This window comes from Streptomyces sp. NPDC037290 (assembly GCF_055603245.1).
The window spans coordinates 59862-117340 of record NZ_JBVJVZ010000014.1 but is presented as its reverse complement, the minus strand read 5'-3'; the positions used below and the strand labels follow the sequence as shown (position 1 = coordinate 117340).

Genomic DNA, 57479 nt, shown 5'->3' with positions numbered 1-57479 from the left:
GCGGCGGGCGGACACGGTGATCGCCCTGTGCGGTGCCCTCGCCGGGGAAGTGCGTGCCGGACGGCAGCCGGGCGAGGCGCTGCTGCGGGCCGCACGGGACACCGACGGGCTCGGTGAGGCGCAGGCGGCCGTGGTCGCGGCGGCGCGGTTCGGCGGGGACGTGCCGGGCACGCTCGCCGCGGCGGCCCGGCAACCCGGCGGCGAGGGGCTGCTCGGGCTGGCCGCGTGCTGGCGGGTGGCCGTGGACCAGGGCGCCGGACTCGCGGCAGGCCTCGACCGGCTGGACGCGGCCCTGCGCGCGGAACGGGACCAACGTGCCGACCTGCGAGCGCAGTTGGCGGGCGCCCGGGCGACCACTGTGCTGCTCGCCGTACTGCCCGCTCTCGGCCTGCTCCTCGGCACGGCCATGGGCGCGGACCCGCTCCACGTACTTCTCCACACCGGCGCCGGCCTCGGCTGCCTGGCGATCGGATCCGCCTTCGAGGCGGCCGGGATGTGGTGGGCCGTGCGGATCGTACGGGGAGCGGGGGCGGTGTGAGCGGGGCGGTCGATGTTCGGCGGCGGGGCGCGCGAGGGACGCGCCGACCGGGGCATCCGGGGCGCGGATCACCAGACGGTGCGCGGGCCGGGACGTTCGGGAACTGGTGGCGGGCCGGGATGCGCGGGGCGGCGGTGGGGAGTCGGCGTGTGCTCGATGCGCGCCGGCTGGGACGGGTGAGAAGAGGCGGGCGGTATGAGCGGGGAAGTTGTCCACAGGTTGGGGACGGCCGGGGGCGTTGCGCTGGTCCTCGACTGGGCAGTTCGGCGGTTGGAGCTGGCCCGGAGGCGGCGTCGGGCACGGCGGCGGGTGGCCGAGCTGCTCGGTGCGGAAGTGCCGTTGCCCAGGCGGCGGTTCGCGTCGGCGGCCCTGGTGCGGCGTTGGCTGCCGTTGGCCGGTGCGGTGTGCGGCACCTGGATTCTGGTGGGTGGTGTGACCGGGCTCGTGCTGGGTCTGGGGGCCGGCGCCGGGCTGTGGCGATGGCGTGGGCGTCAGCTGGCAGCCGGCCGGACGGAGCCGGTCGACACCGCCGCGGCCGTACGCCAACTTCCGCTTGCAGCCGACCTGTTGGCTGCCTGCATCGCGGCAGGCGCCGGTCCGGTGCCGGCTGCCCAGGCGGTGGGGGAAGCGCTCGGGGGACCTGTCGGCGAGGCGTTGGCGCGGGGCGCGGCGGAGGTGCGGCTCGGCGGTGAACCGGCGGACGCCTGGCGGAGGTTGGCCGAGCTGCCCGGTGCCGGACCCTTGGCGCGGTTGCTGCAGCGGGCCGACGAGTCCGGGCTCCCGGCGGCCGCTCCGGCCGCCCGCCTCGCCTCCGACGCCCGCGCGCAGTGGGCCCGCACCGCGACGGGCCGGGCCCGGCGCGCGGCCGTACTGATCTCGGCGCCGGTGGGTCTGTGCTTCCTGCCCGCCTTCATCGCGGTCGGCGTGCTGCCCGTCGTGATCGGACTGGCGGGAGGAGTGATGGGAGGCAGGTGAGGCGTACGCGGACCAACGGGCCCGAGGGGGCGCGAAGACCTGAACGAGACGACCGGCACACGAAAGACAGGCAAAAGACATGTGCCTCATGGGGGTTGAAATGAACAGGAAGATCAAGGAATCGGCGGTACGGCTGTGGGGGAGGTGCCGCGCGGACGCCGGAATGGTGACGTCCGAGTATGCGATGGGGATCATCGCGGCCGTCGGGTTCGCGTTGTTGCTCTACGAGGTCGTCACCAGCGGCCAGGTCCGGGCGGAGCTGCAGGGCATCGTGAAGAAGGCCCTCAGTGCGCGGATGTGAGCGAGGGGCGGCGGACCGGGGGTTCGTGACCGCGGAGGCGGCCGTGGTGCTCTGCGTACTGGTGGCGTTCACCATGGCGCTGGTCTGGGGGCTGCTCCTGGTGGCCGCGCAGATCCAGTGCGTGGACGCGGCCCGCGTGGGCGCCCGGGCCGCCGCCCGCCAGGATCCGGCGGACGCCGTGGTGACGGTGACCCGGGAGGCGGCGCCGCGCGGAGCGCGGGTGACGGTCGGGCGCCAGGGCGACCAGGTCCGGGTGACGGTGGTGGCCAGGCCACCGGTGGTGAGCGGGCTTCCGTTCGAGCTGCGGGAGGAGGCCGTCGCGATGGCCGAGGACACGGCGCCGGCCGGGGCCACGGCGCCGGGCGAGGAGGTGGAGCCGTGAGGTGGGGTGGCATGAGGGACCGGTGGCCTTCCCATCCGGCGTTTGCCACCGCGCGGCGACGGCTGCAGTCCGACCGGGGGTCCGCCACCGTGTGGAGCCTGGGGGCGATGGCCGTGCTGTGTGCCGTGTTCGGCGCCGTGCTCGCACTGGGGCAGGCCGTTGTGGTCCGGCACCGGGCGGCCGGTGGCGCTGATCTGGCGGCGCTCGCCGCGGCGGCCCACTGGGAGGAGGGCGGCGCGGCGGCCTGCGCGCGGGCCGAGCGGGTGGCGTCGGCCCAGGGCGTACGGCTGGTGCGGTGCGCGATCGTCGGCGAGACCTCGGACGTGACAGCGGCCTCGGGAAGAGGGCCGTTCGCGGCGGAGGTCAGGGCCAGAGCGGGGCCGGCGGGAGCGGTGCCGGGAGCACCGGCGCGGGAAGCCGGTGTGCAAGCAAGACCGGAAGCGGCCCTCGTGCTGGCAAGACCGGTGCCGGAAGCCCCCGCGCCGGGCAGTACCGGCGTCGGCAGCCGCCGCCGCGTCCGAAGCTCTCTTGCCCGAGGCTCTCGTGCCCGAAGCTCTCGCGTGCGAAGCCCTCTTGCCCGAAGCCCTCGTGCCCGAAGCCCTCGTGCCCGAGGCTCCGTGCCCAGAGCCCCTGCCCGACATCCCCGCGCGGTGAACCCCTGGCCACGCCCGCTCAAGCCCGCGGTGCCGTCCCTGGAGCCGTCCCGCTCAGGCTTTCCAGGCTCGCTGCCCCCTCCGGGCCCTCCTTCTCCTCCGGGGCCCCTCGCAACAGCACCGTGAGGAGCCGTACCGCCCCCCTCTTGTGCAGCGGGTCGTTGCCGTTGCCGCACTTGGGGGACTGGATGCAGGACGGGCAGCCGGCCTCGCACTCGCAGGAGGCGATGGCCTCCCGGGTGGCGGTGAGCCACGCGCGGGCGGTGTGGAAGGCGCGCTCGGCGAAGCCCGCGCCGCCCGGATGGCCGTCGTAGACGAAGACCGTGGGGAGGAGGGTGTCGGGGTGCAGGGGCACGGACACGCCGCCGATGTCCCAGCGGTCGCAGGTCGCGAAGAGCGGCAGCATGCCGATGGAGGCGTGTTCGGCGGCGTGCAGGGAGCCGCCGAGGATCTCCGGGTTGATCCGGGCCTCGTCCAGCTGGTCCTCGGTGACCGTCCACCACACCGCGCGGGTGCGCAGCGTACGAGGAGGGAGGTCGAGTTTGGTCTCGCCCAGCACTTCGCCGGTGATGAGGCGTCTGCGCAGGTAGGAGACGACCTGGTTGGTGACCTCGACCGAGCCGTAACAGAGGCGGCCGGCGCCCCACGGGATCTCGGTGTCCGTCTCCAGGATGGAGATCGCGGTGGTGTCGCGGGCGACCGTGGAGTACGGCGGGTCGGCCTGCTCGACCAGGGCCACCGAGTCCTCGAGGTCCAGCTGGCGCACCAGGTAGGTGCGGCCCTGGTGCAGGTGGACCGCGCCCTCGTGGACCGTGGAGTGCGCGGCGCCCGCGTCGACCGTGCCGAGCAGGCGGCCCGTGCCGGACTCGACGACCTGCACCGGGCGCCCGCCCGCGCCGCGGATGTCGGTCAGATCGGCGGCCCGCTCCCGGCGCGTCCAGTGCCAGGCCTTCGTCCTGCGGCGGAGCAGCTTCGCGGCCTCCAGCTGCGGCAGCACATCCGCGCAGGTGGGGCCGAAGAGGTCCAGGTCCTCCTCGGTCAGCGGGAGTTCCGCGGCGGCTGCGCACAGGTGCGGGGCGAGGACGTAGGGGTTGTCGGGGTCGAGGACGGTCGATTCCACCGGCTGGTCGAACAGGGCCTCGGGGTGGTGGACCAGGAAGGTGTCCAGCGGGTCGTCGCGGGCCACCAGCACCGCCAGCGCGCCCTGGCCGGAGCGGCCGGCGCGGCCCGCCTGCTGCCACAGGGACGCGCGCGTGCCCGGATAGCCGGCGATCACCACCGCGTCCAGGCCGGAGACGTCCACGCCGAGCTCGAGGGCGGTCGTGGCGGCCAGTCCGAGGAGTTCGCCGGAGTGCAGGGCGCGTTCCAGGGCGCGGCGCTCTTCGGGGAGGTAGCCGCCGCGGTAGGCCGCGACACGCCGGACCAGGGAGCGGTCGACCTCGGCGAGTTTCTCCTGGGCGATCACCGAGATCAGTTCGGCGCCGCGCCGGGACCGTACGAAGGCGACCGAGCGCACGCCCTGCATGGTCAGGTCGGTCAGCAGGTCGGCGGTCTCGGCGGTGGCGGTACGCCGTACGGGTGCACCTCTCTCGCCGTGCAGCTCGGTGAGCGGGGGCTCCCACAGGGCGAAGACCAGCTCTCCGCGCGGGGAGGCGTCGTCGGCGACCTCGAGCACCGGCAGGCCGGTCAGCCGGCGGGCGGCTACGGCGGGCTCGGCGGCGGTGGCGGAGGCCAGCAGGAAGACGGGTGAGGCGCCGTAGCGGGCGCAGAGGCGGCGCAGGCGGCGCAGCACCTGGGCGACGTGCGAGCCGAAGACACCCCGGTAGGTGTGGCACTCGTCGATGACGACGTACTTGAGCGACTTCAGGAAGGAGGACCAGCGCGGGTGGGAGGGAAGTATCCCGCGGTGCAGCATGTCCGGGTTGGTGAGCACGTAGTTGGCGTACTGGCGGATCCACTCGCGTTCCTCGTACGGGGTGTCGCCGTCGTACACGGCCGGGCGCACCGAGGTGCCCAGCGGCTGTGAAAGTTCCTTCACCGACCGGCACTGGTCCGCCGCAAGTGCCTTGGTGGGGGCCAGGTACAGGGCGGTGGCCCCTCGGCCGTTCGGGGCCTCGGAGCCGTCCAGAAGGGTGGACAGGACGGGCACGAGGTACGCCAGGGACTTGCCCGAGGCGGTGCCGGTGGCGACGACCACCGAGTCGCCGTCCAGGGCGTGCTCGGCGGCCAGCGCCTGGTGGGCCCAGGGATGTTCGATACCGCACGCCTGTACGGCCGCGATCACCTCGGAGCGAATCCGGTCAGGCCAGACGGCATGGCGGCCTGCCCGCGGGGGCAAGTGCTCCGTATGAGTGATGCGCGCAGCCCGGCTCGGCCCGGAGGCGAGCCGGTCCAGGACCGCGCCCGGAGACGGGCGCAATGCCGGGTCCGCCGGGGATCGATCGGATCGGTGATTCTTGGCCATCGGCACCGAGTGTGTCACTGGAGTGACGGACAATGGAGCCAAGGCGTCGTGCACGCCTGCCGGTAAGTGATTGAATGCCATCGCGGCTGGCGATGCGTCCCGGGGGCCGCAAGCCGAGGTGCCCGAGGGGCGACCGCTCGATAGCAAGGTGCTGGAGGATCCGTGGACCTGTCCCTGTCGACCCGTACCGTCGGCGATCGTACGGTCGTCGAGGTCGGTGGCGAAATCGATGTATACACCGCGCCCAAGCTGCGCGAGCAGCTGGTCGAGCTGGTGAACGACGGCAATTTCCATCTTGTCGTCGACATGGAGGGCGTGGACTTCCTCGACTCCACCGGGCTCGGCGTGCTGGTCGGCGGCCTGAAGCGAGTGCGTGCCCACGAGGGCTCGCTGCGCCTGGTCTGCAACCAGGAGCGCATTCTCAAGATCTTCCGCATCACCGGCCTCACCAAGGTGTTCCCGATCCACACCTCGGTCGAGGAAGCGGTGGCGGCCACCGACTGACCCTGGACCCGTCACCGGCGCCGGGCTCCCCCTCGGAGCCCGGACGTCGGCCGGTTCCGTCCGGCCCGCTGCGTTGGCGGGCGGTGCGGCGACCGGTTCAGCCCCACTCCCGGATGCGGGCCGGGGCACAGCTGCACATCAGGGGGCGGGCGCTCGACGGCCCCGCCCCGACCGCACGCCCGTAGTCGCGAGGGGGATGCATGGCCACCGTCGAACTCCGCTTCAGCGCGCTGCCCGAGCACGTCAGGACCGCCCGGCTGGTGGCGGCCGCGGTGGCACGCAGGGCCGGAGTGGACGAGGCCGTCCTCGACGAGGTCCGGCTCGCCGTCGGCGAGGCCTGCTCCCGTGCCGTGGGGCTCCACCAGAGCAGCGGCATCAGCGCGCCCGTGAAGGTGGCGCTGATCGAGGAGGAGAAACAGTTCTCCATCGAGGTCGGTGACGAGGCGCCGCACGCCACCCACGGCGACACGCCCGGCGCCGCCCAGGACGGCGATGCGGAGATCGAGGAGGACGAGATGGGCCTCGCGGTCATCAGCGGCCTCGTCGACGACGTCGAGGTGACCACCGGCCAGGACGGCGGTCTGATCCGGATGACCTGGCCGACCACACCGCCGGCCGCGGCGCTGCTCTGAGCGTCGGCGCACCACTTCACGAGGGCCCTGCTGAGCAGGGCCCTCGGTGTTTTTCCGGCATGACGATGCGCCCTCCCGAATTCGTGAAGGAATTCACGATCATTCGCGATCTTGCCTGAATGCCTTGAGGGCATTACTCCATTCGGGTGGTGTGGCGGGATCGCGATCATTGCTGATGAGCCGGTTAGGCTAATTCCGCTTACCGCGCTCTGTTTAGATCACTCCGGGGTACCTAGAATCCGTCCACATCTTGAGCTCAGCCCAAGCGTCAAGGAGGACGAATGGCGGGGCTTTCCATCCCTCAGTCGGATCACCCCACATCCCTCGCAGCAGCGGTTCTGACCGACGACAACCGGATCATCGTGGCCGTCATCGCGGCGGTCGCCCTGGCCGCGCTGGTGGTCGCCGGGATCCTGGTGCGCCAGGTGCTGGCCGCGGGCGAGGGTACCGACAGCATGAAGCGGATCGCCGAGGCGGTCCAGGAAGGTGCGAAGGCGTATCTCGCCCGGCAGTTGCGCACGCTTGGCGCATTCGCCGTCGTCGTCTTCTTCCTGCTCCTGTTGCTGCCCGCGGACGACTGGAAACAGCGTGCTGGACGATCGGTGTTCTTCCTGATCGGTGCGGCGTTCTCGGCGGCCACCGGCTATATCGGCATGTGGCTGGCCGTGCGCACCAATGTGCGGGTCGCCGCGGCGGCCCGGGAGGCCACACCGGCACCAGGAGAACCGGAAAAGGATCTCACTACTGTCTCGCACACCGCGATGAAGATCGCATTTCGCACGGGCGGCGTCGTCGGCATGTTCACGGTGGGGCTCGGCCTGCTGGGCGCCTCCTGCGTGGTGCTGGTGTACGCGGCCAACGCGCCGAAGGTGCTGGAGGGCTTCGGCCTCGGTGCCGCCCTGATCGCCATGTTCATGCGTGTGGGCGGCGGCATCTTCACCAAGGCCGCCGACGTCGGCGCCGACCTGGTCGGCAAGGTCGAACAGGGCATTCCGGAGGACGACCCGCGCAATGCCGCGACCATCGCCGACAATGTGGGCGACAACGTCGGCGACTGTGCGGGCATGGCCGCCGACCTCTTCGAGTCGTACGCCGTGACCCTGGTGGCCGCGCTGATCCTCGGCAAGGCCGCCTTCGGCGACTCCGGGCTGGCGTTCCCGCTGCTCGTGCCCGCCATCGGCGTCCTTACGGCGATGATCGGCATCTTCGCGGTCGCGCCCCGCCGGGCCGACCGCAGCGGCATGACCGCGATCAACCGCGGCTTCTTCATCTCCGCGGTGATCTCCCTCGCACTGGTGGCGATCGCGGTCTTCGTCTACCTGCCGTCGAAGTACTCCGCCCTCGACGGGGTCACGGACGCGGCGATCAGGGGCAAGGACGGCGACCCGCGGCTGCTCGCCCTGGTCGCGGTGGCGATCGGCATCCTGCTCGCCGCCGTCATCCAGCAACTGACCGGCTACTTCACCGAGACCAACCGCCGCCCCGTGCGGGACATCGGCAAGACCTCCCTGACGGGTCCGGCCACGGTCGTCCTGTCCGGCATCTCGGTCGGCCTGGAGTCCGCCGTCTACACCGCGCTGCTCATCGGGCTCGGTGTGTACGGCGCGTTCCTGCTCGGCGGTACGTCGATCATGCTCGCGCTGTTCGCGGTGGCGCTGGCCGGCACCGGCCTGCTCACCACGGTCGGCGTGATCGTCGCCATGGACACTTTCGGGCCGGTCTCCGACAACGCGCAGGGCATCGCCGAGATGTCCGGCGACGTCGAGGGCGCGGGCGCCCAGGTGCTCACCAACCTGGACGCGGTCGGCAACACCACCAAGGCCATCACCAAGGGCATCGCCATCGCCACCGCCGTCCTCGCCGCGTCGGCGCTGTTCGGGTCGTACCGCGACGCGATCACCACCAACGTGCAGGACGTCGGCGCGAAACTCACCGGGCCCGGCGCGCCGCTGAGCCTGTCCCTGGACATCTCGCAGCCCAACAACCTCGTCGGTCTCGTCGCGGGCGCCGCGGTCGTCTTCCTCTTCTCCGGACTGGCCATCAACGCCGTGTCCCGCTCGGCGGGTTCGGTGGTGTACGAGGTGCGGCGGCAGTTCCGTGAGAAGCCCGGGATCATGGACTTCACCGAGAAGCCCGAGTACGGCAAGGTCGTCGACATCTGCACCAAGGACGCCCTGCGGGAGCTGGCCACACCCGGTCTGCTCGCGGTCATGGCACCGATCTTCATCGGGTTCACGCTCGGCGTCGGCTCACTGGGTTCCTACCTCGCCGGCGCGATCGGCTCGGGCACGCTGATGGCGGTGTTCCTCGCCAACTCCGGCGGCGCGTGGGACAACGCCAAGAAGCTGGTGGAGGACGGGCACCACGGCGGCAAGGGCAGCGAGGCCCACGCCGCCACGGTGATCGGTGACACGGTCGGCGACCCCTTCAAGGACACCGCCGGACCGGCCATCAACCCGCTGCTGAAGGTCATGAACCTGGTCTCGCTGCTCATCGCGCCCGCGGTGATCAAGTTCTCCTACGGCAACGACAAGAACCTGGGCGTACGGATCGCGATCGCGGTCCTCGCGCTCCTGGTGATCGTCGTCGCCGTGTACATCTCCAAGCGGCGCGGAATCGCCGTCGGCGACGAGGAGAGCACCGAGCGGGTCGCCAACTCACCCAACACGGCGGTTGTTTCGTAGCCGTATTCCTGGTCCTGTTCGACAGGCCCTGCTCAACGGACGGGCGGGCGGCGCGTGCTGACGTGCCGCCCGCCCGTCCGCGTGCGCCGGCGCGTCCGGCAGCGGGACCGCGGGCGGCGTGGGCGGAGCTGTGGGCGGCTGTGCATTCGCCCCGTGGTGAGCCTTCTCTCGCATGGTGCAAAGAGTCACAAAGGGTGCCTCGGCGGGCGTTCGGGATGCGGAGGGCGTGCGTCCGCCGTGTAGGGTCCGTGGGCCGAGAGCCATGGAAGGGACCAATCCGGTGAACAAGAAGCTCGCGGCCGCACTGTCCGGCGGTGCGGTACTGGTAGTGGCGCTGTCGGGATGCAGCAGCAGCGGCGGCGGTGACAAGGCGCCCGACCCCAAGCTCGTGGCCTGGGCCAAGACGGTGTGCGACCCGCTGCCGGCACAGCAGGCGAAGATCTCGCAGGCCTTCGACGCGCTCGCCAAGGTCGCCAAGGACGGCCCGCCCAAGGAAGTCCAGAAGACCGACTCCCAGGCCTTCCAGGACCTGGCCGACGGCTTCAAGGCGCGCGCGACCACCCTGGACAACGCCGGGACGCCTCCGGGCGTCGAGGGCGGTGCGCGCAAGCAGCAGGACGCCGTCAAGAAGCTCACGGCCCTGTCCTCGGCGTATGCCGATCTGAAGAAGCGGGTGGACGGGCTCGACACCAAGGACCAGACCAAGTTCGCGTCCGGGCTGGGTGACCTCTCGGAGCGCATGAAGGTCGCGGTGGCGCAGTACGACGGTGTGATCACCGCGTTGAAGAACCTGGAAAACGGTGACGTCAACCAGGCGGTGACCAAGCAGTCCGGCTGCACGAAGGCCTCCGGGTCGCCGTCGCCCGCCAGCAGCTGAGCGGCCCGTCTCGGGCCACAATGGGGTGCGTGACCAACGCCACCTCCTCTGCCCTGCCCTCCACCGGCCGGCTCGATGTCGCCGCGCGCCTGCGGGACGCGCTGCTGGCCGCCTCCTTCACCGCCGACGGGCTGCTCGACCTGCTCGGCGCCCCCGCGTACGCGGCGCTGGCCCGCAGCGAGACCGTGCCCGCCCTGAGGGCGACCCGCGGCGACACGCCGCTGGAGACGCTCGTGCGGCTGTTCCTGCTGCAGCAGCCGGTGCTCCACGCGCGCGTGGCGGCCGTTCTGCCGGTAGAGGAGGCGCTGGAGGCCGGGTGGCTCACGCGCGTGGGCGGCGACGAGGTGGCCGCCACCGTGGACGTACGGCCCTACGGCGGCCCCGGCGGCGAGGACTGGTTCATCGTCTCCGACCTGGGCTGCGCCGTCGGCGGGGCCGGCGGCATCGGGCAGCGCGACGAGGGCGTGGTCCTGGGCGTCGGCGGCGCCTCCACGACCCTCGCCGGCATCACCGTCCGCAGGCCGGTCGCCTCCGCCCTGGACCTCGGCACCGGCTCCGGCATCCAGGCGCTGCACGCCGCCCAGCACGCCACGCGCGTGACGGCGACCGACCTGAACCCGCGCGCGCTGCACATCACCGCGCTCACGCTCGCGCTCTCCGGCGCGCCCGCCGCCGACCTGCGCGAGGGCTCGCTCTTCGACCCGGTCCGGGACGACGAGACGTTCGACCTGATCGTCTCCAACCCGCCCTTCGTCATCTCGCCCGGTGCTCGCCTCACCTACCGGGACGGCGGCATGGGCGGGGACGATCTGTGCCGCTCACTCGTTCAGCAGGCGGGGGAACGGCTGAACGAGGGCGGATTCGCGCAGTTCCTCGCCAACTGGCAGCACGTCGCAGGGGAGGACTGGCAGGACAGACTCAGGTCATGGGTGCCGCGCGGCTGCGATGCCTGGATCGTGCAGCGCGAGGTGCAGGACGTCACACAGTACGCCGAGCTGTGGCTGAGGGACGCCGGTGACCACCGCGGGGACCCGGCGGAGTACCAGGCGCGTTACGACGCCTGGCTCGACGAGTTCGAGGCGCGCAAGGTCAAGGCGGTCGGCTTCGGCTGGATCACCCTGCGCAGGACGGGGGCGGCGGAGCCCTCGATCACCGTGGAGGAGTGGCCGCACCCGGTCGAGCAGCCCCTTGGCGACGCGATCCGAGCGCACTTCGAGCGGCTCGACTACCTCCGCCGGCATGACGACGCGGCGCTGCTCGACAGCCACTTCAAGCTCGCCGCCGAGGTGGTCCAGGAGCAGGTCGGACTGCCCGGCGCCGAGGACCCGGAGCACGTGGTGCTGCGCCAGCACCGCGGTATGCGCCGGGCCACGAAGGTGGACACCGTCGGCGCCGGGTTCGCGGGCGTGTGCGACGGCACGCTGAGCGCGGGCCGCATTCTGGACGCCATCGCCCAGCTCATGGACGAGGATCCGGTGGTGCTCCGCGACCGGACGCCCGCGCAGATCCGGCTCCTGGTGGAGCAGGGCTTCCTCGAGCCGGCGCACTGAGCGAGCCGGACCGGACGACTCCGGCGCGCCGCGACGCCCGGCCCGGTTCCGCGAGCCCCGGCGCCTGGCCGGTTCCGCGGGCCGCGGCAACTGGTCCGGGTTCGCGAGCCACGGCACCTGGTCCGGTTTCGCGAGTCACGGCCACTGGGCCGGAGTGTGTCGGGCGACGGCGCCTCGGTCGGAGTGGGCCGGCATGCCGGAGCGCACCCACCGGTCGATGCCGACGAGGCGCGGCGCCTTGGCCGGTGGGCAGGCCGGAGCGCGGCGGGAGGACGGAGTACACCGGCAGACCGGAGCTTCCCCACCCGGAGGGGCGCCCGGCGCCGCCGTCGGCTCGGTGTGCGGCGGGCCGCGGCGGCTGGTGCGCCTGCGGCACGCCGGGTGCCCGAGCCGTCGTAGCCGTCTTGGGGCACCTCTGCGGCCGCGTCCGGATCACCGTCGTATGCCGGCGGCACGGGCCGGAGCGGACCGGTGCGGGGTGCCGGGACGCGCCGGTGCCGGGAAAAAGGCCGGAAAAATACGGAGGGCGTGCCTGCCGACGGCGGACGATCACGTGTTCGGCATCACGTTGGCCCTCCGTTCACCCCGGCGTAGTCCGTCCTTCTCCCGCACGTGCCAGTCTCCCGGCGCTGGGCAGAGCCGGGCGGTACGGAAGAGGTGTTGCGGGGGATGGAGAACGGTCCGGCGATCTTCACGGGCATGGTGTTCGCCCTGTTCGGAGGCGCTCTGCTGGCCTGGACCGGCACCCGCCTCAGGCGCCGCGAGCCGGTGGCGCACGGTGTGAACCAGGTCGCATCGGCCGCCCTTGCGAGCGTGGCCGGGACGGTCGCGCTGGCCCTCGGTGTGTACTGCCTGACCCGCCTCTGACGTCGGCGGGCGTACGGCGGCGCGGACCCGCGAGAGTAAGGGGAGCAGCACGCTCCGGACATGCCTGACCTGGGTACCCGGGACTCCGGGCGGCAGGAATGGCGGTAGTCGGGTTACCGTTCGAGTGGCCGTTGTGGGCTTTTCCCGTTTGACACGGGGGCGGGATGTACCGTCACACTCCGCAGCATCACACGTGCCAGAAGCACGCCGCGACCCCGGGACCAAGGCCTGGGGAGGCCACAGCGTCGACCGGAGAGAAGAGCGAAGTTGTCCCCGACCAGCGAGACCGCACAGGGCGGCCGCCGACTCGTCATCGTCGAGTCGCCTGCCAAGGCGAAGACGATCAAGGGCTACCTCGGCCCCGGCTACGTCGTCGAAGCGAGCGTCGGGCACATCCGCGACCTCCCCAACGGCGCCGCGGAGGTGCCCGAGAAGTACACCGGCGAGGTACGCCGCCTCGGTGTGGACGTCGACCATGACTTCCAGCCGATCTATGTGATCAACGCCGACAAGAAGGCGCAGGTCAAGAAGCTCAAGGATCTACTGAAGGACTCCGACGAGCTGTTCCTCGCCACCGATGAGGACCGGGAGGGCGAGGCGATCGCCTGGCACCTCCAGGAGGTCCTCAAGCCGAAGATCCCCGTCAAGCGGATGGTCTTCCACGAGATCACCAAGGACGCGATCCGCGAGGCCGTCGCCAACCCGCGCCAGCTCAACCAGAAGCTGGTCGACGCCCAGGAGACCCGCCGCATCCTCGACCGCCTCTACGGCTACGAGGTCTCGCCGGTCCTGTGGAAGAAGGTCATGCCGCGCCTGTCGGCCGGCCGTGTCCAGTCCGTCGCGACCCGTCTCGTCGTCGAGCGGGAACGCGAGCGCATCGCTTTTCGTTCTGCCGAGTACTGGGACCTGACGGGCACCTTCGCGAGCGGCCGCGCCGGGGATCCGTCGGACCCGTCGTCGCTGGTCGCCCGCCTGCAGACCGTCGACGGCAGGCGGGTCGCGCAGGGACGCGACTTCGACTCCGTGGGACAGCTCAAGAGCGCGAACACCCTCCACCTCGACGAGGCGACGGCCCGCGCCCTCGCCGCCGCCCTGGAGAACACCCGCTTCTCCGTGCGCTCCGTCGAGTCCAAGCCGTACCGCCGCTCGCCGTACGCCCCGTTCCGTACGACGACGCTGCAGCAGGAGGCCAGCCGCAAGCTCGGCTTCGGCGCGAAGGCGACGATGCAGATCGCCCAGAAGCTGTACGAGAACGGCTACATCACGTACATGCGTACGGACTCCACGACGCTGAGCGACACGGCGATCGCGGCGGCCCGCGCGCAGGTCACGCAGCTCTACGGCGCCGACTACCTCCCGCCGCAGCCGCGCACGTACGCCGCGAAGGTCAAGAACGCGCAGGAGGCCCACGAGGCGATCCGCCCCTCGGGTGATCGTTTCCGCACTCCCGCCGAGACCGGCCTGACCGGTGACCAGTTCAAGCTCTACGAGCTGATCTGGAAGCGGACCGTCGCCTCCCAGATGAAGGACGCGACGGGCAACAGCGTGACCGTCAAGATCGCTGGCACCGCCGCCGACGGCCGGGACGTCGAGTTCAGCGCCTCCGGCAAGACGATCACCTTCCACGGCTTCCTGAAGGCCTACGTCGAGGGTGCCGACGACCCGAACGCCGAGCTGGACGACCGCGAGCGTCGGCTGCCGCAGGTCGCCGAGGGTGACGCGCTGTCCGCCGAGGAGATCACGGTCGACGGCCACGCCACCAAGCCCCCGGCCCGTTACACCGAGGCCTCCCTGGTCAAGGAACTGGAAGAGCGCGAGATCGGCCGCCCCTCGACGTACGCGTCGATCATCGGCACGATCCTCGACCGCGGCTACGTCTTCAAGAAGGGCACGGCCCTGGTGCCGTCCTTCCTGTCCTTCGCCGTGGTCAACCTCCTGGAGAAGCACTTCGGGCGGCTCGTCGACTACGACTTCACCGCCAAGATGGAGGACGACCTCGACCGCATCGCGGCCGGTGAGGCGAAGGCCGTGCCGTGGCTGAAGCGCTTCTACTTCGGCGAGGGGCACAACGGCGTCGGCAGCGCGGCCGAGGCCGGCAACGGCGACGGGGACCACCTCGGTGGCCTCAAGGAGCTGGTGACGGACCTGGGCGCGATCGATGCGCGCGAGGTGTCGTCGTTCCCGGTGGGCAACGGCATCGTGCTCCGCGTCGGGCGCTACGGCCCGTACATCGAGCGCGGCGAGAAGGACACCGAGCAGCACCAGCGCGCCGACATCCCGGACGACCTGGCGCCGGACGAGCTGTCCGTCGAGCTGGCCGAGGAGCTGCTGGCCAAGCCCAGCGGCGACTTCGAGCTGGGCACGGACCCCGCCACCGGCCACACGATCGTCGCCAAGGACGGCCGTTACGGGCCGTACGTCACGGAGGTCCTCCCCGAGGGCACCCCGAAGACCGGCAAGAACGCGGTCAAGCCGCGCACGGCCTCGCTCTTCAAGTCGATGGCGCTCGACACGGTGACGCTCGACGACGCGCTCAAGCTGATGTCGCTGCCGCGCGTCGTCGGCACCGACGCCGAAGGCCAGGAGATCACCGCGCAGAACGGCCGGTACGGCCCGTATCTGAAGAAGGGCACGGACTCGCGCTCGCTGCAGTCCGAGGACCAGCTCTTCACGATCACGCTGGAGGAGGCGCTGGCGATCTACGCCCAGCCCAAGCAGCGTGGCCGGGCCGCCGCCAAGCCCCCGCTGAAGGAGCTGGGCGAGGACCCGGTCTCCGCCAAGCCGGTCGTGGTCAAGGACGGCCGCTTCGGTCCGTACGTCACCGACGGCGAGACCAACGCGACCCTCCGCTCGGGCGACAGCGTCGAGACGATCACCCCGGAGCGCGGCTTCGAACTGCTCGCCGAGAAGCGTGCGAAGGGCCCCGCCAAGAAGACCGCCGCCAAGAAGGCCACCGCCAAGAAGACGGCCCCGGCCAAGAAGACCGCCGCCAAGAAGACGGCGGCGAAGAAGACGACCGCGGCCGCGAAGAAGACCACGGCGAAGAAGACGACCGCCAAGAAGGCGGCTGCTTCCAAGGCGACGGCTTCGGAGGACTGACGGCCCCGGCAGGGAGACCGCGGCTTCTGCCGCCGGAGCGGCGACGTCCCGGCAGCGGGCCCCAGGGCTTCACGACCCGCGGTTTCCGATTGCAGGGAGCGGTGGCTTCCCGCACGGGGGCGGACGGCCTCCGGCGCGCAGGGCCGACCGCCGTAGGCGGCCTTCGGCTTCGCTCAGCGAACGCCCCGGCATCACTTTGGTGTCGGGGCGTGCCCATGCCAGGGAGGCGAGGTGTGGTGTCGGTGGCTGCGGATAGGCTGAACGCATGACGCGAGCCGAGCAGCCAACGGCCCCCACCACAGCCCCGGACGACGACCTGGTCGCGGACTCCCGCGAGCGCGCCGTCCGTTCCCTGCTGCGCCGACCGCAGCTGCGGCGCCTGTGGAGCGCGCAGCTGGTGAGCGGTGTCGGCGACACCCTTGCACTTCTCGTCCTGGTCGTCCTCGCCCTCCAGGCGGCGATCACGCAGGGCGCCTTCGGCGGTGGATACCGGGGTGTGGCGTTCGCAGTGGCGACGGTGTTCGCGGCACGCGTCCTCGCCGCGCTGCTGTTCGGCGCGGTCCTCCTCGGTCCGCTGACCACGCTCACCGCCCAGGAGGGCCCGCTCGACCGCCGCTGGACCATGGTCGGCGCCGACGGCGTGCGCGCCGCGCTGCTGATCGTCGCGCCCCTGTGGATCGACTGGACCCCGGACAAGGCACTGGCCGTCGTGCTGGTCACCGCCTTCGTCACCGGCGTCGCCGAGCGCCTGTGGACGGTGTGCCGGGAGAGCGCGGCCCCTGCTCTGCTGCCCGGCCCGCCCCCGGAGGGCGCCACCGTACGGCCGCTGCCGGACCACATGGACGCCCTGCGCCGTCTCTCGCTGCGCACCAGCTACGTGGCCGTCCCGCTGGCGGCCGCCGCACTGGTCGTAGCCGGCCTGCTCAGCAACCTGCTGGGCACCGGTGTGGCCTGGTTCGACCAGCACCACGCGGCCCTCGGGGCGTATCTGGCGGCCGGCCTGTTCGCCGCCTCCCTCTCCGTGCTGACCTTCCTGGAGCTGCCCGACACGCGCACCCCGCGCGCTCGGTCCCCGCTCGAGGGCCTGCGCCGCCCGCGCACCGGCACCGGCGTGGACAAGGGCCGCACGGGCGCGATCCCGCTGCTCGTCCCGGCCTGCGCCGCCGTGGCCGGCGCCGTCGCGGCGGCCGTCTCGGTGTGCGTGCTGCACGCCACCGACCTGGGCGGCGGCCCGGTCCTGTACGGCCTGCTGGTGCTGGGCCTGACCGGCGGTGTCGCCATCGGCATCCGTACGGCTCCCCTGCTGCTGCCCTCCCTCTCGCGCCGTCGGCTGCTCGCCCTCGCGATCGCCTTCACCGGAATCGCGCTGCTGGCCGCCGGGCTGGTCCCGGACGTCACCACGGTGCTGCTGATCGTCACGCTGGCCGGTGTCACCGCGGGCGTGGCGGCGAACACCGGGCACGCCCTGCTCGACCAGGAGACCGAGGACTACCGCCGGGCGCGCGTCACCGAGCACCTGCACGCGGTCGTCCGGGTCTTCATCGCGCTCGGCGCGCTGATCGCCCCCGTGGTCGCCGGGCTCATCGGCCGGCACCGGATGGAGAACGGCAGGTTCGTCTTCGCGCACGGCGGCGCCTCCTTCACGCTGATGCTGGTCGGCGCGCTGCTGCTGCCGGTGGCGGCGCTGGTGCTCGCCAAGGTCGACGACCGCTCCGGCATCCCGCTGCGCCAGGACCTCAGGGACGCGCTGCTCGGCGGCGACGACCCGGTCGAGACGCCCGCGACGAACGGCTTCTTCATCGCCCTGGAGGGCGGCGACGGGGCAGGCAAGTCCACCCAGGCCGAGGCCCTCGCCGAGTGGATCCGCGCCAAGGGCCACGAGGTCGTGCTCACCCGCGAGCCGGGCGCCACGCCCGTCGGCAAGCGGCTGCGCTCGATCCTGCTGGACGTGTCCTCGGCGGGCCTGTCCCACCGCGCGGAGGCGCTGCTGTACGCCGCCGACCGCGCCGAGCACGTGGACACCGTCGTACGCCCCGCCCTGGAGCGCGGCGCGATCGTGATCTCCGACCGGTACATCGATTCCTCCGTCGCCTACCAGGGCGCCGGACGCGATCTGTCCCCGACCGAGATCGCCCGCATCAACCGCTGGGCGACCAACGGGCTCGTCCCCCACCTGACCGTGCTGCTGGACGTCTCGCCGGAGACCGCCCGCGAGCGGTTCACCGAGGCGCCGGACCGGCTGGAGTCGGAGCCGGCGGAGTTCCACGCGCGCGTGCGGTCCGGTTTTCTCACGCTGGCCGCCGCCGACCCCGGCCGTTACCTGGTCGTGGACGCCGGCCAGGAACCCGAGGCCGTCACCACGGTGATCCGGCACCGGCTCGACACCGTGCTGCCGCTCTCCGAGGCCGAGATCAAGGCCCAGGAGGAGGCGCGGAAGAAGGCCGAGGAGGAGGCCCGCCGCAAGGCCGAGGAAGAGGCCGCGCGCAAGGCCGAGGAGGAGCGCCTGGAGCGCGAGCGCCAGGAGGAGCTGGCCCGGCTGCGCGCCGAGGAGGAGGAGCGCAAGCGCCGCGAGCTGGAGGAGGCGCAGCGCCGCGAGGCCGAACGGCAGGCGGAGGAGGCCCGGCAGCGGGCGGCGGAAGCGGCCCGGCGCGCGGAGGAGGAGCGGCAGCGGCTGCTCGCCGAGGAGAAGGCCCGCGCCGAGGAGGAGGCCCGCCGCAGGGCCGAGGAGGAGCGGCGCCGCAAGCAGGCCGAGGAGGAGGCCCGGCTGCGCGCCGAGGAAGAGGCCCGGCAGGCCCGGCAGCGCGCCGAGGAGGACGCGCGCCGCCTGGAGAAGCAGCGCAAGGCCGAGGAGGCGCTGCTGCGCGCCGAGGAGGCCCGTCGGCAGGCTGCCGAGGCAGCGACGGCGGCCGACACGGCGGCCCGCAGGTCCGGAGCGCCCCTTCCGGCAGCGCCGGGGGTGGTTCCGGACGCGGCGACGGTTCCCACGCCGGTGGTGTCGCCGGGTGCGCGCGGCACCGAGGACACGACGGTGCTGCGCCCCGTACGCGACGAACGGGACGACCGTGGTCAGGGCGGCGGGAAGCAGGAGGCGGCCGGGGCGGCCGCGCCCGGCTCCGACGCCGAGGTGACGGCCGAGCTGCCGCAGCCGCCGTCGGTGCCGGGCGCGGCGGATGAAACGACCGTGCTGCCGCCGGTTTCGGGCGCGGTGGACGAGACGGCGGTGCTGCCGCCGGTGGTTCCGGGTGCGGTGGACGAGACGGCCGTGCTGCCGCCGGTTCCCGGTGCGGCCGACGAGACGGCCGTACTGCCGCCCGTACGCGGGGACGCACCGGAGGACCGGGTGCCGCACGGCTTCTTCCGGGACGAGCGACCCGCCGCGGACCCCGACGGCTCCGAGGACCGTACGCGTGAGATGCCCCAGGTCGACGCCGACGGCACCCCTCGCCGCCGGCCGCGGCCCGACTGGGCCGAGGAGACCCCGCTGGACGACCTGCCGTCGCTGGCGGACGAGCTGCTGGGGTCGTACGACGAGCGGGACCACGGCGACCACGACGAGGAGCAGGGCCGCAGCGGCCGCGGCCGGGGCCGACGCAGCTGACGCGGCTGGCGGCCGGCTTCTCGCCGGCACAGGCTCGCGGCGGCGCCGGTCGGACAGCGATCGGCGCCGCCCTTTCCCGTCACGGCCGCCGGGCCCGCGGTGTCAGTGCCCACCCGCACAATGGATGGTGGAAGCGCAGAGTGACGGAAGGGCGGCGTGACCCATGACCGTATGGGACGACCTCGTCGGGCAGGAGAAGGTGAGCGCGGTGCTCGACGCGGCCGCGCGGGACGCCGACGCCCTCGTCACGGCCGCCGCGGCCGACCAGCCCCTGCCCGAGGCGTCGAAGATGACGCACGCCTGGCTGTTCACGGGCCCGCCCGGAGCCGGCCGGAACCAGGCGGCGCGGGCCTTTGCCGCGGCCCTGCAGTGCGTCAGCCCGGACCGCGCCCTCGGCGGATCCCCCGGCTGCGGCTTCTGCGACGGCTGCCACACCGCCCTGCTCGGCACGCACGCGGACGTCACCACGGTGGCCGCCGTGGGCTCCGAGATCCTCGTGAAGGACATGCGGGACACGGTCCGCAAGTCGTTCACCGCCCCGGCGAACGGCCGCTGGCAGATCATCCTCGTCGAGGACGCCGAGCGGCTGAACGAGAAGTCGGCGAACGCCGTCCTCAAGGCGGTGGAGGAGCCCGCTCCGCGCACGGTCTGGCTGCTGTGCGCCCCCTCCATCGAGGACGTCCTGCCGACGATCCGCTCCCGCTGCCGCCACCTGAACCTGCGCACGCCGTCCGTGGACGCGGTCGCCGACATGCTCGTACGACGTGACGGCATCGAACCCGAGGTCGCGGCCGCCGCCGCCCGCGCCACCCAGGGCCATGTCGACCGGGCCCGGCGCCTCGCCACCGACCCGGCGGCCCGCGAGCGCCGTACGGCCGTGCTCAAGCTGCCCCTGCGCCTCGACGAGGTCGGTGCCTGCCTCAAGGCCGCCCAGGAACTGGTCGACGCGGCGGCCGAGGACGCCAAGCAGCTCGCCGAGGAGATGGACGGCAAGGAGGCCGAGGAACTGAAGGCGGCGCTGGGCGCGACCCAGGGAGGCCGCCTGCCGCGCGGCACGGCGGGCGTGATGAAGGACCTCGAGGACATGCAGAAGCGCCGCAGAACCCGCACGCAGCGCGACAGCCTCGACATCGCCCTCGGTGACCTCACCGCCTTCTACCGCGACGTCCTCGCCCTGCAGCTCGGCTCCCGCGTGGCGATCGCCAACGCCGACGCCGGGGACGCCCTGGAGCGGCTGGCGCGCGGCAGCGCCCCGGAAGCCACGCTCCGCCGTATTGAGGCGATCGCCGCGTGCCGAGAGGCCCTCGACCGCAATGTGGCCCCGCTGCTGGCGGTGGAAGCGATGACCATGGCGCTGCGGGCGGGCTGACCACCACCACGCACCGCGGGCTCACCACGCACCGCGGGCTGACCACGCGCCATGGCGGACCGCCCTGGCGCAGCGGGCGACCACATGCAGGGCTACTTGGCCCGGGCGCCCATGTCCCTCGTACGAGCCATAATCCACACGCATCGCACCCGTGCCGTTGCACAGCGTTACGCTCGGCGGATGCACCTCAGGCCATCCCCCCGCCGGACAAGGGGCCCCCGCACCCGGACGACGGCCCGCCTCGCGGCCACCCTGCTCGCGACCGTCGCCCTGTTCGTGTCCGCCTGCTCCTCCGGGAACTCGACCACGTCGGCCGGAGGTGCGACGGACGTCGTGCTGGCCGCGCTGCCGCATGCGACGCCGTCGGCGCTGGCTTCGTACTACAGCCAGAAGTTGCACTGGCGCAGCTGCGGCGTCACCGGCTTCCAGTGCGCGACGATGAAGGCCCCGCTGGACTACGCCAAGCCGGGGTCGGGTGACGTCCGGCTCGCCGTCGCCCGGAAGAGGGCCACCGGCAAGGGCAAGCCGCTCGGTTCGCTGCTGGTCAACCCGGGTGGTCCGGGCGGCTCGGCGGTCGGCTACCTGCAGAGTTACGCGGGCATCGGCTATCCGGCCGACGTCCGCGCGCGGTACGACATGGTCGCGGTGGACCCGCGCGGCGTTGCCCGCAGTGAGCCGGTCGAGTGCCTCGACGGCCGCCAGATGGACGCATACACGCAGACGGATCTGACACCCGACGACCAGAAGGAGCGGAACGCGCTGGTCACGGGGGACATGAAGTTCGCGGAGAGCTGCGGGGCCCACTCGGCGCGGCTGCTGCGGCACGTCTCCACCGTCGAGGCGGCGCGGGACATGGACATCCTGCGGGCGGCGCTGGGTGATCCGAAACTGAACTACGTGGGGGCGTCGTACGGCACGTTCCTCGGGGCGACGTACGCCGGGCTGTTTCCCGGCCGGGTCGGGCGGGTGGTCCTGGACGGCGCGATGGACCCGTCCCTGAACGCCCGGGAGATGAACCTGGAGCAGACGGCCGGGTTCGAGACGGCGTTCCAGGCGTTCGCGAAGGACTGCGTACGGCACTCCGACTGCCCGCTCGGCGGCAAGGGCACGACGCCCGCGCAGGTCGGCGAGCACCTCAGTGCGTTCTTCCGCAAGGTCGACGCGCATCCCGTGCCGGCGGGTGACGCGGGCGGCCGCAAGCTCGGTGAGGCGCTGGCCACGACCGGGGTGATCGCGGCGATGTACGACCAGGGCACCTGGGAGCAGCTGCGCGAGGCGCTGACCTCCGCGATGAAGAAGAACGACGGCGCGGGTCTGCTGGCGCTCTCCGACAGCTACTACGAACGTGACGCCGACGGCCACTACAGCAACCTGATGATGGCCAACGCCGCGGTGAACTGCCTGGACCTGCCACCGGCCTTCACGGGCCCCGACCAGGTGGAGAAGGCGCTGCCCGCCTTCGAGAAGGCGTCCCCGGTCTTCGGCGTCGGCCTGGCCTGGGCCTCGCTGAACTGCGCCTACTGGCCGGTGAAGGCCACGGGTGGGCCGCATCGCATCGAGGCGAAGGGCGCGACGCCGATCGTGGTCGTCGGCACCACCCGCGACCCGGCGACCCCCTACCGCTGGGCGCAGTCCCTGGCCCACCAGCTCTCCTCGGCCCGCCTCCTGACGTACGTCGGCGACGGCCACACCGCCTACGGCCGCGGAAGCACCTGCATCGACACGGCGATCAACACCTATCTGCTCCACGGCACCCCGCCGACCGTGGGAAAGCGCTGCTCATAGCCCCTGCCGCCGGCCCCGGAGCCCTCGCCTCCGGGGCGTGGTCGGAGCACCCTCAGAAACTGTGTAGACTTACCGACGTTGCCGATCGCACCATAGTGCGGACGGCGCGCCGCCTTAGCTCAGATGGCCAGAGCAACGCACTCGTAATGCGTAGGTCTCGGGTTCGAATCCCGAAGGCGGCTCTTTTGAAGCCCAGCCCAGACATTGTCTGAGCTGGGCTTTTGCGTTCGGCGGATCCGACGGCGGCGCCGGGGGCGCGCCGCACGGGTGTCGGTGGTCTCACTTCTGGTCTCAGTGGGGCGCCGAGCATCGACGAGACCGAGGCCAACCCCTTCACCAAGGAGGAGGCAAAGGCGTTCCTCGGAGCCGCGGCGAAGCGGCCCACCTTCATGCGGTGGATCGTCGGTCACCTTCGTTCGGGCCTGCACTCGTATGAGGTAGACCGTAGCCCGATCGAGGCAGCTGCGGACGTGCGGGCATGTGCCTTGGGCATCACGCTGCAACCATGACCATTTATTCAGGTGACGTTGAGGTCTTCGCCAACGGTCAGTGGCGCACTGTGCAGGCAACGTTCTGGGGCCGGCGAGACGAGCACGCCGACGAAGCTGACTGGCGGGAACGCTGGGGTGGCTCCATCGCGATGAAAGACACAAGAGCTGCCTACGAGGTCTACGAGGATGAGGACCGCAAGCTTCGATTACCGAACGGCCAGGAACGGACCTTCTCCGCGTACAGCTTCTCAAGCCTTATGAACATCACTGGCAACGGCAGCATTCCGTTCGATTGATCTGTCAGTCGCCCGTGCTTGAACCTTTCGCCCCGGTCAGTCGCCCATGTTGCCGATCCAGTTCACGGAACTTCCGCTCTAGGCGCAACACAACTTCTACCAGCTTGGTTGCGGCTCCCAACATCAATACAGGCAACGTGGCCACAAACACCCACTTCCACTCCATAGCCGAATGCTACGGCCAAGGAGCCCGATTGGCCGCGGCCGAATAGGACAGTTCGCGGGATGACCGGATCCAACGGGCGGGCGCTTCGCACCTGTCGCCCTTCCGGCCGCCACGACGTTGTGGCGCCGTGGCGGGCTTCTTCCGCTGGGCTTCCTCGGGGCGATCCCGGAAGCCCAGTCAACGTCTGGCGGCTGATCACTCCAGAGGTATCCGCTGAAGAGGCTCAGTCGCGCCTTTTCCGCGTGGCGGTCGACGGTCGACGAGCAACGCTCATGTCGGGAGCGTCAACGGATTGCTCGGCTGTCATCCTCTGCGGTCACGGAATCCATCACTCGTTCGGCTCACCCAGTCGTCACCTCAAGAGAGCATGACGCTCTATTTGGTAAACGTACTCGGAGAACGGATCGGTGACTGACGCAGATGAAGAAACGCGTTTCGAAGCGGTTGCTCACAACGGTGCTTGCTGTCACCACAGTTAGTTTGCTGGGTACTTCGCAGTCCGCAGCAGCCATTCCGGGTGGCGCTTCTGGTGCGGCGACTCCGTCAACTGTCGAGACCCTTCCGTCCAATGGGTTTGACACCGAGAGTAAGGCACATTTGGCCCGAGCGGCGTACGCGAGCATTGAACGGGCAAAAGGCCACCACCTCACTGAGCTGGCGCAGCAATCAGCAGGACTCGCTCCCTGGCGTACGAACGCCTTTCAGCAGGCAACACATGCCGCGAAGCCCCCTGGGGGGGACCCGAAGGAGGAACAGAGGAAAAAGCGGTTGGCTGACGAAATTAAGCGGTCTGAGGAGCGTCAGAAAGAACGTACGGGCCCGTCAGGCACGCCGCCTCCAGAGAATGCGGCCGGGTGGGCAGCCCGGGAAGCAAATGGGGCCCCCGCAGGCGAGACTTCCAAGCGGCGGGAAAAGCGGCGGGAAGAGTGGGGGGAAGGGGATAAGGAGCTGCGGGGTAAGCTGTTTGAGCGGGATAAAACCATGGATAAGGATAACGCGGAGGATTTCGAAGAGAGGCGGGATGAATACAACTCCTATGAGAAAAATAAGGAGGAGCGGGATAACTTGAAGAAGAAGGAATGTGATTTACCGCCCTCTCCGGGGCAGTTTCCTGGCGAAAATTGCGTTCCGAAGCTTCTGTAGTACACGGCCTTCGCTCAGACTGTTCCCGCGGCCTTGCTGGCAAGCTGCAGCGCCGGCGACTCAACTCCAGTTCGGTGGCTGCCGACTGGCAGGGGGCCGGAAAACTGAAAGCCGCGCCGAACACGAACGCGAGCGCCACTAGTCATGGACCATGGCGCTCAGCTGACGGACGGTGGCCCATCCCTCCGGGGCGAGCCGTCACCGCATGGGACGCCGGCCGAGGCGATTTCTGCTACAGGGGCGGGTTCTGAGTGTGTGCGGGTGCGGATTGCTGGCCGTCCGACCCGCGCGCCCGCTCCTCGGGGCATCGGGACTGGGGTGGTTACCATCCGGGAATGACCGGAAAATCTCAGGCATGCACGAGGCGTGTCTCGAAGCCGTGAGTCACGCCGCTTCGAAGGGAAACGCCCCTCCTTTGGGTGCGCCTCCAATAACCGGTTTCGGCTGCACTCGCATGTGAAATCTGTCAATGAAGGCTGGAGGTGGCCCGTTCCGCTGATTCAGGCTATTATCGGTCATTTCTCGCGCATCCCGCACCGCGTACAGTCGCGGGCGACCCCTGCCTCCTTGCGAACGGTGGCGCGCGCCGCCACTTCTTCTGTTTCACGGAGGGGTGTGGAGCGGCGCCCGGCGGAGGTGTCTGTCAGCAGGCGAGGGGCAGCGGTCTCAATCGCGGTCTCAGTTGCCGCGGGTTCCGCTGTCGTCCTCCCGCGTCTACTGGTGCCCGGTGGCGCTCCTGACCAGGCGCGGAGCCCGCTTCGCGGACGCCCGTGGAGGCTCCCGTGTCGAGATCGGACAACTGGTAATGCGTAGGTCTCGGGTTCGAATCCCGAAGGCGGCTCCATCGAAACCCCAGGTCAGGTATCAGCCGGCCTTGGGTTTCTCGCGTTGTGGCGGTACTTCGGGGATCGGCGAGGTGAATCAGGGGCAAAAGGGGCGTCAAGTGAATCGGGGTCGGGTGAACCCGCGGACTTGAGGCAACATCTTGGTGAACGGCGGGCACCGCACGGTCAGGAGGCGGTGCCGTCGTCGGCCGGATGGGGTTGAGGGACGTGGTGGAGCCGAGGATCGCCGTCGCCGTGGTGACCATGGGCAACCGGCCCGCCGAGGTCGACGCCCTGCTGGAATCCGTGGCCAAGCAGGATCTCGCTCCTGCCCGCATCGTCATCGTCGGCAACGGCTGCCGGTTGCCCGAGTTCGCCCGCCGGCTCTCCCTGCCCGGCGAGGTCACCACCATCGACGTCGACGAGAACCTCGGCTGCCCGGGCGGCCGTAACGTCGCCCTCGCGCGGCTGCGGGAGTACGGCGACGTCGACGTGGTCGTGGAACTGGACGACGACGGGCTGCTCGTCGACGCCGATGTGCTGCGGCGCGTACGGGACCTGTACGCCGCCGACCCGCGCCTCGGCATCGTCGGTTTCCGCATCGCCGACGAGCACGGCGAGACCCAGCAGCGGCACGTGCCCCGCGTGGGCACGTCGGATCCGCTGCGCGGGGGTTACGTCACCGGCTTCCTCGGCGGCGGGCACGCCCTGCGCATGGCGATGCTGGCCGAGACCGGGGACTGGCCCGCCGAGTTCTTCTTCGCGCACGAGGAGACCGACCTCGCCTGGCGCGCCGCCGACGCCGGCTGGAAGATCCTCTACGCCCCCGAGCTGCTGCTCCAGCACCCCAAGACCTCGCCGGCCCGGCACGCCATCTACTACCGCGTCAACGCCCGCAACCGCGTCTGGCTCGTCCGGCGCCGGCTGCCGCTGCCCCTGATCCCCGTACACCTCGGGATCTGGACGCTGCTCACTCTGGCCCGCACCCGTTCCCTGGCGGGTCTGAAGGCATGGTTCGGCGGCTTCGTGGAAGGGGTACGAGAACCGTCCGGTGGGCGTCGCCCGATGCGCTGGCGCACGGTGTGGCGACTGACCCGGCTGGGACGTCCGCCGGTCGTCTGAGGGGCCGGGGCGGGGGACTTCACGGGGCGGTGTCTCGTTCGGCGAGGGGAGGTGCCGGGCCCGCAGCGCTCCGAGGCGCGGTCCGCACCGGTGCGCAGAGGCGTGGATGTCCGCCGTGCGCGCGCAGCGTGGGGTCCGCCGATGGTCCTGGCGGGGGCTCTGCCCGGTGTCGCGGGCGTGATCCGCGGTGAGGCGGGGCGCGAGGTCTACCGTGGGAACGGAGTAAGGCAACTACCGACGATGCGAAGGTAGGTGGCCGCGCATGAAGCGGGCCGCGGGGTTATGCCGACGGGCTGACCGGAGCAAACGACCGTGGGGGAAGAGTGGGACGGGGCCCCGGGCGTTCACCTCCGCCGACCGGGGCCCCTTGTGTCCCCGGATCCAGCCTGCGGCGACACTCCCCCGAGTTACGCGACATACGCGCGCGCCGTCGGGCCCGATCCGATGGAGATGATCACATCAGGATTCGCCAACGGATCGCTAACATGTGGCCAACGGTTCGTCGGCAGGTCGCGGCCCCGTTGGCTGGAACTCGCCGACGGTATCCAGAACAATCCCTCGAACAGGCCGATCCGGGGCCGGGCCGGCAAGGAGAAGGTGGCGGGAAACCGTTGTGGACAGGGCGGATTTCCGCCAAGGAACGGCGGGCGCGTGCTCGTCGCGGAGCGTGGTCGGTCCCGACCGCACGGGAAGGCAGTGGAGCGGCGTGATGCGGCGGTGCGAGCTGCGGTTCGGACTGCTGGGGCCACCGGTCCTCTATGACCGACCACCGTTCGGGATCTCGACCCAGCCCCCCGGCGCCCTTCCAGGCGGACCTGCCGCCGACGGCACCCGTCCCGGCGACGCCAGCGCCGATGCTTCCACCAGCCCCGCTCCCCACGACACCGCCCCCCACAGCCCCCGGACCTCCCCTCCCCAGGAGCCCGCCGACACCGCGTACGTCACGGACATCACCGACACCCCCCACAACCGCGTCCGCGCCATCGGCAGTCCCAAGGTGCGTACCCTGCTCGCCGCGTTGCTGCTGGAGCCGGGCCGGGTCGTGTCGGTGGAGTCGCTGAAGGACGCCCTGTGGGGCGGGGCGCCGCCCGTCTCCGCGCAGGCGTCCCTGCACAACCACGTCACCCGGCTGCGCCGGCTCCTGGACGACCCCGACCGGCTCAGGGCCGTACCGCCGGGATACGTACTGCGTGTCGACCAGGGCGAGTTGGACCTGCACGTCTTCGAGGCCCGGGTCGCCGAGGCCCGGGCCGCGCATGCCCGGCGGGACTGGCCGGGTGTCGTAGGGGCCTGCACGGCCGGGCTCGCGCTCTGGCGCGGCACCCCGCTCAGCGGGCTCCCCGCCGACCTCGGCGGCTATGCCCTGGTGCAGCGTCTGGAGGAGGCCCGGCTGCTCCTGCTGGAGTGGCGTTACGACGCCGAACTCGCCCTGGGCAGCGCACGGGTGGCCGGGATCGTTCCCGAACTGGCGGCGCTGGTCGCCGAGCACCCGCTGCGCGAGGCGTACCACCGTCAGCTCATGCTCGCCCTGCACCGCACCGGCCGTCAGGCCGAGGCGCTCGCCGTCCACCGTGATCTGCGCGCCCGCCTGGTCGAGGAACTCGGCATCGAACCGGGCCCGGCGGTCCGCGAGGCGCATGTCGAGGTGCTGCGGGGGAGTGACGAGAAGCAGCGGCGCGCGGACGAGCAGGACGACGCCCGCCGGCCGGGCGCGGAGCGAGACACCCGCCAGCGCTCGCAGGATTCCGCTCACTCGGCCGTCACCGCCGCCGATGGTGACGGCGCGGCGCCGCACCCGCACGAGGGCGGGGCGCCGGATGCCCGGCAGATTCCCCGGCCGGCGCAACTTCCCCCGCCGCCAGCCCAGTTCACCGGCCGGGCCGACGTCCGCCGCGAGCTGCGGCACGGGCTCACCGAGCCTCCCGCCCCGGCTCCCGCCATCGCCGTGATCAGCGGCATGGCGGGCGTCGGCAAGAGCGCCCTGGCCCTCGATGTCGCGCATGAACTGCGGGAACGCTTCCCCGACGGCCAGCTGTACGTCAACCTGCACGGCGCCACCCCCGGCATGACCCCGCTCACCTCCGCCCAGGCACTCGCCGCGCTGCTCCGGGACCTGGGCACCGAGCCCCGCAGCATCCCCGAACACCCGGACGCGGCAGCCGCCCTGCTCCGCTCGCTGCTCGCCCCGGCCCGCATCCTGCTGGTGCTGGACGACGCCGCGAGCGCTGCCCAGGTACGGCCCCTGCTGCCGGCCGGACCGGGCTGCGCGGTGATCGTCACCAGCCGCTCGCCACTGACCGCGCTCGACGGCGCCCGGCGCTTCCCGCTCGCCCCGCTGACCGGCGAGGACAGCGCGGCGCTGCTGCGCGCGGTGAGCGGCCGCGAGGGACTGGACGCCGGTCATGCGCTGGTCGAGCTGACCGGCGGGCTCCCGCTGGCGCTGCGCGTCGTCGCCGCCCGGCTCGCCGCCCGCCGCGCCCTGACCCCGGATGTGCTGGCGAGCCAACTCGCCGAGACCGGCGGACGGCTGCGGCACCTCGAGTACGACGACCTGAGCGTCCGGCGCTCCCTGGCCGTCGCCCACGACGCGCTCGCCGCCGCCGAACGCGAGGCCGACCGGGACGCGGCCCTCACCCTGCGCCACATCGGCGCGCTCGATCTGCCCACCTACAGCGCCCCGCTGATCGCCCGTCTCACCGGCACCGACGAGCGCCGCGCCGAGGCCGCCCTCGACCGCCTGGTCGACGTCGCCCTGCTGGAGGAGACGGCCTACGGGCGCTACGCCCCGCACGACCTGGTGCGCGACTTCGCCCGCGAACTGGCGGACACGGAAAAGCAGACGGGGACGCGGGCCCCCGCTACCGCGTCGGGCGCGGAAGGCCACGACCCGGCCGGGGATCCCGTCGGCCGGACCGGTTCCGCTGCCGCATCCGGCCCCCTCCCGGCGGCCTCCGCCCCTGACCTCACCGCCTTGCGCTGGTACGCCGCCGTGGCCGAGCGGCTGCTCGAGGCGATCGTGGAGCCAGGGCTCGACCAGGACGACCGGCGCCGGCCGACCTCCGCGCAACCTCCGGAGCACACGACGGACGTGGCCGGGCTGGCGTCCTTCGAGTCGCCCGAGCAGGCCTTCGCCTGGGGCGAGGTGGAGCTGGAGAACGTCGTCGCCCTGGTGTCACGGAACGCGGACACGCCCGACGCGGACCGGGCCGCCCACCTCTCGGTGCTGGCACGGCTGGTCTTCCCGTATGTCCAGCGCAGCGGACTGGTCGCCGAGATGGAGGTGCTGGGGCGGGCCGCGCTCGGGGCGGCGCGGCGGCTCGGGGACGCGGCGGCCGAGGCGTACGCCCTGGGCGACCTGGCGGGCCTGCACTTCCTGACCGGCCGGCAGAAGGACGCCCTCACCCTCACCGACCAGTCGTTGGAGATCTGGCGGCGGCTCGGTGTGACCTCCCGGATCCGGCGCTGCCTGAACAACCGCGGGCTGTTGCTGGAGGGACTCGGGCGGTTCGCGGAGTCCGGGGAGGCACTGCGGCAGAGCCTCGCCTACTCGCGGCAGTTGAACGACCCCTACGGGGAGGCCGTCACCCACAGCCACCTCGGCAACCTCTACGAGCACACCGACCCGCGCGCCGCCATCGAACAGCACCGGCGCTCGCTGGCGATCGGGGACGCGATCGGCGCGGTCATCGTGCAGCACTCGGCGCACTGCAACATCGGCTACGCCCATCTCACCCTGGGCGAACCGGGCGCCGCCGCAGCGCACTTCGAGGAGAGCCGGCGCATCCTCGGCGATCACGGCGACTGGCACGGGGAGTCCCAGACCCGGCTCGGCCTGGTCCGCGCGCTGCGGGAGCTGGGGGAGACCTCGCGGGCGGCCCACGAGTGTGCCGAGCTGCTCAGCAGGGCCGACGCCCGCGCCGACCGCTACATGGGCGGCCTGGCCCGGCACCAGCAGGGCCTGCTGCTGTGCGCGCAGGGGCGCCGGCCGGAGGCGAACGACGCCTGGCGCGCGGCACTCACGGCGCTGGACGGCACGGACGAGCAGGCGGTCGTGACGGAACTGCGGGACCTTCTCGCGGACTGACCGAAGCGGATCCGGTCCGACGTGGCCGAAGTGCGCTCGGCGGGTGGTCACTTGGCGTCGGCGTAGCACTCCACCACCGCCGTCGTGAACGGAAACCGCACCGGTGTCTCGCCGAAGGTCAGCCGTCCGGCCAGGTCGGCGGAGTGACGGATGGCCTGGACGACCGTGTCGGCCTCGTCGGCGGGGCAGTGCACGATCACCTCGTCGTGCTGGAAGAAGACCAGCTCAGCCTTGAGGTCCGCGCAGGCCCGGCGGAGCGCGGCGAGCATCAGCAGGGCCCAGTCGGCGGCGCTGCCCTGCACGACGAAGTTCCGCGCGAAGCGGCCCCGGGCGCGGGAGTTGGTGGAGGCGTAACCCGGAATCCAGGCGGCAGGGCCGTCGGCCTGCGGCTCGGCGTCGTCCTCGCCGACGGGGATGCCCGCCTCCTCCGCCGCGTCCTCGCCGGTCCCGGCGGCCGGCGGGCAGGTCCGGCCCAGCCAGGTGCGCACCAGCCGGCCCTCCTCGCCCGCGCGGGCCGCCTCGTCGACGTAGGCGACGGCCCTGGGGAAGCGGCGGCGGAGCGCGGCCAGGTTCTTCAGGCCGTCGCCCGAGGTCTGGCCGTAGACCGCGCCGAGCACGGCGAGCTTGGCCTGGTCGCGGTCGCCGGAGAAGGCGCGGTCGGACACGGACTGGTAGAGGTCGCTGTCGCGGCCGGCGACCTCCATCAGGCCGGGGTCACGGGAGATCGCGGCGAGTACGCGCGGTTCCATCTGGTCGGCGTCGGCCACCACCAGCCGCCAGCCGGGATCGGCGATCACCGCCCGGCGGATCACCTTGGGGATCTGCAGCCCGCCCCCGCCGTTGGTCACCCAGCGTCCGGTGACCGTGCCGCCGGCGAGGAACTCGGGGCGGAACCGGCCGTCGCGCACCCAGTCCTGCAGCCAGGACCAGCCGTGCGCCACCCAGATGCGGTACAGCTTCTTGTACTCCAGCAGGGGTTCGACGGCCGGGTGGTCGAGGGACTGGATCTCCCAGCGGCGGGTGGAGCGCACCTTGATCCCGGCCTGCGCGAAGGCCTTGACGACATCGGCGGGCAGGTCGGGGCGCACACGGCGGCCGAAGGCGGCGGACACCTGGTCGGCCAGTTCGGCGAGGCGGCGCGGTTCGCCCCCGCCCGCGTACCGCTCGCCCAGCAGGTCGTGGAGCAGGCCGCGGTGGACGTCGGTGCTCCACGGCAGGCCCGCGTGGTTCATCTCGGCGGCCACCAGCATGCCGGCCGACTCGGCGGCCGTCAGCAGCCGCATCCGGTCGGGGTGCGCGGTCCGGTCGTGCCGCCGGAGCTGCTCGGCGTAGACCGTGAGGAGGTCGGTCAGCGGCAGGGGGGTGCCGGTGGGCTCGAACAGCGGGGACTGCGCGCCGGGTTCGGCCGAGCGCTGGGGCGGATCGGGCGGCACGGGGCCGCCCCGGAGGCGGGCCAGGGCGGCGGCGGCCGAGCGTGGCTCGCCGTACCGGCCCTCGTGGCCGAGCAGGAGTGTCTCGGCGTCCTCGATGTCGTAACACCGCTCCACTCGCACCCCTGTGGCGAGCAGACGCGGGTAGACCTCGGGGGTGGACCGCCACACCCAGCGCGTCACCTCCGGGCGGCTCCGCACCGCCCCGGCGAGATCGCTCTCCCGCCGCACCGGCCCGGCGGGCAGCCCGTCCGGGCCGAGGGGGGCGACGTCCACGCCTGTGTCCTCGGCCGGTGCGAGCGCCCACCGGTCGGTCATGAGGGCGAGTGTGGCAGGCGGGTCTGACAATCGCGCCGACCTGCGGTTTCAGTCCTCGTTCGGTCCTCGTTCAGTCCGCGTCGGGCTCCTGGCGCTGCTCCAGCAGCAGTGCCAGCACCCTGCCGAGGTACTGCTCGGTCGCCGCCTTGGTGATCCCGAGGCCGCTGAGGACGCCCCGGCCGTTCTCGTGCTCCAGGAGCGCGAGCAGGATGTGCTCGGTGCCGATGTAGTTGTGGCCGAGCCGGAGGGCCTCGCGGAAGGTGAGTTCCAGGACCTTCTTGGCGTCGGGGCCGTAGGGGACGAGGTCGGGGACCTCCTCCGCGGCGGCCGGGAGCGCGGCGGCCGCGGCCTGGCGTACGGCGTCCAGGAGGACGCCCTGCTCGGTGATCGCCTTCGCGCCCAGCCCTTCCGGCTCGACCAGCAGGCCGAGGACCAGGTGCTCGGGGCGGCCCTCGGGGCTGCGGGCGGTCAGTGCCTCGTTGTGCGCGGCCATGACCACGTTTCGCGCGCGCGTGGTGAAGCGGCTGAAGTCGGCCGCACCGAGCTCGGCGGACTCCTTCGACACGAACCGCTTCTGCGCCGCCTGCCGGGTCACGCCCATGCTCTTGCCGATCTCGGTCCAGGAGGCGCCCGAGCGCCGGGCCTGGTCGACGAAGTGGCCGATGAGATGGTCGGCCACGTCATCGAGGTGGTCGGCGGCGATCACCGCGTCCTGGAGCTGTTCGAGGGGCTCGGAGTGGGCCTTCTTGATGGCCTCGATGAGGTCGTCGAGGCGGAAGGATGCCGTGATGTTCGGATTGGTCGCCATGTGTCAACCGTAGGTTGCCCCCCAAGGGCTGTCAACCTACGGTTGACAGTCTTGCCTTTCCTTCGTGGTCGCCCTCCCCGCTCCCGCCCGCCTCGGCGACTACCTTGGCCGGGGCCGCCCGCACTCCCTCACACCCGTCGGCCTCGACCCCCTCGCGCCATCGCGCCGCCGCTCCATCCACAGCCTGTGGACAACGCTCGGCCCGGTGTCGGTGGGGCATGGCACGATCGACGATGTGACCAGCACTGCCAGCACAGTCGAGCAGGCCTTCCGGGCCGCCCTCTACGACGACACCGAAACCGGCCTCGACACCGGTGCCTCCCTGCTTGCCGCCGACTCCGCCGTGGACGCCGAACTCGCGCGCCGCGGCGAGGAGTTCATGGCGACGGCCTGGCAGCGCGGCTGGCAGCCCGCCGACGTCGTACGACTGGTGCGGCGCGAGCTGGAGGACACCCATGTGCGCCGGGCCGCCGTGCTGATCCGCGCGCAGGCCGGGCGGGACCGCCCACGCGGACGCCGCTGGACCGCCCAGCTCGCGGACCTGCCCGAGGAGCCGGTCCGCGATGCCGACCGCTTCACGCAGGCCACGACCGCACTGGAGCTGTATCGCCTGCTGCTGCGCCTGCCCGCCCTGGAGCCCCTGGAGGAAGAGCCCCGCCGCGCCCCCGGCCCGGCCGCCTCCCGCATGCTCACCCGCATCCGCGCGCTGCTCGCCAAGGCCGAGGCGACCGGGTATCCGCAGGAGGCGGAAGCGCTCAGCGCCAAGGCGCAGGAGCTGATGGCGAGACACAGCGTCGACGAGGCGCTGCTCGCCGCCGGGGCGCCCGCGCCGGACGCGCCCGGAGCCTGCCGGATCGGTGTCGAGCCACCGTACGAACAGGCCAAGGCGGTCCTGCTCGACGCCGTGGCCGGCGCGAACAACTGCCGCGCGGTGTGGAACGAACCGCTCGGCTTCTCCACGGTCGTCGGCTTCGAGGCGGACCTGGAGGCGGTCGAGCTGCTCTACACCTCGCTGCTGGTGCAGGCCACGCACGCGATGACCAAGGCGGAGGCCGCGCAGAGAGCCGGCGGCCGCAAGCGGACCAAGACCTTCCGGCAGTCGTTCCTGGCCGCCTACGCCCACCGCGTGGGCGACCGGCTCGCGGCCGCCGCCGAGACCCACGTCACCCAGGAGCTGCTGCCGGTCCTCGCCGGCCGGGGGCTGGCCGTCACCGACCGGCTGGAGCGCATGTTCCCCGAGACCACCACGACCCGGCTGCGCGGAGTGAGCGACGCGGCCGGTTGGACAGAGGGCGCGCGGGCGGCGGACCGAGCCCAGGTGAGGCACCGCCCCCGGCTGGAGTGACCCGCCTCCGGCTGCCGGAGGATCCTCTCCTGCCGAAGGACCCTCAGTCGCCGACCTGCTGGAAGGCGCTCACGGACGCGTCCGGGCCGCTGCCGCCGGTCTGGACCGCGACGGGGCCGTACGACCAGGGGAAGCTCCGCGCGGTGGGGGAGCCCGGCAGGCTGATCGTCACGGTCTTCGCGTCGATGCCGGTCTTGTCGCCCGTCCCGCCGCGCACATAGCTGATGGTGAAGGACGCCGAGTCGCCCTTGGCGAGCTTGAGCTTCTGGGCCTGCGCGCCCTTGAGCGCCGGCACCTTGCTCTTCGCGCTGCCGGCGTTCAGGACGACGCCCGGGAACTGGTCCAGCGTGCAGGGCTTGCTCTGGTTGGTGATGCTCACGGGAATCTCGCCCGTGTCGCCGGTCTTCGGTGCGACGCTCGCCGACCCGATCTGTACGGAGACCCCGCCGATCTCGCAGGCCGAGCTGTTCTTGCTCTCGCCCTTGCCCCCGCCGCCACCGCAGGCGGTGAGCAGCAGGGCGGCGGCGAAGGCCGTGACGGTGAGCGGAATGGCGCGCATGAGCAGGTCCCATCGAGGTCGTGACGGTGCCCCTGCATCATGTCGCCTGCGCGTCGCACCCGCTCGCGCACCCCTGCGGAATCACCACTTCAGGTGGCGCGCCCCGCCGACGTCACTGCTTCACCCGGGTCGGCGATGCCGAGGGCAGCTTGCCGCCCGCCGCCTTGGTGTACGTCTCCTGGCCGGTCTTGCCCGACCAGTTCACCGTCATGCCCTTGCCGTCCACCGACTCGACCATGCCGGTGACCCGCTCCTTGTTGCCGTCGGGACAGGTCAGATGGATCATCTGCATCCCGGACTCCTCGCCTGCGGCGCCGCGGCACCACGCCTTGCGGCCGGTCACGAACAGCCCGGCCTTCTTCCCGGTGATCACCAGCGCGACGATCTTGCCGCCGCTCGTGGTGATCCAGCTGCCCTGGAGCTTGCCGTCGGCTCCGGTCACGGCCGAGGGGCCGGCGCTGGTGGTGGGTGCCGCCGTCGCGCTCGGCGTCGCCGAGGGGGTGGTCTTGCCGCCGCCGCCCCCGCTGCAGGCGGTCAGCGCGGCGAGCGCGCCCACCAGCCCCGCGGCCACGGTCGCGGTTCGTGCCCTTGCAGTCGCACTCCTTGCAGTCGCAGAAGTCACCGGAAAGCTCCCAAGCAGTAGCGGCCGGCCGTCCTCGGCGTGGGCGGCCCGCAGCAAGCTATCAGCCGTGAGCAGGAGGACTTCCGGGCGCCGGGCAGGAATCCGTTGTGAGCCTGGTCGCGCAGGTCCAGCCCAAACAGGCCGAAGGCGCGTACGTCGCGGTCCTGCTCTTCTTCGCCAGCGGACAGCGCACTCCCAGGTCTCGGTCCCCCTCGCTGACCCTCGCCGTGCTCCAGCGGGCGACCCCTATAGGTAGGCAATCCCCTACGGTTGACGCGTAGGGGATTGCCTACCTATCCTTCCGGGCATGACCATCACCCACGCCTCGTTCGTCACGCTTCCGGTCTCCGACCAGGACCGTGCCCTGCGCTTCTACCGGGACGTCCTCGGTCTCGCCGTCACCGCCGACCGGGACACGCCCCAGGGCCCGCTGGCTCCAGGTGGCCCCCGAGGGCGCCCAGACCGTCTTCACGCTCTCCGGATCCGGCATGGGCGGTTTCACGCCCGGCTCCGCACGGGGGATCATGTTGGTCACGACCGACGTCGACGCGGACTGCGCCCGGCTCGCCGCGGCCGGGACCCCCGTACAGGGGCCGGACGAACTCCCGTGGGGGCGCATGGCCTCGTTCACGGATCCCGACGGCAACGGTCTGATGCTGCTGACGGAGAAGGAAGGCTTCTGAGCGCTCCATGAACGGGACGGGTACCGCCGCCGAGGATCGCGTCTTCGGCGCGCTCGCCAACGCCACCCGCCGCGAGGTGCTGCGGCTGCTGCGCGAGCGCGGGCCGCAGCCCGTGCAAGCCCTGGCCGACCACTTCGACATGCGCCGCCCGAGCCTCTCGGAACACCTCAGGGTGCTCAGGGAGGCCGGCCTCGTCTCCGAACAGCGCTCCGGACGGCAGCGCATCTACCGCCTCGAGGCCGCCCCGCTCGCCGACGTGCAGGACTGGCTCCACCCGTACGAGCGGTTCTGGCGCGAGCGGCTGAAGGGCCTCGGCGATCTCCTCGACAGCATGCCCGACGATCACCACTCATGAGCACCGCACCCGGCCCCGACGCGGACGACCTGACCACCATCCGCGTCGACCAGTTCTTCCCGCATCCGCCCGCCAAGGTCTGGCGCGCCCTGACCGACCCCGAACTGCTCGCCCGCTGGCAGATGCCCGGCGCCGAGGGCTTCCGGCTGGAGGTCGGCCACCGGTACCGGATGACCTCCGTCCCGCGTCCGGCCTCCCGCTTCTCCGGGGTGGTGGAGGTGCGGGTCCTGGCCTACGACATCGAGCGGATGCTGTCCGTCCGCTGGGCCGACGCCGATCCGGCCAATCCCGCGGACTGGACCATCACCTGGACCCTGGAACACGAAGGGCGCGGTACGCGTCTCTTCTTGGTGCACGAGGGCTTCGATCCGGACGACCCGGCCCAGTTGATGGCACGGAAGATCATGTACGGGGGATGGCGTGGGCATGTCCTGCCTGCTCTGGGGCAGGCGCTGGAGCAGCTTCGGTAAAGCGGACGTCAAACCAGTAACCATGGGAACACCCCGCGTGCACGTGCATTTGCTCATGCATCTGCACGTGAACAAGGTTATGATCCGGGTCAGTTGACCACAGCATCTATGGCGCCAGCCAGTGCACCACCGGGGAGCGACCTGTGGACCGCGACGTTGACGGCGTGTACGGGGGGTACGACGTGTACAACGGCATTGCTGCCGCGCAGCTGGTCGGAGTGGCCTGGCAGAAGAGCAGGCACAGCAATTCGCAGGGTTCCTGTGTGGAGTTCGCGCGGCTGCCGGGCGGCGAGGTCGCCGTACGCAACTCGCGTTTCCCCGACGGCCCGGCGCTCGTCTACACGCGCGCGGAGATCGAGGCCATGCTGCTCGGCATCAAGGACGGCGAGTTCGACCACCTGATCGTGAGCTGACACCCGGGGCCGGACCTCGGGCGCGCCGATGGCAACGATGTCGGGGTGTACGCGCGTAGAAATCGTGCGTCCGTCGGTCCGGTGCCGCGTCAGCCGGCCGGCCGGAGGCGGAACAGCGCCCAGACGACCTTGCCGTGCAGGGTGCCGGCGAGGGGGTGCCAGCCCCAGCTGTCGGAGAAGGAGTCGACCAGGAACAGCCCGCGCCCGGACTCGGCCGAGAAGTCGTCCGAGTCGCGCGGGGCGGGTGTCTCGTGACTCGGGTCGCGCACCGCGCACACCAGCCGCTCGCTCCAGCGCATCAGGTGCAGCCGTACGGACGGCGTCTGTTCGGTGCATGCCACGTCAGGTGCCAGGCCGTGACGCAGGGCGTTGGTGACGAGTTCGGAGACGACGAGACATATGTCGTCGAAGCGGTCGCCGACGTCCCACTGGTCGAGCGTGGCGCGGGTGAAGCGCCGGGCCTCGCGGACCGCCTCGTACCGGGCGGGCAGGGCGCAGGAGGCGGCATCGGAGACGGCTGCGGGATCCAGCGGCGGAAGGCCCTGCCGTAACGGCTTGAGCATGGTCGATCCATTCGTCCCCATGCGAGGCACTCCCGGGAGTTCGCGGTCGTTGCGATGCAGCGGTGGCGCGGCACCCATGGTTTCGGATGCGCACAGCAGATGCAAGGGCAGATGCACGTGCACGCGACCGAAATAGCCCTTCCCGTACCGCTTCTTGGCCATTTTTTCCGCCATCTTCTCGACGGTTGTCGCCAGTGGTCCTGACCTCTTCCCGAAACGGGCAGGCAGAAACGGCCCGCCTCTTTCCGTTTCCGTAACCGGACGAGTACTGCTCGAAGTGTTTTAGTGGCAGACTGCGGGCCCTGAAGACGGTTGGGGAGGCGGCGAACGTGAGCGCGGGAGAGCCCGGATCGGTGGTGCGGCGGATGCTGCTCGGCTCGCAACTCAGGCGACTGCGTGAAGCTCGGGGGATCACGCGTGAGGCGGCGGGGTACTCCATCCGCGCCTCCGAGTCGAAGATCAGCCGGATGGAGCTGGGCCGGGTGAGCTTCAAGACCAGGGACGTGGAAGACCTGCTGACGCTGTACGGCATCACGGACGAGGTGGAGCGCGAGTCGCTGCTCTCCCTCGCCCGCGAGGCCAACGTGGCCGGCTGGTGGCACAGTTACACCGACGTCCTGCCCAGCTGGTTCCCCACCTATGTGGGCCTGGAGGGCGCCGCGTCCCTCATCCGCGTCTACGAGGTGCAGTTCGTCCACGGCCTGCTGCAGACCGAGGAGTACGCCCGCGCGGTGGTCCGGCGCGGTATGAAGGGGGCGAGCGCCGCCGACGTGGAGCGGCGGGTCGCGCTGCGCCTGGAACGGCAGAAGTACCTGTTCTCCGCCAACGCCCCCGAGTTCCACATCGTCCTCGACGAGGCCGCCCTGCGCCGCCCCTACGGCGACCGCGAGGTCATGCGCGGCCAGCTGCAGCACCTCATTCACATCTCCGAGCGGCCCAACGTACGGCTGCAGGTCATGCCGTTCGGCTTCGGCGGGCACTCCGGCGAGAGCGGCGCCTTCACCCTTCTCAGCTTCCCCGACGCGGACCTGTCCGACGTGGTTTACCTGGAGCAGCTGACCAGCGCCCTCTACCTGGACAAGCGCGAGGACGTCGCCCAGTACGAGCAGGCGCTCAAGGAGCTGCAGCAGGACAGCCCGGGACCTGACGAGAGCCGGGATCTCCTCCGGGGCCTCCTCCAACTCTCTTGACACGTAAGTACGATGACATGCGATCAGACCTTGACCAGGATCTGCGTCCGCTAGTGATTGAGGGATCACATGTCGTCCTACTTCAGCGACCTGGCCCAGCAGTACATCGACGGTGAATGGCGCCCGGGCACCGGTTCCTGGGACGTGATCGACTTCAACCCGTACGACGACGACAAGCTGGCCGCGATCACGGTGGCCACGGTCGACGAGGTGGACCAGGCCTACCGGGCGGCCGCCCGTGCCCAGAAGCAGTGGGCCGCGACCAACCCCTACGCCCGCCGCGGGGTCCTCGAGCGGGCGCTCAGGCTGATAGAGGACCGCGAGCAGGAGATAGCCGACCTGATCATCGCGGAACTGGGCGGCACGCGCGTGAAGGCCGGTTTCGAGCTGCACCTCGCCAAGGAGTTCCTGCGCGAGTCGATCCACCTGGCGCTGCGCCCCGAGGGCAGGATCCTGCCCTCCCCGGCCGACGGCAAGGAGAACCGCGTCTACCGGGTGCCGGTCGGCGTCGTGGGTGTGATCAGCCCGTTCAACTTCCCCTTCCTGCTGTCGCTGAAGTCGGTCGCCCCCGCGCTCGCGCTCGGCAACGGCGTGGTCCTCAAGCCGCACCAGAACACGCCGATCGCCGGCGGCACCCTGATCGCGAAGATCTTCGAGGAGGCCGGGCTGCCCGGCGGCCTGCTCAACGTCGTCGTCACCGACATCGCCGAGATCGGCGACGCGTTCATCGAGCACCCGGTCCCGAAGGTCATCTCCTTCACCGGCTCCGACAAGGTCGGCCGGCACGTGGCCACCGTCTGCGCCGCGAACTTCAAGCGCTCGGTGCTCGAACTGGGCGGCAACAGCGCGCTGGTGGTCCTGGACGACGCCGACGTCGACTACGCGGTGGACGCGGCGGTCTTCAGCCGGTTCGTCCACCAGGGCCAGGTCTGCATGGCCGCCAACCGGGTCCTGGTGGACGCCTCCGTCGCCGAGGAGTTCACCGAGAAGTTCGTCGCCAAGGTGAGGACGCTCAAGGTCGGCGACCCGCGGGACCCGCAGACCGTCATCGGCCCGGTGATCAACTCCCAGCAGGCGAACGCCATTTCGGGCACCGTCGAGCAGGCCGTCGCCGAGGGTGCCACCGCCCTCCTCCGGGGCGGCACCTCCGGCAACCTGGTCGAGCCCAGCGTGCTCACCGACGTACCCGCCGACTCCGCGCTGCTCCAGCAGGAGGTGTTCGGGCCGGTCGTCTTCCTCATCCCCTTCGACGGCGAGGAGGAGGCGCTCCGCATCGTCAACGACACCCCGTACGGCCTCAGCGGCGCCGTCCACACCGGTGACATCGAGCGCGGTGTCGCCTTCGCCAAGCAGATCGACACCGGCATGTTCCACGTGAACGACGGCACGGTCCACGACGAGCCCATCGTGCCGTTCGGCGGCGAGAAGCACTCCGGGCTCGGCCGCCTGAACGGCGAGACGACGCTGGAGGCGTTCACCACCGTCAAGTGGATCTCGGTGCAGCACGGCCGCAGCGCGTTCCCGTTCTGACGAATTCCCGCCACGACGGACCCTTGCGGACAGCACCTGACCGCAAGGGTCCGTAACGTCATCGGTGTCAGGGCGAGAGCCCGGGTGAACCGATGAAAGGCGGCTGTCATGGTCAAGCACGTGCCCGCGGAGGCGATGGGCGACGAGCGGGGAGCGCTGCTGGCGTTCCTCGACGAACAGCGCGGCGGGATCCGCCGGGCCCTGCTCGGCCTGACCGAGGAACAGGCCCGCACCCGGCCCAGCGCCAGCCAGCTGTCCCTGGGCGGTCTGCTCAAGCACGTCGCCGAGGTCGAGCAGGGCTGGGTCGCCCGGGCCAAGCAGGAGCCGCCGGCGGTCCGCCGTGACGAGTCGAACTGGGCCGAGTGCTTCCAGCTGACCGAGGACGAGACGGTCGCCGGACAGCTGGCGTACTGGGAGGAGGTCGCCGCCGACACGGAGAAGTTCATCCGCTCGGCGCCCAGCCTGGACGACACCTTCCCGCTGCCGCCCGACCCCTGGTTCCCGCCGCAGTCCCGGGTCTCGCTGCGCTGGCTGTGCCTGCAGCTGATCCGCGAGACGGCCCGGCACGCCGGCCACGCCGACATCATCCGCGAGTCCCTGGACGGGAAGACGGCCTTCGAGCTGGTGGCCCAGGAGGCCCAGGACCAGGGCGACTCCTGGGGGTGATCGCCGGGTCCTAACCTGGACCCCATGTCAGCGATCCGACTTCTCGTGCTGGGCGCGGTCCGCCAGCACGGGCGGGCCCACGGCTACCAGGTGCGCAACGACCTGGAGTACTGGGGCGCGCACGAGTGGTCTCACGCCAAGCCGGGCTCGATCTACCACGCCCTGAAGCAGATGGCCAAGCAAGGGCTGCTGCACGCGCACGAGATCGCGCCGTCCACGGCGGGCGGCCCGCCGCGCACCGAGTACGAACTCACGGCCAGGGGCACCGAGGAGTACTTCGCCCTGCTGCGGGACGCGCTGGTCACCTACGACCAGCGCGGCGACGTGAAGACGGCGGCCATCGGCTTCATGGTCGACCTGCCGAGGGCCGAGGCGGTGGCGCTGCTGAAGGAGCGCACGCGCCGGATCGAGGGCTGGCGCTCCTCGGTTACCGAGCACTACGTGCCCAAGGAGGGACCGGCGCAGCTCGGCCATATCGGGGAGATCATGAACATGTGGGTCCACACGGCCGACTCCGAGGCCGCCTGGACGCAGGGCCTCATCGAGCGCGTCGAGAACGGCGCCTACGTCTTCGCCGGTGAGGGCGAACCGTTCGTCGGCGTGCTCGCCGAGGACGAGGAGAACCCGTACGGGACGGGGGAGCGGCACCCCGGGGACGACCGCTGAGCGCCGCCCGCGCCTTTGGCATGATCCGCCGGACAGGCCCTAGTGATGGAAGCCGGTGGCCGCCTGCTTGTCCCGGGTGAGCGGGTGCGGCTGCCGGCGCAGTTCGGGCAGCAGGCGGGTCAGGTCGTCCAGGAACAGGTCGGCCAGATCGTGCGAGAAGCCGTTGCGGCACACGACCCGTAGCACGGAGAGGTCATCGCGGTGCGGCGGGAAGGTGTACGCGGGCACCAGCCAGCCGCCCTCGCGCAGCCGCCGGGAGACGTCGAAGACGTCGTATGCCGTGACGTCGTCGGCCGTGGTCAGCGCGAACACCGGCAGCTCGGCGCCGTGCGTGAGCAGCCGGAAGTCGCCGAGCGCCGCGATCTTCCCGGCGAGCGAGGTCGCCACGTCCCGCGTCGACTGCTGCACCGCGCGGTAGCCCTCGCGGCCGAGGCGCAGGAAGGTGTAGTACTGCGCCACCACCTGGGCGCCGGGCCGGGAGAAGTTGAGCGCGAAGGTCGGCATGTCCCCGCCCAGGTAGTTGACCCGGAAGACCAGTTCCTCGGGCAGCGCCTCCCTGTCCCGCCACAGGGCCCAGCCGACCCCTGGATACACCAGCCCGTACTTGTGTCCCGAGGCGTTGATCGAGGCCACGCGCGGCAGCCGGAAGTCCCACACCAGATCGGGGTCCAGGAAGGGCGCCACCATGCCGCCGGACGCGCCGTCCACATGGACCGGGACGTCGAAGCCCGTCCGTTCCTGCAGGGCGTCCAGGGCCGCGCACAGCTCGGCGATCGGCTCGTAGGAGCCGTCGAACGTCGAGCCGAGGATGCCGACCACCCCGATGGTGTTCTCGTCGCACAGCTCGGCGGCGGCCTGCGGGTCCAGATGGAACCGGTCGCCCTCCATGGGCACCTGCCGGGCCTCCACCTCCCAGAAGTTGCAGAACTTCTCCCAGCAGACCTGGACGTTGACGCCCATGACCAGGTTGGGCCGTGCGCCGCCCGGGTAGCGGCCGTCGTTGCGCCGCGTCCAGCGGCGCTTCAGCGCCATCCCGGCGAGCATGCACGCCTCGCTCGACCCGGTCGTGGAACAGCCCACCGCCGCCGCCGGGTCCGGTGCGTTCCACAGGTCGGCGAGCATCGCCACACAACGCCGCTCCAGCTCGGCCGTGCGCGGGTACTCGTCCTTGTCGATCATGTTCTTGTCCCGGCACTCGGCCATCAGCACTCCGGCCTGTGGCTCCATCCACGTGGTGACGAACGTGGCCAGGTTCAGCCGGGAGTTGCCGTCCAGCATCAGCTCGTCGTGCACCAGCTGGTACGCCGTGCTCGGGTCCAGTGGCGCGTCCGGGAGCCGGTGCGTGGGCGGGGCCTCGGTCATGCCGCCGACGGGATTGGCCTCGCCGAAGAACGGGTTGACGGACATCGTCCGCTCTTCGTGCTTCTCGGTGCCTTTGTGCAGGGCCATGAACGTGCCTCCAGGGAAGGTTCTTTCAGCGGACCGGGCTGCCGTCCTCGCGCAACTGCATCTGCGGGCGCCCCGTCACCAGCAGCCAGGCCGGCAGCGAGGCGATGCACAACAGGGCGATGATCGCGGGCGAGGCCACCAGGACGGCGGCGGTGAACAGGCTCACCCAGCCCTGCCGGGTGACGGCCAGGAGCATGCCCAGGACGGCCGTCGCGACGCCCACCGCCGGGTGGACGGCCGGAACGAGTGCGTGGGCGCACAGGCCGAGGGCGGTGCCGACGAAGACGGCCGGGAAGATGCGGCCGCCCCGGAAGCCGCAGGACGCGGCGACCAGCAGCGCGGCCAGTTTCACCACCGCCATCACCGCGAACCGGCCCGCCGACCAGCCCCCCGGGTCGCGGGACAGCTCCCCGACCTCCGACAGCCCCTTGAACAGGGTCAGACGGCCGCCCAGCACCCCCAGGGCGGCCAGTACGAGGCCGCCGGCCGGAAGCATCAGCATCGGGTGCCGCAGCCGCCGGAAAACCGCGTGGACGTACGGGAAGGCGTAGACGGCGCACATGCCGAGCAGCGCGGCCGCAGAGGCGGTCACGAGGGCCGCGAGCACGTCCTTCCCGTCCGGGTGACCCATGGGCGGGAGCCCGAGGTCGAAGGTCGGATGCGCCACCAGGGTGGTCGTGACGGCCCCGCACGCGCCGGCGGTCAGCGGCGCGAACAGGTTGTCCCACAGCCGGCCGCGCATCGGGCGCCCGGCCAGGCCCTCCGAGATGACCAGCGCCGCCGCCACCGGTGTGCCGAACAGCGAGCCGATCGTCGCGGACTCGGCCAGCACCGGCCACAGGGCGCCCGGCGTCCGGGGCATCAGGCGTGCGCCGAGCCAGGCCGCGAGGCCCACGTTCACCGCGATGACCGGGTTCTCCGGGCCGAGGCTCGGGCCGCCGGCCAGCATCAGCCCGGTCGCCAGCACCAGGCCGGGCAGCACGACCGGCGCCATGACCGGGGCGTTCAGGCTGAGCGTCGCCGGATCGGGACCGGCGTGGCCGGGCACCTTCCAGACCACCAGCCCGACGGCGATCCCGGTCGCCACGAGCATGACGAACATCCACGTCACCGAGTAACGGCCCACCCCGAGCGCGTCCGGCAGCGGCCCCCACAGCAGGTGCTGGAGCTTCTCCGCCGCCGCGCTGACCCCGACGAAGACCAGGCTCGCGGCCACCCCTACGACGGCGGCGGGGAGGATGGAGGGCAGCAGGGCCCGTGCCGGGGCCGAGGGAGCGGTCAAGGGCGCCTGCGGCGCGCCGGTTTCCTGGGCCACGGGCTCACCATAAGCGGACAAAATGCGCACAACATCCCGAACGGCAACCGGCTTGCACCTCACGCGGCGTGAGGCCCCAGTGTGGACGGCGTACCGACGACAAGGAGCGGAAAAGTGAGCTACTCCGTGGGACAGGTCGCGGGGTTCGCCGGGGTCACGGTGCGCACCCTGCACCACTACGACGAGATCGGCCTGCTCGTCCCCAGCGAGCGCACGTACGCCGGCCACCGGCGCTACAGCGACGCCGACCTCGACCGGCTCCAGCAGATCCTGTTCTACCGGGAGCTCGGCTTCCCGCTCGAGGAGGTCGCGGCCCTGCTCGACGACCCGGACGTGGACCCGCGCGCCCACCTGCGCCGCCAGCACGAACTGCTGACCGCCCGGATCGAGAAGCTGCAGAAGATGGCCGCGGCCGTGGAGCACGCCATGGAGGCACGCAAGATGGGCATCAACCTCACGCCCGAGGAGCGGTTCGAGGTGTTCGGGGACGAGGACCCGGCCAAGTACGCCGACGAGGTGGAGCAGCGCTGGGGCGACACGGAGGCGTACGCCGAGTCGCAGCGCCGCGCCGCCACCTACACCAAGGAGGACTGGAAGCGCATCCAGGCCGAGGTCGACGACTGGGGCGAGCGGTACGCCGCCCTGGTGGCCGCGGGCGAGGAGCCGACCGGCCAGCCGGCGATGGACATGGCCGAGGAGCACCGGCAGCACATCAGCAGGTACTACTTCGAGGTGCCGTACGAGATGCACCGGTGCTTCGGGGAGATGTACGTCTCCGACGAGCGCTTCAAGGCGTTCTACGACGCCATGCGCCCCGGCCTCGCCGAGCACCTGCGCGCGGCGATCCTCGCCAACGCCGACCGGCACACCTCCTGACCGGTCCCGGCCCGGGTGTGCACGCGGATCACTCCCGGGCCAGGACCACCGCCGTGCCGTAGGCGCACACCTCGGTGCCGGTGTCCGCGGCCTCGGTCACGTCGAACCGGAACGCGAGCACCGCGTTGGCACCACGCGCGCGTGCCTGTTCCACGAGACGTTCCATGGCCTGGTTGCGGGTCTGCACGAGGGTCTTGGTGAGCCCCTTCAGCTCGCCGCCGATCATGGACTTCAGGCCGGCGCCGATCTGGCTGCCGAGGTGCCGGGAGCGCACGGTGAGTCCGAAGACCTCACCGATCACCTGCTCCACGCGGTGCACGGGCACGTCGTTCGTCGTGACGACCAGCACGTCCGGCTGGGGCCCCTGGCCGCCGCCGTAGTCATCGAGTCCCATGAGTCACAGCTTTCTCCCGGTGGGCCCACAGTGCATCCTGGGGACACCGGTGGAACCTGGGGTGGTCACATCACGTTGATAGCTTTGTGCGGCCTTCACATGGACGCCGTAGCCGCCTTCACCCCCTCAGGAGCCCGGACCCGTGATGACACTCGCCCTCGGCCCGAGCTGGCTGGACCCCAACCATCTGCTCAACGTGTACGGCATCTGGGGTCTGCTGCTCGTCGTCTTCGCCGAGTCCGGCCTGCTCATCGGGTTCTTCCTGCCCGGTGACTCGCTGCTGTTCACCTGCGGCCTGCTGATCACCTCCCACCAGATGCACTTCCCGCTGTGGGGCGCCATCGGCCTGATCTGCCTCGCCGCGATCCTGGGCGACCAGGCGGGCTACATGTTCGGCAAGAAGGTCGGCCCGTCCCTGTTCAACCGCCCGGACTCGCGCCTGTTCAAGCAGGAGAACGTCACCAAGGCGCACGAGTTCTTCGAGAAGTACGGCCCGAAGTCCCTGGTCCTGGCCCGCTTCGTACCCGTGGTCCGTACCTTCACGCCGATCATCGCCGGCGTCAGCGGCATGAAGTACCGCTCGTTCCTGACCTTCAACGTCATTGGCGGCACCCTGTGGGGCGCGGGCGTCACCCTGCTCGGCTCCTGGCTCGGCGACAGCGGCTTCGTCAAGAACAACATCGAGGCGATCCTGATCCTGATCGTCCTCGTCTCCGTGGTCCCGATCGCGATCGAGTTCCTGCGCGCCCGCGGCAAGGAGAAGAAGGCCCCGCGGCCGGCCGCGGAGGCGTCCCGCCCGGCTGAGCCGGCCATGGACACCGCGACCACCCAGCTGCGCCGCATCGAGCCGGACCAGCCCTACGGCGCCCAGCAGGACCAGTCCTACGGCGCCCAGCAGGACCAGTCCTACGGCAACCAGTACGAGCAGCCGTACCACCAGCCCCAGCAGGACGACTGGAACCAGAGCGGCTACGACAACCAGTACTACGCCCAGCCGCAGTACCCCCAGCAGCAGTACGCCCCGCAGCAGCCCTACGGCGAGCAGCAGCACTACGACCAGAACCAGTACCCGTACGACTACGGCCAGGGCAGCCACCGCGCCCCGTAGCCTCAGAATCCCCTGGTCCTCTTGGCGGCCCGGCGCTTCCCGGCGGAGCCGACCCTGAGGAAGAGCCGGAAGACCTCCGACCCCAGATTGACCCCGATGGCGATGGCCAGGGCCAGCGACGCCGCGTTGGCCAGCGACACCAGCCCCTTGTCCACCTCGTTCTGGGCCATGTTCAGCAGCCCGAAGTACGTGGCGGAGCCGGGCAGCAGCGGCCCGATCGCCGCCGTCGTGTACGGCAGCGCGGAGGCGAAGCGGTAGCGGGACAGCAACTGCCCGAACAGGCCCACCAGACCCGCCGCCACGGCCGTGGACGCCACCGGTGAGATGTCGGCGACGTAGTGCATCGCGCCGTACACGCACCACGCGACACCCCCGTTGAGCGTCACCCACAGCACGGTGGAACGTTCCTGCTGCAGCAGTACCGCGAACGTCAGCGACAGCAGCATGGACGCCGCGATCTGCACCAGCGGCCGTTCGTTGATGACGAGCGCCGCGTCCGGGTTCAGCTTCCCGCCGACCTTCACGCCGAAGTACAGGACGATCAGCACGCCGGTGACGATGCCGACGAAGAAGTACATGACCTCCAGCAGGCGCGCGGAGGCGGTGATGTAGAAGCCCGTCAGGCCGTCCTGCACGCCCGCCACCAGAGCCCGCCCCGGCAGCAGGGCGAACAGTCCACCGGTGACGACGGCGGACGCCTTCACGTCGACGTGCGCCAGCGCGAACGCCACCCCGATCGCCGCGGGCGGCATCGCGGCGACCGTGAACTGGTAGAACTCCGGCAGCCCGCGCCCCGCGCACAGCCAGGCCAGCCGGTCGCCGAGCATCGCGCCGACGGCCGCCGCGAAGAACACGATCAGATCGCCGCCGACCAGCATGGACGCCGCACCGGCGAGCAGACCGCCGGCCATGGTCAGCGCCCAGCCGGGGTAGGGGTGCCGGTTGCGGCGGATCTCCGCCAGCCGCCGGTAGGCCTCCTCCAGGGAGACATGGGTCTCCGGGTCGGTCAGGTCGTCCACCAGCCGGAACACGGCCGCGAGCCGCGTGTAGTCGGTGCCCCGCCGCCGTACCGTCCGTGACGCCGTCACCGGATCCTCCACCAGCGACGGCTGGTGCGAGATCGACAGCAGGGTGAAGGTGACGTTCGGCTCGCAGCGGTCCAGACCGTAGGAGCGGCACACCGCGAACATCGCGGCCTCCACGTCCTCCGCGCCCTCGCCGCCGGCCAGCAGCAGCTCCCCGATACGCAGGGTCAGGTCGAGCACACGAGGAACGGCCGGGCCGCCCTCCTCCTCCCGCTGCACCGGCTCCGGCGCGGGCCGCTCGGCCACCGGCATGCGCAGCATGGTGCGCATCCGGTCCTGCCAGGGCGCGTCCTTGACCAGGCTGACCAGCGGCACCCCGGCGGCCGGCGTGAAAGCCGCGGGGGCGTCCTTGGCGCTGTAGGTGCGCGGCGGGCTGAACGCCGACCCCTCCGGCTCGGCACTCGGCGGCTGCGGGGCCGCCAGCCCCTCGGGCACCGCGAACTCGGACGTGGTCTCCGGCTCATCGACGCCCTCGGGGACCTCGATGCCCGCAGGAACGGCGAACTCGGACGTGATCTCCGGGTCGTAGCGCGCCTCGTCGGACCGGGGCTTTCGGTCCTCCGCCTCCATCACCTCGCACCGCTCCCTGAACGACACCTTCCGTACGGCTCAGTATGCGCACAGGTACCCGAACGGGCCGTACGCGTGCGTGCACGCGAAACGGGCCGCACGCGCGCGCACGGCCCGTCCCGGTGAGCTGGGCTCAGTGGCCGCCCTGCTCCTTGAAGCGCTTGTACGACCGCTCGATCTCCACCTCGGCGTCCGTGCGGCCCACCCAGTTGGCACCCTCGACCGACTTGCCGGGCTCCAGGTCCTTGTACACCTCGAAGAAGTGCTGGATCTCCAGGCGGTCGAACTCCGACACGTGGTGGATGTCGCGCAGGTGCTCCACACGCGGGTCGGTGGCCGGAACGCACAGCAGCTTGTCGTCGCCGCCCGCCTCGTCCGTCATCCGGAACATGCCGATCGCGCGGCACTTGATCAGGCAGCCCGGGAAGGTCGGCTCGTCCAGGATGACCAGCGCGTCCAGCGGGTCGCCGTCCTCGCCGAGGGTGTTCTCGACGAAGCCGTAGTCGGTCGGGTAGGCGGTCGAGGTGAAGAGGCGACGGTCCAGGCGGATCCGACCGGTCTCGTGGTCCACCTCGTACTTGTTGCGCGAACCCTTCGGGATCTCGATCGTGACGTCGAACTCCACCGGTGGCTCCTCCATGATCAGCACATAGTTCTGGTGATTAAGTGTCCCTCACGCAGGTGTGTGATCGCGAAAGGGGCTGGTGGTCGTGCCAGAGCTGAGGCCTTGGCGGGCTGCGAGACCGCAGGTGGAGCGGATCGCGAACGCCGTACGACCGCGTCTGGCGCGGGCGGGGGCGGCCGCGAAGCCGCGGATCGCGCGGTTGACGCGGGCCCTGCGGCCCGGGACCGTGCGCCTGCCCCGTGGGCAGGCGGTTCGGACCTGGCAGTACACCGCGGGCGCCGCCACCGCCGGCCTCGCGCTCGCCGCGGGCGTGGTGACCGCGGCGGGCCCCTGGGACGCCAACGGTCAGCGTACGGCCGAGCGGGACCGGGCCGCCGCTGTGGAGCGGCCGGGTGGCGCAGATCACGGCCGGGCGGGGACGGCGGCGGGGATGCCGCGGCCCGCGCCGAGTGCCCCGCCCGTCCTGACGGGCCTGGACAGCGGGGCGGACGCCGTCGACACGAAGAAGGCCCCGCCGGGCGGAAAGCCCTTCCCGGACGTCCTGGAGCCGCTCCTGGACGCCCCCGCGCTGGGCGGCGGTCACTCGGCCGCCGTCGTCGACGTGGCCACCGGCAGGCGCCTGTACGGCACCGACTCCGGCAAGGCCCTCACCCCCGCCTCCACCACCAAGATCGCCACCGCCGTCGCCGCGCTGTCCGCCCTGGGCCCCGAACACCGCCTCACCACCCGCGCCGCCCTCGAACCCGACACCGGTGAACTCGTCCTGGTCGGCGGCGGCGACCCCACCCTCACCGCGCGCCCGAAGGCCGGGGGCACCTCCCGCTCGGGCGAAGCCGAGAGTGGGGGAGGCTGGGCCGACCTGCGCACCCTGGCGGCGGACACCGCCGAGGCACTGCGCAAGCGCGGCATCCACAAGGTCACGCTCTCCTACGACACGACCCTCTACTCCGGCCCCGCCCTGCACCCCGTCGGCGTCAACGACAACCTCGCGCCGGTCAGCGCCCTGACCGTCGACGAGGGCCGTACGAACAACTCCACCAGCGGCCCGGCGCTCCGCGTCGCCGACCCGGCGAAGGACGCGGCCGGCAAGTTCGCGGGCTTCCTGAAGGACGCCGGCATCACCACCACACCCCCCGGCCCCTCCAAGGCCTCCACGCGCGCGCAGACCCTCGCCACGGTGTCCTCGCCCCCGCTGTCCGCCCTGGTCGAGCGCATGCTCACCAACAGCGACAACGACATCGCCGAGCACCTCGCCCGCCAGACCGCCCTCGCCAGCGGCGAACCCGGCAGCTTCGACGGCGGCGCCAGGGCGGTCTCCGCGCGGCTGACCAAGCTGGGCCTGCCGATGTCCGGCGCCTCCTTCCACGACGGCAGCGGCCTCAACCGCGACGACAGGCTCACCGCCGACCTCCTCACCGCCCTCCTGGTCACGGCCGGCGACCCCGGCCGCCCCGGCCTGCGCCCCGTCCTCACCGGCCTGCCCGTGGCCGGCTTCACCGGGACCCTCACCAACCGCTACACCGACGGCGCCGCCGGCGTCGTCCGCGCCAAGACCGGCACCCTGACCGGCGTCAACACCCTGGCCGGCACGGTCGTGGACACCGACGGCCGCCTCCTGGCGTTCGCCTTCCTCGCTTCCGGCACCACCGACCCCCTGCAGGCCCAGACGGCCCTCGACAGGGCGGCGACGGCACTGGCGGGGTGCGGTTGCGGATAGCGGCACGCACCGTGGTCACGGCGGCCCGACGTCCCAGCCCTGCCAACCCCTCGTACCCTGCCCCAACCCGCACCCCTCACGTACGGTTGTCAACATGACTGGCTTCGGTGGCACCGCATCTCCCGGGATGGTCGACTGGAACCTCGCGGTGGCAACCGCGACACGGCTCGTACGACCCGGCCCGGACGTCAGTCGCGACGAGGCCCGCGCCGTCGTCGCGGAGCTGCGCCGGCACGCCAAGGCCTCGGAGGGACACGTCCGGGGCTTCACTCGTATGGGCACCGAGGACACGCACGACACCCCCGTCCTCGTGGTCGACCGCCCCGGCTGGGTCCGTGCCAACGTCGCCGGCTTCCGCGAGATCCTCAAACCGCTCCTGGAGAAGATGCAGGAACGCCGCTCCGGAAACCCCGGCAGCGCGGTCCTCGGCACCGTCGGCGGCAAGGTCACCGGGGTCGAACTCGGCATGCTGCTGTCGTTCCTGTCCTCCCGCGTCCTCGGTCAGTACGAGACCTTCGCCCCCGCCGGCCGCGACCTGCCCGCCGGCGAGAACGGCGCCGGCCGTCTCCTGCTCGTGGCCCCCAACATCGTCCACGTCGAGCGTGAACTCGACGTCGAACCGCACGACTTCCGCCTGTGGGTGTGCCTGCACGAGGAGACCCACCGCACCCAGTTCACGGCCGTGCCCTGGCTGCGCGACCATCTGGAGGGCGAAATCCAGTCGTTCTTGGCGGAGACCGACGTCGACCCGATGACCTTCCTGGAGCGCATCAGGGACGCCGCCCAGTCCCTCGCCGGGGGCCGCCCCGAGGGCGAGGAGGAGGACGCCGGCCGGTCCTTCGTGGAACTGGTGCAGACCCCCGCCCAGCGCGAGATCCTCGGCCGCCTCACCGCCGTGATGTCCCTGCTCGAGGGCCACGCCGACTACGTCATGGACGGCGTCGGGCCCAGCGTCGTACCGACCGTTGCGGAGATCCGCGAGAAATTCCAGCAGCGCCGCGCCAAGGGTGCCTCCCGCCTCGATCTCGCCCTGCGCAAGCTGCTGGGTCTGGACGCCAAACTGAGGCAGTACCGGGACGGCGAACGGTTCGTACGCGCCGTCGTCGAACAGGCCGGCACCGACGGCTTCAACCGCGTGTGGACCTCGCCCAACACCCTCCCCACGAAGGCGGAGATCGCCAAACCGGCGGACTGGATCGCGCGGGTGCACCGCAAGGCCGAGTCGTGAACGGCATGGACACGTCGTGAATCGAATCCGGCCGACGGCAGGCGAACGCCCCTCCAATCACCCGTCCGAGGGACCGTGAGCCATGCGTAGGCGTGCAATGCTCGGGGAACGGCCCGCTTCTGTCACCATCTACACACTCTGAGTGACCGTCTCGGGCTCACCCCCCGAAAACTTCATGAAGGGAACCGGACATGGGTCCCCATCCTGCGGTCGCGGCGATACGCCTGGCGGTCCGCCGCGTCCTCCACGACATCCTCAACGACCACCCCAGCTTCGCCGGCGTCGGCGCCCGGCAGGCCTACGGCGGCCCCCCGGACCGGACAGCCGAGCGGTTCCCCTCCCCGCTCGTGCTCGTCGCGTGCTCCGGCGGCGCCGACTCCATGGCCCTCGCCTCGGCCCTCGCCTTCGAGGCGCCCAAGCTCGGCATCCGCGCCGGCGGCGTCACCGTCGACCACGGCCTCCAGCCCGGCTCCGACCTCCGCGCCGACGAGGTCGTCCTGCGCCTGCGCGAGCTCGGTCTCGCCCCGGTCGAGTCCGTCGCCGTGCGCGTCGGCCGCGAGGGCGGACCCGAAGCCGCCGCCCGCGACGCCCGCTACGCCGCCCTCGACGCGGTCGCCGAACGGCACGGCGCCGCCGCGGTCCTGCTCGGCCACACCCGCGACGACCAGGCCGAAACCGTCCTGCTCGGCCTCGCCCGCGGCTCCGGCATCCGCTCCCTGTCCGGCATGGCGGCGGTCTCGGGGGCCGCCGGCCGCTACCGGCGCCCCTTCCTGGAACTCGACCGGCAGACCGCCCGCAAGGCGTGCATGGCCCAGTCCCTGCCCGTCTGGGACGATCCTCACAACGCCGACCCCGCCTACACCCGCTCCCGGCTGAGGCACGAAGGCCTGCCCGCCCTGGAGAAGGCCCTCGGCAAAGGCGTCGTGGAGGCGCTCGCCCGCACCGCCCAGCTCTCCCGCGACGACGCCGACGCCCTCGACACCTGGGCCAGTCAGGCCGAGGCCTCCGTACGGGACGCCGCGGGGCTGCTGGAGTGCGCCAAGCTCTACGCCCTCCCGCCCGCCGTGCGCCGCCGCATCCTGCGCCGCGCCGCCATCGAGGCCGGCGCCCCGGCCGGTTCGCTGTTCGCCCGTCACATCGAGGAAGTCGACCGCCTGATCACCGGCTGGCGCGGCCAGGGAGCCATCAATCTCCCGGGCAAAGTCGTCGCCCGGCGGCAGGGTGGCAGACTGGTGATTCGGCAAGGCTGAATCCTTGCCCCCACGAGGGGCGAGCAGCCGGTGGGACGACCGAAAGTGATGCGGGTGGACGCGAAAGACATGGGTGCGGAGCTCCAGCAGGTGCTCATCACCAAGGAAGAGATCGACGCGAAGCTGGCCGAGCTGGCCGCGAAGATCGACGCGGAGTACGCGGGCAAGGACCTGCTCATCGTCGGCGTCCTCAAGGGCGCGGTGATGGTCATGGCCGACCTCGCCCGGGCGCTGTCCACCCCCGTCACCATGGACTGGATGGCGGTGTCCTCCTACGGGGCGGGCACCCAGTCCTCCGGTGTCGTGCGGATCCTCAAGGACCTCGACACCGACATCAAGGGGAAGCACGTCCTGATCGTCGAGGACATCATCGACTCCGGACTGACCCTGTCCTGGCTGATCAACAACCTCGGCTCCCGCGAGCCCGCCTCCCTGAAGGTGTGCACGCTGCTGCGGAAGCCGGAGGCCGCGAAGGTCGCCATCGACGTCGAGTGGGTCGGCTTCGACATCCCGAACGAGTTCGTCGTCGGCTACGGCCTCGACTACGCCGAGAAGTACCGCAACCTGCCGTTCGTCGGTACGCTCGCGCCTCACGTCTACGGCGGCTGAGCCGTACCGGCCCAGGTGTGAGCCAGTCGGCTCAAGCCTTGTAGGACGATCGGGAACCCCAGCGGGTTCCGCGCCGTTGAAGCATGCAGAGACGGGTTTCCCAGCCGTCGAAGCCGACTTCGTGCGGCTTCGGACCACCACGCTGGGGTACCGTCAGAAGAACTGTCTTATCAAACTCACTATGGCAGGAGGGACGGGGCGGCACCGCTCCGTATGGATGGACGTGAAGCGATACTTCCGTGGGCCGGTCATGTGGATCGTGCTGGCCGTCCTTGCCGTGGTCGTGTTGATGCAGGTCGTCGGCTCGTCCGGCGGCTACAAGACGGTGGACACCGGCCAGGTCGTTGCGGCGATCAATGAGAACAGGGTCCAGTCGGCCAAACTGACCACAGGCGACGAGCAGACCATCAAGGTCACCCTCAAGGACGGCCAGAAGGTCGACGGCAGCTCGAAGATCCAGGCGAGCTACATCGGCGACCAGGGCTCGCAGCTCGCCGGCAACCTGCAGACCAAGTACCAGGACAAGCAGATCCCGGACGGCTACACGGTGTCGCCGTCCAAGCAGAACCCGTTCGTCGGGGTCCTGCTCTCCCTGCTGCCCTTCGTCCTGATCGTCGTCGTCTTCCTGTTCCTGATGAACCAGATGCAGGGCGGCGGCTCCCGAGTGATGAACTTCGGCAAGTCCAAGGCCAAGCTCATCACCAAGGACACCCCGAAGACGACCTTCTCCGACGTCGCCGGCTGCGACGAGGCCGTCGAGGAACTCCACGAGATCAAGGAGTTCCTGCAGGAGCCGGCCAAGTTCCAGGCCGTCGGCGCCAAGATCCCCAAGGGCGTGCTGCTCTACGGCCGTCCGGGTACCGGCAAGACGCTGCTCGCGCGTGCCGTGGCCGGCGAGGCGGGCGTCCCCTTCTACTCGATCTCCGGTTCCGACTTCGTCGAGATGTTCGTCGGTGTCGGTGCCTCCCGGGTCCGCGACCTGTTCGAGCAGGCCAAGGCGAACGCCCCGGCGATCGTCTTCGTCGACGAGATCGACGCGGTCGGCCGCCACCGCGGCGCCGGCCTCGGCGGTGGTCACGACGAGCGCGAGCAGACCCTGAACCAGCTGCTCGTCGAGATGGACGGCTTCGACGTCAAGGGCGGCGTGATCCTCATCGCCGCCACGAACCGCCCCGACATCCTCGACCCGGCACTGCTGCGTCCCGGCCGCTTCGACCGCCAGATCGCGGTCGACCCGCCGGACCTGCAGGGCCGTCTGGAGATCCTCAAGGTCCACCAGAAGGGCAAGCCGGTCGCCCCCGACGTCGACCTGGCCGCCGTCGCCCGCCGCACCCCCGGCATGACGGGTGCCGACCTGGCGAACGTCCTGAACGAGGCGGCCCTGCTGACCGCCCGCGGCGACCAGAAGCTGATCGACAACAGGGCGCTGGACGAGGCGATCGACCGTGTGGTCGCGGGCCCGCAGAAGCGGACCCGGATCATGTCGGACAAGGAGAAGAAGATCACCGCGTACCACGAGGGCGGACACGCCCTGGTCGCGGCGGCCTCCCCGAACTCCGACCCGGTCCACAAGATCACGATCCTGTCCCGCGGCCGTGCCCTCGGATACACGATGGTCCTGCCGGACGAGGACAAGTACTCGACCACACGCAACGAGATGCTCGACCAGCTCGCCTACATGCTGGGTGGTCGCGCCGCCGAGGAACTGGTCTTCCACGACCCGACCACCGGCGCCGCGAACGACATCGAGAAGGCCACCAACCTGGCCCGCGCGATGGTCACCCAGTACGGCATGACCGAGCGGCTCGGCGCCATCAAGTTCGGCGGCGACAACAGCGAGCCGTTCCTCGGACGTGAGATGGCTCACCAGCGCGACTACTCGGAAGAGGTCGCCGCGCTGGTCGACGAAGAGGTCAAGAAGCTCATCGAGACCGCGCACAACGAGGCCTGGGAGATCCTGGTCGAGAACCGTGACGTGCTCGACCAACTCGTCCTCCATCTGCTGGAGAAGGAGACCCTGGGCAAGGAGGAGATCGCCGAGATCTTCGCCCCGATCCACAAGCGCCCGCCGCGGCCCGCGTGGACCGGCTCCTCCCGTCGCACCCCGTCCACCCGCCCGCCGGTGCTCTCCCCCAAGGAGCTGGCCCTGACGAACGGCGCGAACGGGGCGACGGCCGCCATCAGCACGGTCAAGTCCACCGCCACGGAGTCCGCTCCGGCCACGGACCAGACCCCGGAGGACCGCCCGGAGAACTGACTGTTTCGGCCAACCGGCCTGGAATGAACGCCGCGCCCGCCAGGTTTTAGCCTGGAGGGCGCGGCGTTGGTATGTCCGCAGACAGACGCGTGGCCGCCGCCACGTGCGAAGAGGCACAGGAACGAGGAACCAGATGACCGACCCCGTGACGCTGGACGGTCAGTCCACCATCGGCGAGTTCGACGAGAAGCGCGCCGAGAACGCCGTGCGGGAGCTGCTGATCGCGGTCGGCGAGGACCCGGACCGGGAGGGCCTGAGGGAGACGCCGGCGCGGGTGGCGCGGGCCTACAGGGAGATCTTCGCGGGCCTGTGGCAGAAGCCCGAGCAGGTGCTGACGACGACGTTCGACCTGGGGCACGACGAGATGGTGCTCGTGAAGGACATCGAGGTGTACAGCACCTGTGAGCACCACCTGGTCCCGTTCAGGGGCGTCGCCCACGTCGGCTACATCCCGTCCGTCACCGGCAAGATCACCGGTCTGTCCAAGCTGGCCCGCCTGGTGGACGTCTACGCCCGCCGCCCGCAGGTGCAGGAACGACTCACCACGCAGATCGCGGACTCGCTGATGGAGATCCTCGAGCCGCGGGGCGTCATCGTGGTCGTCGAGTGCGAGCACATGTGCATGTCCATGCGGGGCATCCGCAAGCCGGGCGCGAAGACCATAACGTCGGCTGTGCGCGGTCAGCTGCGGGACGCCGCGACGCGGAACGAGGCCATGAGCCTGATCATGGCGCACTGAACCGGTGCCTCAGGAAACCGGCGGTCATGCCGCCGGTTCCGCCCCCGGGTGGTTCTGGTCCTCGTCCTCGGGGAGTTTGCACACCCGCTCCAGGAACAGGGCCGCCGCTATCACGCCGATGCCCGCCAGGACGGAGAAGCCGGCGTAGAGGGCCTGGTCGCGGCGGGCGGGGATGTCCAGCAGCTCCAGGAGGAAGACACCCGTGCCGCCGTACATGCCGGCGACGAGGGCGGCG

The 57479-nt window shown here is 71.3% G+C and carries 48 protein-coding genes, 1 tRNA gene and 1 pseudogene (2 of these 50 cut by a window edge); 38 read left to right on the top strand and 12 right to left on the bottom strand.

Features of this window, described 5'->3' with window-relative positions; genetic code table 11:
* The 5 genes from ACZ7HQ_RS34215 to ACZ7HQ_RS34195 all read left to right on the top strand — a co-directional run.
* Window positions 1-538, top strand: the 3' portion of a protein-coding gene (locus tag ACZ7HQ_RS34215; RefSeq protein ID WP_470998710.1) for a type II secretion system F family protein. It extends 308 nt beyond the left edge of the window; the window shows 538 of its 846 coding nt (coding positions 309-846); the start codon falls outside the window, past its left edge; its stop codon occupies window positions 536-538.
* 195 nt (window positions 539-733) lie between these two features.
* Window positions 734-1513 (top strand): type II secretion system F family protein, encoded by a 780-nt coding sequence (locus tag ACZ7HQ_RS34210; RefSeq protein ID WP_470998588.1) that lies wholly within the window; start codon window positions 734-736, stop codon window positions 1511-1513.
* Between the two features lie 100 nt (window positions 1514-1613).
* Complete coding sequence (locus ACZ7HQ_RS34205) at window positions 1614-1814, top strand: DUF4244 domain-containing protein (protein ID WP_470998585.1); 201 nt, start codon at window positions 1614-1616, stop codon at window positions 1812-1814.
* Between the two features lie 25 nt (window positions 1815-1839).
* On the top strand, window positions 1840-2196 hold the full coding sequence (locus tag ACZ7HQ_RS34200) for a TadE family type IV pilus minor pilin (RefSeq protein ID WP_470998582.1): 357 nt from the start codon (window positions 1840-1842) through the stop codon (window positions 2194-2196).
* A gap of 11 nt (window positions 2197-2207) precedes the next feature.
* Entirely contained in the window at window positions 2208-2975 is a 768-nt protein-coding gene (locus ACZ7HQ_RS34195; RefSeq protein ID WP_470998579.1) for an Rv3654c family TadE-like protein, read from the top strand.
* Here ACZ7HQ_RS34195 and ACZ7HQ_RS34190 read toward each other — a convergent pair.
* Window positions 2869-5394: a DEAD/DEAH box helicase gene (locus ACZ7HQ_RS34190; protein ID WP_470998576.1), complete on the bottom strand. Its 2526-nt coding sequence runs from the start codon at window positions 5392-5394 to the stop codon at window positions 2869-2871. The genes ACZ7HQ_RS34195 and ACZ7HQ_RS34190 overlap by 107 nt on opposite strands.
* Window positions 5395-5475: 81 nt before the next feature.
* Here ACZ7HQ_RS34190 and bldG point away from each other — a divergent pair, with 81 nt between their 5' ends.
* The 15 genes from bldG to ACZ7HQ_RS34115 all read left to right on the top strand — a co-directional run bounded on the left by bldG (window position 5476) and on the right by ACZ7HQ_RS34115 (window position 30404).
* Complete coding sequence (gene bldG, locus ACZ7HQ_RS34185; protein ID WP_010986038.1) at window positions 5476-5817, top strand: anti-sigma factor antagonist BldG; 342 nt, start codon at window positions 5476-5478, stop codon at window positions 5815-5817.
* A gap of 200 nt (window positions 5818-6017) precedes the next feature.
* The gene (locus ACZ7HQ_RS34180; protein ID WP_470998574.1) at window positions 6018-6449 is read left to right on the top strand and encodes an ATP-binding protein; all 432 of its coding nucleotides are present in this window, start codon (window positions 6018-6020) and stop codon (window positions 6447-6449) included.
* Window positions 6450-6730: 281 nt separating this feature from the next.
* Window positions 6731-9133: a sodium-translocating pyrophosphatase gene (locus tag ACZ7HQ_RS34175; RefSeq protein WP_470998571.1), complete on the top strand. Its 2403-nt coding sequence runs from the start codon at window positions 6731-6733 to the stop codon at window positions 9131-9133.
* A gap of 262 nt (window positions 9134-9395) precedes the next feature.
* A complete protein-coding gene (locus tag ACZ7HQ_RS34170; protein ID WP_470998568.1) occupies window positions 9396-10010 on the top strand; it encodes a small secreted protein in 615 nt (204 codons plus the stop codon).
* Between the two features lie 20 nt (window positions 10011-10030).
* Window positions 10031-11560: a DUF7059 domain-containing protein gene (locus tag ACZ7HQ_RS34165; RefSeq protein WP_470998565.1), complete on the top strand. Its 1530-nt coding sequence runs from the start codon at window positions 10031-10033 to the stop codon at window positions 11558-11560.
* A 669-nt stretch (window positions 11561-12229) separates the two neighbouring features.
* Window positions 12230-12427, top strand: a complete 198-nt coding sequence (locus ACZ7HQ_RS34160; RefSeq protein ID WP_470998563.1) for a hypothetical protein — start codon at window positions 12230-12232, stop codon at window positions 12425-12427.
* 267 nt (window positions 12428-12694) lie between these two features.
* A complete protein-coding gene (gene topA / locus ACZ7HQ_RS34155; RefSeq protein WP_470998560.1) occupies window positions 12695-15526 on the top strand; it encodes a type I DNA topoisomerase in 2832 nt (943 codons plus the stop codon).
* A 265-nt stretch (window positions 15527-15791) separates the two neighbouring features.
* A complete protein-coding gene (gene tmk / locus ACZ7HQ_RS34150; RefSeq protein WP_470998557.1) occupies window positions 15792-19124 on the top strand; it encodes a dTMP kinase in 3333 nt (1110 codons plus the stop codon).
* A gap of 163 nt (window positions 19125-19287) precedes the next feature.
* Window positions 19288-20493 (top strand): DNA polymerase III subunit delta', encoded by a 1206-nt coding sequence (locus ACZ7HQ_RS34145; RefSeq protein WP_470998554.1) that lies wholly within the window; start codon window positions 19288-19290, stop codon window positions 20491-20493.
* Between the two features lie 180 nt (window positions 20494-20673).
* Window positions 20674-22278, top strand: coding sequence for an alpha/beta hydrolase (locus tag ACZ7HQ_RS34140; RefSeq protein WP_470998551.1), 1605 nt, complete (start codon window positions 20674-20676; stop codon window positions 22276-22278).
* Between the two features lie 108 nt (window positions 22279-22386).
* A tRNA-Thr gene (locus ACZ7HQ_RS34135) sits at window positions 22387-22460 on the top strand.
* 323 nt (window positions 22461-22783) lie between these two features.
* Window positions 22784-23065, top strand: a complete 282-nt coding sequence (locus ACZ7HQ_RS34130; protein WP_470998548.1) for a hypothetical protein — start codon at window positions 22784-22786, stop codon at window positions 23063-23065.
* A gap of 586 nt (window positions 23066-23651) precedes the next feature.
* Window positions 23652-24374 carry a hypothetical protein gene (locus tag ACZ7HQ_RS34125; protein WP_470998545.1) on the top strand — a complete coding sequence of 241 codons (723 nt, stop codon included), beginning with the start codon at window positions 23652-23654 and terminating at the stop codon, window positions 24372-24374.
* 1052 nt (window positions 24375-25426) lie between these two features.
* Window positions 25427-26320 (top strand): glycosyltransferase family 2 protein, encoded by an 894-nt coding sequence (locus ACZ7HQ_RS34120; RefSeq protein WP_470998542.1) that lies wholly within the window; start codon window positions 25427-25429, stop codon window positions 26318-26320.
* 709 nt (window positions 26321-27029) lie between these two features.
* Entirely contained in the window at window positions 27030-30404 is a 3375-nt protein-coding gene (locus tag ACZ7HQ_RS34115; protein ID WP_470998539.1) for an AfsR/SARP family transcriptional regulator, read from the top strand.
* Window positions 30405-30451: 47 nt separating this feature from the next.
* Here the strand turns inward: ACZ7HQ_RS34115 and ACZ7HQ_RS34110 are convergent, their stop codons facing one another.
* Window positions 30452-32152 carry a bifunctional 3'-5' exonuclease/DNA polymerase gene (locus ACZ7HQ_RS34110; protein WP_470998536.1) on the bottom strand — a complete coding sequence of 567 codons (1701 nt, stop codon included), beginning with the start codon at window positions 32150-32152 and terminating at the stop codon, window positions 30452-30454.
* A gap of 70 nt (window positions 32153-32222) precedes the next feature.
* Entirely contained in the window at window positions 32223-32960 is a 738-nt protein-coding gene (locus ACZ7HQ_RS34105) for a Clp protease N-terminal domain-containing protein (protein ID WP_470998533.1), read from the bottom strand.
* Between the two features lie 235 nt (window positions 32961-33195).
* Between ACZ7HQ_RS34105 and ACZ7HQ_RS34100 the strand changes: the two genes are divergently transcribed.
* Complete coding sequence (locus ACZ7HQ_RS34100; protein WP_470998707.1) at window positions 33196-34305, top strand: DUF2786 domain-containing protein; 1110 nt, start codon at window positions 33196-33198, stop codon at window positions 34303-34305.
* Window positions 34306-34348: 43 nt separating this feature from the next.
* Here the strand turns inward: ACZ7HQ_RS34100 and ACZ7HQ_RS34095 are convergent, their stop codons facing one another.
* Window positions 34349-34864: a DUF4232 domain-containing protein gene (locus ACZ7HQ_RS34095; protein ID WP_470998530.1), complete on the bottom strand. Its 516-nt coding sequence runs from the start codon at window positions 34862-34864 to the stop codon at window positions 34349-34351.
* Window positions 34865-34976: 112 nt separating this feature from the next.
* Window positions 34977-35435 carry a hypothetical protein gene (locus ACZ7HQ_RS34090; RefSeq protein ID WP_470998527.1) on the bottom strand — a complete coding sequence of 153 codons (459 nt, stop codon included), beginning with the start codon at window positions 35433-35435 and terminating at the stop codon, window positions 34977-34979.
* A 358-nt stretch (window positions 35436-35793) separates the two neighbouring features.
* Between ACZ7HQ_RS34090 and ACZ7HQ_RS34085 the strand changes: the two are divergent.
* From ACZ7HQ_RS34085 to ACZ7HQ_RS34065, 5 genes and pseudogenes are all read left to right on the top strand, one after another.
* A pseudogene (locus ACZ7HQ_RS34085) lies at window positions 35794-35916 on the top strand (VOC family protein); the annotation flags it as partial.
* A 58-nt stretch (window positions 35917-35974) separates the two neighbouring features.
* On the top strand, window positions 35975-36169 hold the full coding sequence (locus tag ACZ7HQ_RS34080) for a VOC family protein (RefSeq protein WP_470998704.1): 195 nt from the start codon (window positions 35975-35977) through the stop codon (window positions 36167-36169).
* A 7-nt stretch (window positions 36170-36176) separates the two neighbouring features.
* Complete coding sequence (locus ACZ7HQ_RS34075; RefSeq protein WP_470998524.1) at window positions 36177-36524, top strand: ArsR/SmtB family transcription factor; 348 nt, start codon at window positions 36177-36179, stop codon at window positions 36522-36524.
* The gene (locus tag ACZ7HQ_RS34070) at window positions 36521-36994 is read left to right on the top strand and encodes an SRPBCC family protein (protein WP_470998521.1); all 474 of its coding nucleotides are present in this window, start codon (window positions 36521-36523) and stop codon (window positions 36992-36994) included. Before ACZ7HQ_RS34075 ends, ACZ7HQ_RS34070 begins: the two co-directional genes overlap by 4 nt.
* 143 nt (window positions 36995-37137) lie before the next feature.
* Entirely contained in the window at window positions 37138-37407 is a 270-nt protein-coding gene (locus tag ACZ7HQ_RS34065) for a DUF397 domain-containing protein (protein ID WP_470998518.1), read from the top strand.
* Window positions 37408-37496: 89 nt separating this feature from the next.
* Here the strand turns inward: ACZ7HQ_RS34065 and ACZ7HQ_RS34060 are convergent, their stop codons facing one another.
* Window positions 37497-37970 carry an ATP-binding protein gene (locus ACZ7HQ_RS34060; protein WP_470998515.1) on the bottom strand — a complete coding sequence of 158 codons (474 nt, stop codon included), beginning with the start codon at window positions 37968-37970 and terminating at the stop codon, window positions 37497-37499.
* A gap of 365 nt (window positions 37971-38335) precedes the next feature.
* Here ACZ7HQ_RS34060 and ACZ7HQ_RS34055 point away from each other — a divergent pair, with 365 nt between their 5' ends.
* From ACZ7HQ_RS34055 to ACZ7HQ_RS34040, 4 genes are all read left to right on the top strand, one after another.
* Window positions 38336-39160, top strand: a complete 825-nt coding sequence (locus ACZ7HQ_RS34055; RefSeq protein ID WP_470998702.1) for a helix-turn-helix domain-containing protein — start codon at window positions 38336-38338, stop codon at window positions 39158-39160.
* 69 nt (window positions 39161-39229) lie between these two features.
* A complete protein-coding gene (locus ACZ7HQ_RS34050) occupies window positions 39230-40690 on the top strand; it encodes an aldehyde dehydrogenase family protein (RefSeq protein WP_470998513.1) in 1461 nt (486 codons plus the stop codon).
* Window positions 40691-40798: 108 nt separating this feature from the next.
* Entirely contained in the window at window positions 40799-41356 is a 558-nt protein-coding gene (locus ACZ7HQ_RS34045) for a DinB family protein (RefSeq protein ID WP_470998510.1), read from the top strand.
* 24 nt (window positions 41357-41380) lie between these two features.
* Window positions 41381-42022 (top strand): PadR family transcriptional regulator, encoded by a 642-nt coding sequence (locus ACZ7HQ_RS34040; RefSeq protein ID WP_470998508.1) that lies wholly within the window; start codon window positions 41381-41383, stop codon window positions 42020-42022.
* A gap of 39 nt (window positions 42023-42061) precedes the next feature.
* Here ACZ7HQ_RS34040 and ACZ7HQ_RS34035 read toward each other — a convergent pair whose 3' ends face one another.
* Both ACZ7HQ_RS34035 and ACZ7HQ_RS34030 read right to left on the bottom strand, forming a co-directional pair.
* On the bottom strand, window positions 42062-43471 hold the full coding sequence (locus tag ACZ7HQ_RS34035; protein WP_470998504.1) for a glutamate decarboxylase: 1410 nt from the start codon (window positions 43469-43471) through the stop codon (window positions 42062-42064).
* Between the two features lie 25 nt (window positions 43472-43496).
* Window positions 43497-44786 (bottom strand): ion channel protein, encoded by a 1290-nt coding sequence (locus tag ACZ7HQ_RS34030; protein WP_470998501.1) that lies wholly within the window; start codon window positions 44784-44786, stop codon window positions 43497-43499.
* Between the two features lie 114 nt (window positions 44787-44900).
* Here ACZ7HQ_RS34030 and ACZ7HQ_RS34025 point away from each other — a divergent pair, with 114 nt between their 5' ends.
* On the top strand, window positions 44901-45662 hold the full coding sequence (locus ACZ7HQ_RS34025; protein WP_470998498.1) for a MerR family transcriptional regulator: 762 nt from the start codon (window positions 44901-44903) through the stop codon (window positions 45660-45662).
* Window positions 45663-45690: 28 nt separating this feature from the next.
* On the opposite strand, the gene ACZ7HQ_RS34020 is transcribed toward ACZ7HQ_RS34025, so the two are convergent.
* Window positions 45691-46056, bottom strand: a complete 366-nt coding sequence (locus ACZ7HQ_RS34020; protein ID WP_470998495.1) for a YbjQ family protein — start codon at window positions 46054-46056, stop codon at window positions 45691-45693.
* A 142-nt stretch (window positions 46057-46198) separates the two neighbouring features.
* On the opposite strand from ACZ7HQ_RS34020, the gene ACZ7HQ_RS34015 reads away from it, so the two are divergent.
* The gene (locus tag ACZ7HQ_RS34015; protein ID WP_470998492.1) at window positions 46199-47164 is read left to right on the top strand and encodes a DedA family protein; all 966 of its coding nucleotides are present in this window, start codon (window positions 46199-46201) and stop codon (window positions 47162-47164) included.
* 2 nt (window positions 47165-47166) lie between these two features.
* On the opposite strand, the gene ACZ7HQ_RS34010 is transcribed toward ACZ7HQ_RS34015, so the two are convergent.
* Both ACZ7HQ_RS34010 and ACZ7HQ_RS34005 read right to left on the bottom strand, forming a co-directional pair.
* Entirely contained in the window at window positions 47167-48822 is a 1656-nt protein-coding gene (locus ACZ7HQ_RS34010; protein WP_470998489.1) for a threonine/serine exporter family protein, read from the bottom strand.
* Window positions 48823-48952: 130 nt separating this feature from the next.
* Entirely contained in the window at window positions 48953-49444 is a 492-nt protein-coding gene (locus ACZ7HQ_RS34005) for an inorganic diphosphatase (RefSeq protein WP_046730908.1), read from the bottom strand.
* A gap of 79 nt (window positions 49445-49523) precedes the next feature.
* Here ACZ7HQ_RS34005 and dacB point away from each other — a divergent pair, with 79 nt between their 5' ends.
* The 6 genes from dacB (at window position 49524) to folE (ending at window position 57244) form a co-directional block, all read left to right on the top strand.
* Window positions 49524-51161: a D-alanyl-D-alanine carboxypeptidase/D-alanyl-D-alanine endopeptidase gene (gene dacB / locus ACZ7HQ_RS34000; RefSeq protein ID WP_470998486.1), complete on the top strand. Its 1638-nt coding sequence runs from the start codon at window positions 49524-49526 to the stop codon at window positions 51159-51161.
* A 94-nt stretch (window positions 51162-51255) separates the two neighbouring features.
* The gene (locus ACZ7HQ_RS33995) at window positions 51256-52389 is read left to right on the top strand and encodes a zinc-dependent metalloprotease (protein WP_470998483.1); all 1134 of its coding nucleotides are present in this window, start codon (window positions 51256-51258) and stop codon (window positions 52387-52389) included.
* Between the two features lie 191 nt (window positions 52390-52580).
* On the top strand, window positions 52581-53639 hold the full coding sequence (gene tilS / locus ACZ7HQ_RS33990; protein ID WP_470998480.1) for a tRNA lysidine(34) synthetase TilS: 1059 nt from the start codon (window positions 52581-52583) through the stop codon (window positions 53637-53639).
* 48 nt (window positions 53640-53687) lie between these two features.
* Window positions 53688-54248, top strand: a complete 561-nt coding sequence (hpt, locus tag ACZ7HQ_RS33985) for a hypoxanthine phosphoribosyltransferase (RefSeq protein ID WP_470998698.1) — start codon at window positions 53688-53690, stop codon at window positions 54246-54248.
* 217 nt (window positions 54249-54465) lie between these two features.
* A complete protein-coding gene (gene ftsH, locus ACZ7HQ_RS33980) occupies window positions 54466-56505 on the top strand; it encodes an ATP-dependent zinc metalloprotease FtsH (protein ID WP_470998477.1) in 2040 nt (679 codons plus the stop codon).
* A gap of 133 nt (window positions 56506-56638) precedes the next feature.
* Window positions 56639-57244 (top strand): GTP cyclohydrolase I FolE, encoded by a 606-nt coding sequence (gene folE, locus ACZ7HQ_RS33975; protein WP_470998474.1) that lies wholly within the window; start codon window positions 56639-56641, stop codon window positions 57242-57244.
* A gap of 24 nt (window positions 57245-57268) precedes the next feature.
* Here the strand turns inward: folE and ACZ7HQ_RS33970 are convergent, their stop codons facing one another.
* Window positions 57269-57479 carry the final stretch of a DUF3180 domain-containing protein gene (locus ACZ7HQ_RS33970; protein WP_470998471.1) on the bottom strand. Its footprint extends 278 nt past the window's final position, so only the last 211 of its 489 coding nucleotides appear in the window; the start codon falls outside the window, past its right edge; its stop codon occupies window positions 57269-57271.

What these genes read in the sequence shown, in the direction of transcription:
- ACZ7HQ_RS34075 (WP_470998524.1), top strand. Translation starts at nt 36,177, where the DNA reads ATGAACGGGACGGGTACCGCCGCCGAGGATCGCGTCTTCGGCGCGCTC.
- ACZ7HQ_RS34045 (WP_470998510.1), top strand. Translation starts at nt 40,799, where the DNA reads ATGGTCAAGCACGTGCCCGCGGAGGCGATGGGCGACGAGCGGGGAGCG.
- ACZ7HQ_RS34210 (WP_470998588.1), top strand. Translation starts at nt 734, where the DNA reads ATGAGCGGGGAAGTTGTCCACAGGTTGGGGACGGCCGGGGGCGTTGCG.
- ACZ7HQ_RS34160 (WP_470998563.1), top strand. Translation starts at nt 12,230, where the DNA reads ATGGAGAACGGTCCGGCGATCTTCACGGGCATGGTGTTCGCCCTGTTC.
- ACZ7HQ_RS33995 (WP_470998483.1), top strand. Translation starts at nt 51,256, where the DNA reads ATGACTGGCTTCGGTGGCACCGCATCTCCCGGGATGGTCGACTGGAAC.
- ACZ7HQ_RS34050 (WP_470998513.1), top strand. Translation starts at nt 39,230, where the DNA reads ATGTCGTCCTACTTCAGCGACCTGGCCCAGCAGTACATCGACGGTGAA.
- ACZ7HQ_RS34080 (WP_470998704.1), top strand. Translation starts at nt 35,975, where the DNA reads ATGGGCGGTTTCACGCCCGGCTCCGCACGGGGGATCATGTTGGTCACG.
- ACZ7HQ_RS34070 (WP_470998521.1), top strand. Translation starts at nt 36,521, where the DNA reads ATGAGCACCGCACCCGGCCCCGACGCGGACGACCTGACCACCATCCGC.
- ACZ7HQ_RS34060 (WP_470998515.1), bottom strand. Translation starts at nt 37,970, where the DNA reads ATGCTCAAGCCGTTACGGCAGGGCCTTCCGCCGCTGGATCCCGCAGCC.
- ACZ7HQ_RS34170 (WP_470998568.1), top strand. Translation starts at nt 9,396, where the DNA reads ATGGAAGGGACCAATCCGGTGAACAAGAAGCTCGCGGCCGCACTGTCC.
- ACZ7HQ_RS34205 (WP_470998585.1), top strand. Translation starts at nt 1,614, where the DNA reads ATGAACAGGAAGATCAAGGAATCGGCGGTACGGCTGTGGGGGAGGTGC.
- ACZ7HQ_RS34190 (WP_470998576.1), bottom strand. Translation starts at nt 5,394, where the DNA reads ATGGCATTCAATCACTTACCGGCAGGCGTGCACGACGCCTTGGCTCCA.
- ACZ7HQ_RS34040 (WP_470998508.1), top strand. Translation starts at nt 41,381, where the DNA reads ATGTCAGCGATCCGACTTCTCGTGCTGGGCGCGGTCCGCCAGCACGGG.
- ACZ7HQ_RS34035 (WP_470998504.1), bottom strand. Translation starts at nt 43,471, where the DNA reads ATGGCCCTGCACAAAGGCACCGAGAAGCACGAAGAGCGGACGATGTCC.
- tilS (WP_470998480.1), top strand. Translation starts at nt 52,581, where the DNA reads ATGGGTCCCCATCCTGCGGTCGCGGCGATACGCCTGGCGGTCCGCCGC.
- ACZ7HQ_RS34145 (WP_470998554.1), top strand. Translation starts at nt 19,288, where the DNA reads ATGACCGTATGGGACGACCTCGTCGGGCAGGAGAAGGTGAGCGCGGTG.
- ACZ7HQ_RS34175 (WP_470998571.1), top strand. Translation starts at nt 6,731, where the DNA reads ATGGCGGGGCTTTCCATCCCTCAGTCGGATCACCCCACATCCCTCGCA.
- tmk (WP_470998557.1), top strand. Translation starts at nt 15,792, where the DNA reads ATGACGCGAGCCGAGCAGCCAACGGCCCCCACCACAGCCCCGGACGAC.
- ACZ7HQ_RS34125 (WP_470998545.1), top strand. Translation starts at nt 23,652, where the DNA reads ATGAAGAAACGCGTTTCGAAGCGGTTGCTCACAACGGTGCTTGCTGTC.
- ACZ7HQ_RS34095 (WP_470998530.1), bottom strand. Translation starts at nt 34,864, where the DNA reads ATGCGCGCCATTCCGCTCACCGTCACGGCCTTCGCCGCCGCCCTGCTG.
- ACZ7HQ_RS34105 (WP_470998533.1), bottom strand. Translation starts at nt 32,960, where the DNA reads ATGGCGACCAATCCGAACATCACGGCATCCTTCCGCCTCGACGACCTC.
- ACZ7HQ_RS34130 (WP_470998548.1), top strand. Translation starts at nt 22,784, where the DNA reads ATGACCATTTATTCAGGTGACGTTGAGGTCTTCGCCAACGGTCAGTGG.
- ACZ7HQ_RS34165 (WP_470998565.1), top strand. Translation starts at nt 10,031, where the DNA reads ATGGGGTGCGTGACCAACGCCACCTCCTCTGCCCTGCCCTCCACCGGC.
- ACZ7HQ_RS34115 (WP_470998539.1), top strand. Translation starts at nt 27,030, where the DNA reads ATGCGGCGGTGCGAGCTGCGGTTCGGACTGCTGGGGCCACCGGTCCTC.
- ftsH (WP_470998477.1), top strand. Translation starts at nt 54,466, where the DNA reads ATGGACGTGAAGCGATACTTCCGTGGGCCGGTCATGTGGATCGTGCTG.
- ACZ7HQ_RS34110 (WP_470998536.1), bottom strand. Translation starts at nt 32,152, where the DNA reads ATGACCGACCGGTGGGCGCTCGCACCGGCCGAGGACACAGGCGTGGAC.
- ACZ7HQ_RS34020 (WP_470998495.1), bottom strand. Translation starts at nt 46,056, where the DNA reads ATGGGACTCGATGACTACGGCGGCGGCCAGGGGCCCCAGCCGGACGTG.
- ACZ7HQ_RS34195 (WP_470998579.1), top strand. Translation starts at nt 2,208, where the DNA reads ATGAGGGACCGGTGGCCTTCCCATCCGGCGTTTGCCACCGCGCGGCGA.
- ACZ7HQ_RS34140 (WP_470998551.1), top strand. Translation starts at nt 20,674, where the DNA reads ATGCACCTCAGGCCATCCCCCCGCCGGACAAGGGGCCCCCGCACCCGG.
- ACZ7HQ_RS34055 (WP_470998702.1), top strand. Translation starts at nt 38,336, where the DNA reads ATGCTGCTCGGCTCGCAACTCAGGCGACTGCGTGAAGCTCGGGGGATC.
- folE (WP_470998474.1), top strand. Translation starts at nt 56,639, where the DNA reads ATGACCGACCCCGTGACGCTGGACGGTCAGTCCACCATCGGCGAGTTC.
- hpt (WP_470998698.1), top strand. Translation starts at nt 53,688, where the DNA reads ATGCGGGTGGACGCGAAAGACATGGGTGCGGAGCTCCAGCAGGTGCTC.
- ACZ7HQ_RS34180 (WP_470998574.1), top strand. Translation starts at nt 6,018, where the DNA reads ATGGCCACCGTCGAACTCCGCTTCAGCGCGCTGCCCGAGCACGTCAGG.